49 protein-coding genes (2 of these 49 running past the window's edge) are annotated in these 57,671 nt (G+C 49.2%); 41 read left to right on the top strand and 8 right to left on the bottom strand.

Annotated elements, in window-relative coordinates:
- The 3 genes in view from nusB to smc are tightly spaced (at most 19 nt apart) and all read right to left on the bottom strand, a layout consistent with a single transcriptional unit that may run on beyond the window.
- Positions 1–480: the 5' portion of a transcription antitermination factor NusB gene (nusB, locus tag CFERDRAFT_RS02515; RefSeq protein WP_040432929.1), read on the bottom strand. 15 nt of this gene lie to the left of the window's left edge; only the first 480 of its 495 coding nucleotides appear in the window; the start codon lies at positions 478–480; its stop codon lies off the left edge, out of view.
- A gap of 10 nt (positions 481–490) precedes the next feature.
- Positions 491–1,192 carry an HAD hydrolase-like protein gene (locus tag CFERDRAFT_RS02510; RefSeq protein ID WP_006365626.1) on the bottom strand — a complete coding sequence of 234 codons (702 nt, stop codon included), beginning with the start codon at positions 1,190–1,192 and terminating at the stop codon, positions 491–493.
- Positions 1,193–1,211: 19 nt separating this feature from the next.
- Positions 1,212–4,748, bottom strand: a complete 3,537-nt coding sequence (smc, locus tag CFERDRAFT_RS02505; protein ID WP_006365625.1) for a chromosome segregation protein SMC — start codon at positions 4,746–4,748, stop codon at positions 1,212–1,214.
- Between the two features lie 412 nt (positions 4,749–5,160).
- Here smc and CFERDRAFT_RS02500 point away from each other — a divergent pair, with 412 nt between their 5' ends.
- A complete protein-coding gene (locus tag CFERDRAFT_RS02500; RefSeq protein ID WP_006365624.1) occupies positions 5,161–5,706 on the top strand; it encodes an ORF6N domain-containing protein in 546 nt (181 codons plus the stop codon).
- A gap of 131 nt (positions 5,707–5,837) precedes the next feature.
- On the opposite strand, the gene folP is transcribed toward CFERDRAFT_RS02500, so the two are convergent.
- The 5 genes from folP to CFERDRAFT_RS02475 form a co-directional block, all read right to left on the bottom strand.
- On the bottom strand, positions 5,838–6,743 hold the full coding sequence (folP, locus tag CFERDRAFT_RS02495; RefSeq protein ID WP_006365623.1) for a dihydropteroate synthase: 906 nt from the start codon (positions 6,741–6,743) through the stop codon (positions 5,838–5,840).
- Positions 6,744–6,763: 20 nt separating this feature from the next.
- A complete protein-coding gene (locus CFERDRAFT_RS02490) occupies positions 6,764–7,783 on the bottom strand; it encodes a site-2 protease family protein (protein ID WP_006365622.1) in 1,020 nt (339 codons plus the stop codon).
- Positions 7,784–7,904: 121 nt separating this feature from the next.
- Positions 7,905–9,470, bottom strand: coding sequence for a hypothetical protein (locus tag CFERDRAFT_RS02485; RefSeq protein ID WP_006365621.1), 1,566 nt, complete (start codon positions 9,468–9,470; stop codon positions 7,905–7,907).
- 50 nt (positions 9,471–9,520) lie between these two features.
- Positions 9,521–10,000, bottom strand: coding sequence for a heme-binding domain-containing protein (locus CFERDRAFT_RS02480; protein ID WP_006365620.1), 480 nt, complete (start codon positions 9,998–10,000; stop codon positions 9,521–9,523).
- A 53-nt stretch (positions 10,001–10,053) separates the two neighbouring features.
- On the bottom strand, positions 10,054–10,953 hold the full coding sequence (locus CFERDRAFT_RS02475) for a class I SAM-dependent methyltransferase (protein ID WP_006365619.1): 900 nt from the start codon (positions 10,951–10,953) through the stop codon (positions 10,054–10,056).
- A 238-nt stretch (positions 10,954–11,191) separates the two neighbouring features.
- Between CFERDRAFT_RS02475 and CFERDRAFT_RS02470 the strand changes: the two genes are divergently transcribed.
- The 40 genes from CFERDRAFT_RS02470 to asnB all read left to right on the top strand — a co-directional run.
- Entirely contained in the window at positions 11,192–11,614 is a 423-nt protein-coding gene (locus CFERDRAFT_RS02470) for an RrF2 family transcriptional regulator (protein WP_006365618.1), read from the top strand.
- 40 nt (positions 11,615–11,654) lie between these two features.
- Complete coding sequence (locus CFERDRAFT_RS02465) at positions 11,655–12,524, top strand: ATP-binding protein (RefSeq protein WP_006365617.1); 870 nt, start codon at positions 11,655–11,657, stop codon at positions 12,522–12,524.
- 112 nt (positions 12,525–12,636) lie between these two features.
- Positions 12,637–13,125: a tetratricopeptide repeat protein gene (locus CFERDRAFT_RS02460; protein WP_156777965.1), complete on the top strand. Its 489-nt coding sequence runs from the start codon at positions 12,637–12,639 to the stop codon at positions 13,123–13,125.
- Between the two features lie 93 nt (positions 13,126–13,218).
- Complete coding sequence (hcp, locus tag CFERDRAFT_RS02455; protein ID WP_006365616.1) at positions 13,219–14,847, top strand: hydroxylamine reductase; 1,629 nt, start codon at positions 13,219–13,221, stop codon at positions 14,845–14,847.
- 215 nt (positions 14,848–15,062) lie between these two features.
- A complete protein-coding gene (locus CFERDRAFT_RS02450) occupies positions 15,063–16,886 on the top strand; it encodes a B12-binding domain-containing radical SAM protein (RefSeq protein WP_006365615.1) in 1,824 nt (607 codons plus the stop codon).
- Between the two features lie 280 nt (positions 16,887–17,166).
- Complete coding sequence (gene recQ / locus CFERDRAFT_RS02445) at positions 17,167–18,960, top strand: DNA helicase RecQ (RefSeq protein ID WP_006365614.1); 1,794 nt, start codon at positions 17,167–17,169, stop codon at positions 18,958–18,960.
- A gap of 655 nt (positions 18,961–19,615) precedes the next feature.
- Positions 19,616–21,538: an SLBB domain-containing protein gene (locus CFERDRAFT_RS02440; protein WP_006365613.1), complete on the top strand. Its 1,923-nt coding sequence runs from the start codon at positions 19,616–19,618 to the stop codon at positions 21,536–21,538.
- Positions 21,539–21,757: 219 nt separating this feature from the next.
- Positions 21,758–22,942: a GumC family protein gene (locus CFERDRAFT_RS11645; protein ID WP_006365612.1), complete on the top strand. Its 1,185-nt coding sequence runs from the start codon at positions 21,758–21,760 to the stop codon at positions 22,940–22,942.
- A 22-nt stretch (positions 22,943–22,964) separates the two neighbouring features.
- Positions 22,965–24,056: an MraY family glycosyltransferase gene (locus CFERDRAFT_RS02430; protein ID WP_232209741.1), complete on the top strand. Its 1,092-nt coding sequence runs from the start codon at positions 22,965–22,967 to the stop codon at positions 24,054–24,056.
- 197 nt (positions 24,057–24,253) lie between these two features.
- Entirely contained in the window at positions 24,254–26,074 is a 1,821-nt protein-coding gene (locus CFERDRAFT_RS02425; protein ID WP_232209740.1) for an ABC transporter ATP-binding protein, read from the top strand.
- A 102-nt stretch (positions 26,075–26,176) separates the two neighbouring features.
- Positions 26,177–27,175 carry a UDP-N-acetylglucosamine 4,6-dehydratase (inverting) gene (pseB, locus tag CFERDRAFT_RS02420; RefSeq protein WP_006365609.1) on the top strand — a complete coding sequence of 333 codons (999 nt, stop codon included), beginning with the start codon at positions 26,177–26,179 and terminating at the stop codon, positions 27,173–27,175.
- A 5-nt stretch (positions 27,176–27,180) separates the two neighbouring features.
- Positions 27,181–28,353 carry a UDP-4-amino-4,6-dideoxy-N-acetyl-beta-L-altrosamine transaminase gene (gene pseC, locus CFERDRAFT_RS02415; RefSeq protein ID WP_006365608.1) on the top strand — a complete coding sequence of 391 codons (1,173 nt, stop codon included), beginning with the start codon at positions 27,181–27,183 and terminating at the stop codon, positions 28,351–28,353.
- Positions 28,354–28,360: 7 nt separating this feature from the next.
- A complete protein-coding gene (locus CFERDRAFT_RS02410; protein WP_006365607.1) occupies positions 28,361–29,434 on the top strand; it encodes a putative sugar O-methyltransferase in 1,074 nt (357 codons plus the stop codon).
- Entirely contained in the window at positions 29,431–30,123 is a 693-nt protein-coding gene (gene pseF, locus CFERDRAFT_RS02405; RefSeq protein ID WP_006365606.1) for a pseudaminic acid cytidylyltransferase, read from the top strand. The genes CFERDRAFT_RS02410 and pseF overlap by 4 nt, the downstream gene beginning before the upstream one ends.
- A 12-nt stretch (positions 30,124–30,135) precedes the next feature.
- Positions 30,136–31,200, top strand: coding sequence for a pseudaminic acid synthase (gene pseI, locus CFERDRAFT_RS02400; RefSeq protein ID WP_006365605.1), 1,065 nt, complete (start codon positions 30,136–30,138; stop codon positions 31,198–31,200).
- Between the two features lie 14 nt (positions 31,201–31,214).
- Positions 31,215–32,255 carry a hypothetical protein gene (locus CFERDRAFT_RS02395; protein ID WP_156777964.1) on the top strand — a complete coding sequence of 347 codons (1,041 nt, stop codon included), beginning with the start codon at positions 31,215–31,217 and terminating at the stop codon, positions 32,253–32,255.
- Between the two features lie 18 nt (positions 32,256–32,273).
- A complete protein-coding gene (locus tag CFERDRAFT_RS02390) occupies positions 32,274–33,467 on the top strand; it encodes an ATP-grasp domain-containing protein (protein WP_006365603.1) in 1,194 nt (397 codons plus the stop codon).
- A gap of 5 nt (positions 33,468–33,472) precedes the next feature.
- Complete coding sequence (locus CFERDRAFT_RS11640; protein ID WP_006365602.1) at positions 33,473–34,105, top strand: class I SAM-dependent methyltransferase; 633 nt, start codon at positions 33,473–33,475, stop codon at positions 34,103–34,105.
- Positions 34,102–35,034, top strand: a complete 933-nt coding sequence (locus CFERDRAFT_RS02380; protein WP_006365601.1) for a polysaccharide deacetylase family protein — start codon at positions 34,102–34,104, stop codon at positions 35,032–35,034. The genes CFERDRAFT_RS11640 and CFERDRAFT_RS02380 overlap by 4 nt, the downstream gene beginning before the upstream one ends.
- Positions 35,024–36,145: a DegT/DnrJ/EryC1/StrS family aminotransferase gene (locus CFERDRAFT_RS11635; RefSeq protein ID WP_050770611.1), complete on the top strand. Its 1,122-nt coding sequence runs from the start codon at positions 35,024–35,026 to the stop codon at positions 36,143–36,145. Before CFERDRAFT_RS02380 ends, CFERDRAFT_RS11635 begins: the two co-directional genes overlap by 11 nt.
- Complete coding sequence (locus tag CFERDRAFT_RS11630; RefSeq protein ID WP_006365599.1) at positions 36,138–38,183, top strand: 4-hydroxy-2-oxovalerate aldolase; 2,046 nt, start codon at positions 36,138–36,140, stop codon at positions 38,181–38,183. Before CFERDRAFT_RS11635 ends, CFERDRAFT_RS11630 begins: the two co-directional genes overlap by 8 nt.
- Before the next feature lie 108 nt (positions 38,184–38,291).
- On the top strand, positions 38,292–39,044 hold the full coding sequence (locus CFERDRAFT_RS02365; protein ID WP_040432924.1) for a cytidylyltransferase domain-containing protein: 753 nt from the start codon (positions 38,292–38,294) through the stop codon (positions 39,042–39,044).
- Complete coding sequence (locus CFERDRAFT_RS02360; protein WP_006365597.1) at positions 39,041–39,958, top strand: hypothetical protein; 918 nt, start codon at positions 39,041–39,043, stop codon at positions 39,956–39,958. Before CFERDRAFT_RS02365 ends, CFERDRAFT_RS02360 begins: the two co-directional genes overlap by 4 nt.
- Positions 39,951–40,919, top strand: coding sequence for a Gfo/Idh/MocA family protein (locus tag CFERDRAFT_RS02355; RefSeq protein WP_006365596.1), 969 nt, complete (start codon positions 39,951–39,953; stop codon positions 40,917–40,919). The genes CFERDRAFT_RS02360 and CFERDRAFT_RS02355 overlap by 8 nt, the downstream gene beginning before the upstream one ends.
- A complete protein-coding gene (locus CFERDRAFT_RS02350; RefSeq protein ID WP_006365595.1) occupies positions 40,919–42,199 on the top strand; it encodes a DegT/DnrJ/EryC1/StrS family aminotransferase in 1,281 nt (426 codons plus the stop codon). Before CFERDRAFT_RS02355 ends, CFERDRAFT_RS02350 begins: the two co-directional genes overlap by 1 nt.
- A gap of 8 nt (positions 42,200–42,207) precedes the next feature.
- Entirely contained in the window at positions 42,208–42,753 is a 546-nt protein-coding gene (locus tag CFERDRAFT_RS02345) for a GNAT family N-acetyltransferase (protein ID WP_006365594.1), read from the top strand.
- A gap of 133 nt (positions 42,754–42,886) precedes the next feature.
- Entirely contained in the window at positions 42,887–43,831 is a 945-nt protein-coding gene (locus CFERDRAFT_RS02340; RefSeq protein ID WP_156777963.1) for a hypothetical protein, read from the top strand.
- An 80-nt stretch (positions 43,832–43,911) separates the two neighbouring features.
- Positions 43,912–45,069 carry a glycosyltransferase family 2 protein gene (locus CFERDRAFT_RS11625; RefSeq protein ID WP_006365592.1) on the top strand — a complete coding sequence of 386 codons (1,158 nt, stop codon included), beginning with the start codon at positions 43,912–43,914 and terminating at the stop codon, positions 45,067–45,069.
- Positions 45,070–45,105: 36 nt separating this feature from the next.
- Positions 45,106–45,639, top strand: a complete 534-nt coding sequence (gene rfbC / locus CFERDRAFT_RS02330) for a dTDP-4-dehydrorhamnose 3,5-epimerase (RefSeq protein ID WP_006365591.1) — start codon at positions 45,106–45,108, stop codon at positions 45,637–45,639.
- A gap of 32 nt (positions 45,640–45,671) precedes the next feature.
- Positions 45,672–46,466, top strand: coding sequence for a TIGR04325 family methyltransferase (locus CFERDRAFT_RS02325; protein ID WP_040432923.1), 795 nt, complete (start codon positions 45,672–45,674; stop codon positions 46,464–46,466).
- On the top strand, positions 46,454–47,431 hold the full coding sequence (locus tag CFERDRAFT_RS02320; protein WP_006365589.1) for an NAD-dependent epimerase/dehydratase family protein: 978 nt from the start codon (positions 46,454–46,456) through the stop codon (positions 47,429–47,431). The genes CFERDRAFT_RS02325 and CFERDRAFT_RS02320 overlap by 13 nt, the downstream gene beginning before the upstream one ends.
- Positions 47,432–47,459: 28 nt before the next feature.
- The gene (locus tag CFERDRAFT_RS02315) at positions 47,460–47,891 is read left to right on the top strand and encodes a sugar 3,4-ketoisomerase (RefSeq protein WP_006365588.1); all 432 of its coding nucleotides are present in this window, start codon (positions 47,460–47,462) and stop codon (positions 47,889–47,891) included.
- 14 nt (positions 47,892–47,905) lie between these two features.
- On the top strand, positions 47,906–48,841 hold the full coding sequence (locus tag CFERDRAFT_RS02310; RefSeq protein ID WP_006365587.1) for an SDR family oxidoreductase: 936 nt from the start codon (positions 47,906–47,908) through the stop codon (positions 48,839–48,841).
- 118 nt (positions 48,842–48,959) lie between these two features.
- The gene (locus tag CFERDRAFT_RS02305) at positions 48,960–50,183 is read left to right on the top strand and encodes a class I SAM-dependent methyltransferase (RefSeq protein ID WP_006365586.1); all 1,224 of its coding nucleotides are present in this window, start codon (positions 48,960–48,962) and stop codon (positions 50,181–50,183) included.
- A complete protein-coding gene (locus CFERDRAFT_RS02300; RefSeq protein ID WP_006365585.1) occupies positions 50,180–51,286 on the top strand; it encodes a DegT/DnrJ/EryC1/StrS family aminotransferase in 1,107 nt (368 codons plus the stop codon). The genes CFERDRAFT_RS02305 and CFERDRAFT_RS02300 overlap by 4 nt, the downstream gene beginning before the upstream one ends.
- A gap of 77 nt (positions 51,287–51,363) precedes the next feature.
- The gene (locus tag CFERDRAFT_RS02295) at positions 51,364–52,548 is read left to right on the top strand and encodes a glycosyltransferase (RefSeq protein ID WP_006365584.1); all 1,185 of its coding nucleotides are present in this window, start codon (positions 51,364–51,366) and stop codon (positions 52,546–52,548) included.
- Complete coding sequence (locus CFERDRAFT_RS11620) at positions 52,508–53,398, top strand: class I SAM-dependent methyltransferase (RefSeq protein WP_006365583.1); 891 nt, start codon at positions 52,508–52,510, stop codon at positions 53,396–53,398. The genes CFERDRAFT_RS02295 and CFERDRAFT_RS11620 overlap by 41 nt, the downstream gene beginning before the upstream one ends.
- A gap of 88 nt (positions 53,399–53,486) precedes the next feature.
- Entirely contained in the window at positions 53,487–54,692 is a 1,206-nt protein-coding gene (locus tag CFERDRAFT_RS02285; RefSeq protein WP_006365582.1) for a glycosyltransferase, read from the top strand.
- Between the two features lie 52 nt (positions 54,693–54,744).
- On the top strand, positions 54,745–55,776 hold the full coding sequence (locus CFERDRAFT_RS02280) for a glycosyltransferase family 4 protein (RefSeq protein WP_198002381.1): 1,032 nt from the start codon (positions 54,745–54,747) through the stop codon (positions 55,774–55,776).
- A gap of 3 nt (positions 55,777–55,779) precedes the next feature.
- Positions 55,780–57,671 carry the 5' portion of an asparagine synthase (glutamine-hydrolyzing) gene (asnB, locus tag CFERDRAFT_RS02275; protein WP_040432921.1) on the top strand. It continues 73 nt past the right edge of the window, so the window shows 1,892 of its 1,965 coding nt (coding positions 1–1,892); its start codon is at positions 55,780–55,782; the stop codon falls past the right edge of the window.

Below are 57,671 nucleotides of genomic sequence, written 5' to 3'. Positions count from 1 at the left end.
CGGTTTCTGAACTTTGGCGGTTGAGTGGTCGATAAGTCCCCGTCCGTTTTTATGGACTTTTCCTTCGGCTTTCAGCTCATTGAAGATGGCGTCAAGAATCCCGTTGACAAACTTGCTGCTTTTGTCAGTGCTGGTGAATTTTTTTGCGATTTCGATCGCTTCATTGATCGAAACTTTGGGTGGAATATCCTCGCAGTAGAGGATTTCAGCAAGAGCCATGCGCAGAATGTTCTTGTCGATGATAGCAATACGGCTCATATCCCAGTTAAAGGTATGCTTGGCAATATAGCGGTCAATCTCCTCGCGGTTCTCCTTGATGCTTTTCAGGAGCAGATTGAAAAATTTCATGGCGTTGGCATCATCAAGGATCTCCTGCGTTAAAAGCCATCCGGCAGCAGAGTCTATATCGGTCTCTCTGATTTCTATGGTATAGAGTGCCTGTAAAATCTTTTCACGGATTTGTCGACGGTAGGTCTTCATAAAAGAGCAATTAGTTGATTTTTGTTCGGAGTATCTCACTGATAACAAGATCGGTCTGGCATAAGTTTTCCAGTACCACATCCGGTTTGTGTTTTTTCAGTTCACCTGCTGAATAGGTTCCGGTGGCTACAGCAATTGACTTTGCATGATGCGCCCTGGCGCAGGCAATGTCATGTTCCGTATCGCCGATAATGATGACTTCATCCTCTGAAAACCTCCGTCCTGTCATCCGGTAAGCCTTTTCAACGGCGACCGGAGGCAGGGCGTTACGGCTTTTTGCGTCATCGGCAAATGCTCCGAACGGAAAATAGTGGTCTATAAAGGGGAGGCGCAGCTTGTGGCGTCCCGATTCCTCAAAATTTCCGGTCAGAAGACCAAGCATCAGTTCTGATCGGACCGAAAGCTCATCGAGCAGCTCCCGGACTCCCTCCATCAGGGTGACATCTTCAGGTTTGGCCAGATCCCTGAACATCTCGATATAGGTTGCCTTTGCCAGCTCAAACTTCCCTGCAATATCCTCTTCGCTCAGTCCGGCACTCTGCAGTACTTCATACATAATGACACTGTCCATCTTGCCGGCAAAGTTATGCGTACCGGTACTTCCTTCAGTGCCGTATACCTCTTTAAGCGCATCACCAAGCACACTCCGGTTGATCTTGCCTACCGATAGCAGCGTTCCGTCAATGTCAAATAACACCAGTTTCTTGAGCATCTCCTTTTCCCGGGCTTCTTCAGTTTCTGATATTTTCCAGCCGGACGGGAATCAGTTTTGATACCCCTTCCTCTTCCATGGTGACCCCGTAAAGAGCCTGACATGAAGCCATGGTTTTTTTGTTGTGCGTAACAATAATAAATTGGGTGTTATTCTCAAATTTTTTCAGGAGTTTAATGAACCTTCCGACATTTGCATCATCCAGCGGAGCATCCACTTCGTCAAGAATGCAGAACGGACTCGGTTTGACCAGATAGATGGCAAACAGGAGTGAAAGGGCGGTCAAGGCTTTCTCTCCTCCGCTGAGCTGTTCGATCGAGAGCGGTTTTTTGCCTCTTGGTTTGGCCACAATTTCGATATGAGCTTCAAGAGGGTCTTCACCGGCATGCATGATCAGATCCACTTCATCTTCGGGATCAAAGAGCTCATGAAAAATCGTGATAAAGTTTTTCCGCACTTCCCGCCAGGTTGCTTCGAATTTCTCAAGGGCGGTCTTGTTGATCTCATCGATGGTTGTGCGAAGCTGTGTTTCAGCGCTGAGCAGATCCTCCTTCTGCTCGGTCAGGAAGTCAAATCGCTCTTTCTCGGTTTCATACTCTTCAAGCGCAAGCTCATTGACGGCTCCGAACTGTTCCCGTTGCCGCAGAAGCTGTTCAAGTTTTTCTGCCGCTTTTTTACGGTCAAATGAGTTGTCAATGGCCGGTGGACTCATGATGGCAAGATCACAATCATGTTTCAGCTGCACGGCAGTGAAGAGGTGGTCAAGTGATTGATCGAGCTGTGAGCGTTCCTGTAAAAGTGCCGAGAGGAGCTGCATGCCTACTTCATGTTTCCGGCGAAGATCCCTCAGCTGGCCAAGGGTCTCATGATGCTGTGCCTGGCGTTCCCTGTATGCCGATTCAAGCTCGTTGAGCCGTTTCTGCTCTTCGGCGGAAAGAATGCGCAGCGAGTCGAGCTTTTCCCTGATTTGCAAGGATGCGCCGGAGCCCCGGCTTATCTCTTTTTCAGAACTCTCCTTTTCGGCCCTCATCCTGCTGATCTCGTCATGCAGCGTCGTAAGTCTCTGGTCGGCAGCAGCAATGTTCAGCTTGAGCTTTTCAAGTTCGAGCAGCCCGTCCTTATAACGGCTCTGGCGGGTCTGGACATCCCTGCCAAGCTCATGGTAGCGGTTTTCAAACGAGGTAAGGCTCTCCTGCAGTTTCCGGATAGTATCTCTGATAAGCCGCCCTTTCGCTTCACTATCGGTGATTGAAGGCAGCAGCTTTTGCAGTTCAGTGTCGCAACTGTTTTTCTGCTGGATGAGTGACTCGATTTCACGCCCGGTCTGTTCTGACTCCTGTTTCATTCCGTTTTTTTCGGCGTCAATCCGGGCAGCCCGTTTTTCAAGTGCTCCGAGCTCTGACTCAAGCCGCTCAATGTCGCGGCGCTGTTCCGCCGTTTTTATTGAGCCGAGCTCCTCGCGCAGAATCCGGAGACTCTCCTCCTCCTTCTGAATGGTTTTCTCAATTGCGGCAACCTCTTTTTGCAACCGTTCACGTTCCGATTTTTTACCTAAACGCAACCCTTCGCTGTTTTTTGAGCTTCCGCCGAAGAGGACCCCGCTGCCGCTGAATTTTTCCCCCTCAAGCGTGACGAATGAGCAGTCAGGATGCTGCAGGGCAAGGGTTTCGGCCTCCTGGAGGCTCTCGGTGATGTAGCTTTTTCCCAGTGCGAGGCAGAGAGCGGCCTGCAGCTCCGGCGGACAGTCGATAACGTCGAGTGTTTTTTCTGCGCCGTTGAGTGCTTTGTACTCACCGGCGGCGGAACCGTCAACAAGATCAAGGACCAGAAAATGAACTTTACCCTTGTCTGATTTTGTAAGGTTTGCAATTCCCTCCCTGGCCTCACTGAGCGAGCGGCAGACATAGTAGTTCATGCTTTCGCCAAGCGCGGCATTGACTGCTTTGCGGTAACGGTCGTCAAGAGAGAGAAGATCGGAGATGCAGCCAAGGCCGGTTGTACCGTTTTTCTGCTTTTCAAGGAATGCGAGCCCTTCAGGCATCCCTTCAAAGTTATCCAGCACGGAATTGGCAAGCAGAATACGGTTATGCAGTTTGTCGCGCCCGTACCGGCGGAGCAGAAGAGCCTCTCTTTTTTCTTCAATCCGTGCATTTATGCTCTCGCGGTGCTCCAGAAGAAGGCTCTCGCGTGTTTTTGCTTCGCCAAGTTCGTTCTGTTTGCGGTTAATCTCTTCTGAAAGCCGGTGGTCACTTTCGGCCGCTTCTGCCAGTTTTTGCAGAATGGTCACTTTTTTTGTTTCAAGCCGCTCAACCGAGGTGCGCAGATGCTCTTTTTTTGATTCGAGGCTTCGTTTCGTCAGGGCAAGCTGATTGTCGGCACTCTGCTGTTCTGCACTTCTTCTTCGTTCCCTCGAAAGTTCATCCCTCTCCCGGCGCAGTGTCCTGTCAAGCCGGTCGTGCTCATCAGCCAGGCTTTTAAATGCATCGTAGAGTTCGGAACAGCTCTCTTCACAGGGGACGCTCTGCTGCAGCAGCTCGTTTTTGAGCTGCTCCTGTTCACTGATACTCTGCTCTTTTTCAGTGATGATTGCGGCTGTCCGGGCTATGACCGATACCAGATTTTTTTGATGCTCTTCATGCTGGAGGAGCTGTTTTTCAAGCAGGTGAATCTGCTGATTCCGCTCGTTGAGCGATTTCTGTGTTTCAGAGAGCGTGGTCTCTTCCTGAAGCAGCCCCAGTTCACGCTCCTGGGTAATGCTGTCTTCAGTGGCGATTTTTGCTGTACACTCATGATTCCGCAGCTCCTCCTCCCTGATCCGTTGCCGCATGGGCTCAAGCTTTTCGCGTAACTCCTCCATGGAAAGCCATGAGAGAGCCAGATCAAGCTCGCGAATCTCCTTTTTCAGTTCCCGCAGTTTCTCAGCTTTTCTGACCTGGAGTTTCAGGCTCCGTACCTTTTTTTCAACTTCAGCCAGCACATCATCCACCCTTGAGAGGTCACGTGATGCGCTTTCAAGCAGTTTGAATGTCTGTTTTCTGCGCTGTTTGTAACGGGTAATACCTGCGGCCTCTTCAAAAAGCTTGAGCCGCTCCTCGCTTTTATTGCTGATGATCTCTTCAATCATCTTCAGCTCGATAACCGAATAGGCATCACTGCCCATGCCGGTATCGGTGAAAAGGTCGAGAATATCCTTGAGGCGGCAGGGGACCTGGTTTAACAGGAACTCACTCTCTCCACTCCGGTACAGACGGCGGGTGACGGTCACTTCGGTATACTCGATCGGGAGCACATTTTTTGTGTTCTCAACGGTGATGGAAACTTCGGTAAGACTGAGCGGCTTGAGGTTTTTCGATCCGTTGAAAATAATGTTCTCCATTTTTGCGGATCGGAGCAGGGATGATTTCTGTTCGCCGAGAACCCAGCGCATCGCATCAACAACGTTGGTCTTGCCGCATCCATTGGGGCCGACAATTGCTGTAAGTCCCTTGTCAAAGCTTATTCTGACCTTGTGAGCAAAGCTTTTAAAGCCGAAGAGTTCAATTTTGGAAAGGTACATCTGAACAGTGAGGGTTTGACAATCTCGATTCAGGCACAGATATCAAAAGTAAGAAAAAAAACGGTATACCAGTGAATTCGAAGGATTATGCGGGAATAGGACCAACAGGAGAGATGGGACAATGAAGCATATCAATGCGCTCTCATTTTTGTCATCCCGAACGAAGAGAGGGATCTGATTGTCGTGAGTGAGTTCCCTCCTTTCAGTTCGGGATGACGGTGGGTTCTGGATGACATGGGGGGCTCCCAATATCACGCTCCTCTGGAGTTTGAAGAAATTATCTTTTCGTCGAATTCAAAATCCAAACCTCAAAATCTCTTTTGTTTGTACTTGATGGATAAGTAAAATATTTTTTGCGATTTTTTACTGAAAGGCGTAAATATAGAGTATAACCAATACAGTCTGCATTCGCATGAACGGTCTTGTGAAAATTGAGCATTTAAAAGAACTTCTCATCGAAATACGGGAGCAAATGGTTTTGCTCGATAGCAATGTTGCTGAAATTTATGGGGTTGAAGTTAAACGAATAAATGAGGCTGTAAAAAATAACCCTGACAAGTTTCCTGATGGATACCTTTTGGATCTTGAGAAAAATGAGTGGGATGCATTGAAGTCGAAATTTTCGACTTCGATAAAAGGTGGCAAAGTAAAGTTGCCAACTGCATTTACAGAAAAAGGGCTCTATATGCTTGCCACTATACTCAAAAGTCCTCAAGCTACGCAAGCTACAATCTCAATTGTCGAGACCTTTTCAAAAATCAGAGAACTCTCCAGAAGTGTAAAAGAATTGTCTGTTGCAAAAGATAAAGCCGAACAAAATTCGCTTATGCAAAAAAGTGGCGAGTTGATTGCAGAGATCTTTGACGACGATTTACAGACAAGCGATTCTGAAACCTCAATAGAACTTAACTTTGCAGTATTGAAATTCAGGCATACAATAAAAAAGAAGAAAAAATGACGCCGGGGAAAAAGGACCAGAAGGAGTTCAGGGACAGCAAGGACGATGAGGAATAAAGGGATGCTCCTTTCTCAAAGAGGGCGATCGCACAGGATCGCCCCTACACCAATTCAAAATTCAGAATCCACAATTCAAAATCTCTTCATCGCTTCCAGCACACGAAGGCTTTGGGCGGCTTCTTTCACATCATGAACCCTGAGGATGTTCGCTCCGTTGATAAGCGCGATGGTATCTGCCGTTATTGTGGCCGGCAGTCTTTCGGAGGGGGGGAGCATCTCCTCTCCCTCAGGGGTGACGGCATAACCGAGAAATGATTTTCGTGAGAGTCCTGCAAGGATAGGCCGCCCGAGCGTTTTGAGTGAGCTGAGGCCGTCAAGCAGACGGAAGTTCTCCTCAACACTTTTTCCGAATCCGAATCCGGGATCGATGATAATGTCATGAATCGAATTTTTTTCAGCAACAGCAATCGACTGCTCCAGAAAGCAGCTCACCCTTGCAAGGATATCGCCCTTGTCGGAACCGGTATCGGTGCTCCAGAGCATGGATTGCGGTTTCACGGGAGTGTGCATCAGAATTACCGCAGCGCTGTAGTGGCGGCAAACCGCCGGAAGAGCGGCATCAAAGGTGAAACCGGAGATATCATTGATCAGATGAGCGCCGGCCTGAAGCGCTTTTTCAGCAACCCCGGCTTTGTAGGTGTCAATTGAGATCAGCACATCGGTTTTTCTCTGCAAAAGCTCGATAAGCGGAATGGTTCGCTTGATCTCCTCCCTGACGGAAATTTTTTCAGCGCCGGGGCGTGAAGATTCTCCGCCGATATCGATAATCGAAGCGCCTTCCCGGATCATCTCAAGCGCGTGATCCAGTGCCCGGTCAAGATCAATCCCCCCGCTCTTTTTATGTAATGATCCGCCGTCAAAAAAGGAGTCGGGCGTGGTATTCAGGATACCCATGATTTTGGGACCGGAGGAGAGATCCAGCAATCTGCCCCTGCAGTTGATCTGCAATGCTGTTGATGCATCTTCTCCGCTCTTCATGACATAGTGCTTCTTGTGTTTCAGATGATACCGAACGGTACCGGGGTAAAGGTCAAAAGAAAGATGGCAATTGCAACCCAGCCGATCAAGTAACGTGAAAATGAAAGAGGCTCATCGTGTTCCGTTGGCGGGTGATTCATGCCGATGAGCCGTGAAAGAATAACGGCCCAGAGGATCCAGCCCGACCACGACCAGTGGAGAAGCAGCTCCGGTATGAGAGAAACTGCTTCGGGTTTAAGCAGGGAGAGCAGCAGCTCAAGCAGCGAGGGAAAGCCGAGAATAGTGATAAAAATGAGAAATCCCCTTGCTGACGTTGCATGACCTTTTCTTCCGAACATTGCGTAGATGATGTGTCCGCCATCGAGCTGTCCAACGGGAAGAAGGTTGAGCGCGGTTACGAGCGAGCCGAGCCATCCGGTGAAGAGATAGGGATAGTGATACATCTCGCTCATGGGAGGGAGCTCTTTCGGGGCTATCGTTTTTTCAAGCAGAATCCAGAGCAGATTTTTTCCAAGCGTGAGGCTCCCCTGCGGCGCCGGGGCGTGCACGGTCAGGGATGCCTTGAGCTCGGGGTGAATGGTATAGATATAATCAGCCGGAGGTAGATTCAGAAAACCATAGAGCAGAAGTCCGAAACAGACAATGAAGCCGCTTAACGGGCCGGTTATTCCGATATCGAAGAGGGCTTTTGTTCCCGGCATTCGATCCCTGATTTTTATGACCGCTCCCATGGTTCCGAGGCTGAGCATAAACGGCAGGGGAGGAAGGGGAATGTAGTAGGGGAGTGTAGCCATAACCCGATGACGCTGAGCGGCGATAAAATGGCCGAACTCATGAACGCTTAAAAAAAGAAGCAGGGAGAGAGAGTATTGCGTTCCGGAAGCGAGATTGTCAAGGAAAGGAAAGGTGCTCTTGACGGTAACCGGATGCCCGCTCCAGAATGCCCCTGCCCAGAGTGTGGTAAACACCGTCAGGAGAAACAGAAGGAGATGAAGCGGGTAGTTCTGGTAGTAGCCTGTACCGGATTTTTGGGGATTCATCTGAAAATGGCTGAAACATTGGCAAGGCCGCACTTATTCTTATAGGCACCACGATCAATTGTCGTGAGCGATCAGCTTTTTAAGCCCCGGAGGGGCGAAATATTGGTAGCACAGCCCCGAATCAATCTGTTTCGCTCATATAACTTTTAAAATTGTAGCCCAGTGAAAGTCCGATCACATTGGCCTTGAAATCTCCGTTCATGGCCTGCATCCGGCCTGCACTCATCATCGCCGACAGCGCGGGGCTGATATCATAGCCAACACCGAGGTTACCCTGCCACACCAGCCCTGAACCGATCGCCAGACCGCCGCCGCCAGCAGCGCCGACCAATCCCTCGGCATTCAGGAAGAGATTTCCAGCAACCGTTTTTCGGGATCCCGTGCCGACAAGGCCGGTCATATAGGCTCCGGCTCCACCGCCATAAGCAGCAAGGCCCTGCCCCGTAAGATACCAGTCGCGATCGAGGAAGTAATCAATCTGAACACCAAGGTTATCAACATTCTGATCGGCGTGATGGCTCCGCCAGTTATCGGCAGCCTTGAAATAGGTCTGACTGACTGCGCGGATTTGCATGCATGCAGGCACAAAAATGTGGTTATCAGCAGCCTCTGTTTTTTGCCTGCTCCTGTTTCCTGTCTGGTATCCGATCTTGAATGCGAGCGTTTTGGCTTCAAAGGTGCCGGTATTGGATTTCAGATAGCCCGCTGAAATATCAGCAAAGAGATTCCGGGTAAGAAAATATTGCATGTCCGCAGAGGCATTAAACAGAAGTCCGCCTCCCGAATCAATACCTCCTCCACCTCCGCCGCCGAGGGAGAGGTCGGAACTTGCATAGAGATTTCCGCCAAGCGGTACTCTGTAGCCTCCGCCAGCCAGAATCTGCATGTATCCGGCGCTGTTGCCTCCTGCTGCGCCTTCGGTTTCCAGCCGGGCAAACCAGGTATCATCAAGATAGGTACGCCACTCAATACCGAGGAGTGAGAGGTTTCCCTGAGGAGTACCTGTATCGGTCAGGGTTGTGCTGGCAATATGCAGATCACGCTTCATCACAGCCAGAGCATGTCTTTTTGGCGATAATTGCAGGTATTGATCGCTCTTCAGTGTACGATTGCCGGTATTGTTCCGGCTTTTTTCAACAAAGGAATAAAAGGGAAGGGTATAGGAGACAAAAGGCTGGGTTGAGGTAATCGTGCCGCCATCAGGAAAGTCCACATGGCTTACCCCTGCTCCTAACCTGCCCCATGATCCGAGATCATAGGTCAGAGCCGCATGCGAGCGAAGCATAAGCCCGCCACCACTGAGCGTATAGCCGCCTCGGCCTCCGCCTCCGCCGATAAAGAGTCCGGTGTCAACACCGATTCTCTCTGTGAGCGGGAAGAATAGCCCGCCATCAATACCGAGGGTGATAAACCCCCCCCGTTCGCCTTTTACCGCCATCCATGAGCCTACGCCGGCATGGAAATTTTTTGTGAAATCATGGCTTATCCCAAGCGAGGTCATGCCCATCTTTTCATTTCCGGGCAGCGTGAACTCCTCATAGGAAATTTTCAGAGACCCGGTTGAGAGGGGTGATGCTTCACCCCTCTCTGTTCCGTAAGCCGCTGAACTGCTGAGAAGTGCACCAAGGAGAAGAGTTCTCCCCAGGATGCGGTGACCACTCATGGATGTCGGTATTTGTAGTCTCATCACTATGTTTTTAACCGTTTAACAGGCTTGAAAAAGTTCCGGCACGGTGTTTAATCCTTATCCTTCGGTTTGGCCGCTCCCTTCGCATCCTTTTTTTCGTTCTTCTCATCTCCGAATGTTGCTACGAGTCCATTGACCAGCTCCTCCTTCTCCTGTGCATTCAGCTTGGCTTCCGGATGTGCCGGCAGGTAGATAACCATCGGCATTTTGCCTTTTCTTACCTCTTCTGCAGCTTTTTCACCCTCATTTTCTTCAGGCCGGCCCCATTCGGATACATTGAATGCCTCGCGTCCCATGGAGACATCGAGCTGGGTTAACCAGGAGGCGGGAGCGACCGAGCTGTACCATGGCCAGACGGTATTATTGGAATGGCAGTCTTTGCAGGCGCGGTTAAAAAGCTCCTGTGTTCTCGGGGAGTCCCATTTTGGTTCACCGGTTACGGGTGGATTTGTGTGATCACGCCCGTAAGGGACAAGCTGAATGGCTGCAAGGGCAATAGCTGCGCCGCCTAAAAATTTTACAAAATTCATCTGTTTGCTCTCCTTCTTATCGTTGATTAATAAGGGTTTAAAAAAATCAGGGTTCAGAACCGGACAGAAAGTATGCTCAGTGGCCAGGAGCAGGCAACCTGATGATCTCTTTTGCCTGTCGCGATCTCTGCAATCATATCCAGTTCGAGTTCGGTATAGAATTTTCGTGCCGAGGTCAGCCCGTCAAGTGTAAATGCCGTTATGCCCTGCATTGCGGCAATTAGTGGCACCCCGCCCGCAAGCAGCAGACTCCGGTATCCATCAATGCCCACAAATGCTGTTGTGGCATGCTCTCTGGAGCGGGCAATAATGACGGCAAGCTGACCCGGTGTGAAGTGGTGCAGGCTTTGAGCCATCACCATAACGTCAAACTCATCTTTTTTCAGCTCGGTAAGTTCAAGGGCATTGAGTCTGCGAAACTCTGCAGGAGTACTATTTTCCTCAGCCCTGCGCCTTGCTTCATCAATATAAGCGGGAACGATATCCGATCCGGTAACCGTGACCGGCAGCTTTTTTTGCCGGACTGCCTCAGCAAGAGCCAGAGTCAGCCCTCCGGAACCACACGCCAGTTCAACTACCCTTGCATTCCTTTGTTCACGCCGGGCAATATCAAGGAGCATCGGCAGAAGAAGATCGACATAACGCTGATAGAGCTGCATCATGGCGTTTTGCCGGTCGAGCGCATTGACCAGTTTCAGCTTTTCGCATTCCGGAAGATCCCGGTCATCCATATGCTCGTTTTCCGTGGTGCGCAACGCCCGGTCAATCAGTTCCGGCAGAAGAAACCCCCCTCCGAATTTTTCTGAGACCCTGAATCGTTCATCAAGAAAGCGGGATAAAACGGAGTTTGCCGCTGTTTCAAGCTCCTCCGCCTTCTCCCAGTGGGGAGGAAATATTCCCTCCCTGCGAAGATTGTCAAGCGCTTTGAAACCCGCAGTTTTCAGTTGCAGCATAATGTGTCCCGGTCTGTAGGGTTTCCTTTTCCTGAACTCTAATATACACAGCCTGAAGCATTTATGAAAAACCGCACCACTTGCATTGACACGCAGTGTTCATAAGCGTCATCTTCCTTTTGTAAAGGCGGAGTCTATCTGTTTTTTTTGAAACAAATCATGATCGCCGGAAACTATTAAAAAAAGATTTTGCTTTTCAATTAACTGATACTAAATTGGTATCAAATAAGATTTGACTATGAAAGTACTGACAAAAAATACGGATTACGCCATTCGGGCACTGCTGGCTCTTGCCGCTGAAAAAGGGAGTTATCTCTCCGCAAAGGCTATTGCTTCAGGGCAGGATATTCCCTACCAGTTTTTGCGCCGGCTTTTGCAGGAGATGATCCGCCACAATCTCATTGTTTCGAAGGAGGGGGCTCGTGGTGGTTTTATGCTCGAAAAGGATCCGGATGCCATCACGGTGACGCAGCTGATCGAGATTTTTCAGGGGAAGGTGCAGGTCTCGGAGTGCATGTTCCGCAAGCAGATCTGTGGCAATCGTTCACGGTGTGTGCTCCGTCACGAAATCATGCGCATCGAGCAGGTGGTGCAGAGCGAATTTGAAAAAGTCACCATCGGCAAACTGCTCCGTGATCTTGAAGCGGCAAACAGGAAGTGACAGGCAGTAAAAACAATCTTACTCATAATAATTATTAACCATGCAACGCCAGATAATCACCATAGATGAAACAAAATGCACCGGTTGCGGAGAGTGTATTCCCGGATGCCCTGAAGGCGCATTGCAGGTAATTGACGGCAAGGCGCGCCTTGTCAGTGATCTGTTCTGCGATGGTCTCGGTGCCTGTATAGGGCACTGTCCGACCGGAGCGATGAAAATAGAGAGCCGTGAAGCCGAGCCCTATGATGAAAAACGGGTTATGCATGAGAGTATCGTCAAAGGAGGCCCGAATGTGATCGCGGCGCATCTCAGCCATCTGATTGAACATAACGAGCAGGGATACCTGCAGCAGGCACTCGAGTACCTCAAGGAGCAGGGAATCGCCAATCCTCTGCACTCCTCTTCCGCTCATGCGTCACATCACCATGGTGCGCATGGCGGGGGATGCCCGGGCAGTAAAATGATGGATTTCCGTGACAGCGGAGCCTCTTCAAACGTAGCGGCAGCTCATTCGGCAGCCTCGCCGGAGAGTGCACTGCGCCAGTGGCCGATCCAGCTCCATCTGGTTTCACCGCAGGCGCCATATTTTCAGGGTTCCGATCTTTTGCTTGCTGCCGACTGCGCCGCATTTGCTGTTGGCGATTTTCACGCAAAGTTCATGAGCGGCAAAAGCCTTGCGATAGCATGCCCGAAACTTGATTCGGAGATGGATATCTACGTGGACAAACTGGCTGCCATGATTGACCTCTCACACATTAACACTATCACCGTTGTAATCATGGAGGTTCCCTGTTGTGGCGGCCTGATGTCGATTGTTGCCGAAGCGCAGAAAAAAGCCTCCCGCAAGGTTCCGGTCAAAAAAGTGGTTATCAGCCTGAAGGGCGAGACCATGAAGGAAGAGTGGGTTTGAATGTAGGGGCGACCCTGCGTGGTCGCCCTTTTGCAGAAGGTGATCAAGGGAATTCTCTTCTTTGTTGATGTCCTTCAAGTCTTTTTCCTAAATGAACAACCCTGAACAAGCGATGCTGAAAGATGCGATGGGGGGCTACAGAGGTACAGCCATAGAGATCAGCCGTGTAATCCTGGCTGAACCGGACAATGCGGATGCATACTGTAACAGGGCAAATGCGTTGAGCAGCACAGGGGATTATGAAGGTGCAATCGGGGATTATACAACTGCCTTGAAGATAGGATTGCGGTTTCGTGAAGCGATAACGGCATACGGTAACCGGGGGATTGCAAGGCTCAATGTTGGTGACATCTCTGGCGCCATGGAAGACTTCAGTGAAATTATTGAGCGAAAGCCCAACAACAGCCGGTTGCTCTATGCAGCATACCACAGCAGGGCATTGGTAAAAAAACAGATTGGCGATAGGGAAGGTGCGGCAGAAGATATAAAGGAGGCTTCAATGCTGTTACCAAACATAAAGGTACAACATATTAATTGTCGTGAGAAGCCCGAGAACAAGGCGGACGGAGCGCAGAAACCGGAGTGTACACGTAGTACATGAGGATTTCGAGCACCGCCCAACGCAGTAATCGGGTTTCGGAACAAATTAATACGTTGTGCCCATAACAACAACTAACAATAATGGAGAAATACAATGAGTATGTACTGTGATCAGTGTCAGGAGAGTGTCCATGGCAGCGGATGTACGGTGAGAGGCGTATGCGGAAAGGATGATATGACCGCGAAGTTGCAGGATGTGCTTGTCTATGCTGCCGAAGGTCTTGCACTTGCCGCAGAAAAACAGCCGGGAAGTGTGTCGCGAAAAGTCGGTCAGCTGATCAGCGAATCGCTTTTTGTAACCGTTACCAATACCAATTTCGATGAGGATGCTATTGTTGAGCAGATCCGCAAGACCCTTGCCCTTCGTGATGAACTGAAGGCAGCGCTCACCGTTCAGCCTGAGCAGGACGCTGCAAGCTGGAGCGGCAGCTCAAAGGATGAGTTTCTGGCAAAAGCGGCGTTGGCAGGAATCGAAAGCCTGAGTGAAAATGAAGACCTTCAGTCACTCAAAAGCCTTGTGCTCTATGGCATCAAGGGCCTTGCCGCCTATACCGACCATGCCGCCGTGCTCGGTTACCATGACGACGATATCTATCTGTTTTATGTCAAGGCGCTTGCTGCTCTGACCAAAGAGCTTTCAGCTGATGAACTCACTGCGCTGGTGCTCGAAACCGGAGGTGTTGCCGTCAAGGCGATGGCTCTGCTCGACAAGGCCAACACCGAATCGTACGGTCACCCGGAGATCACAACGGTGAAAACCGGTGTGGGCAAAAATCCCGGCATCCTCATTTCAGGCCATGATCTGCGTGATATGGAAGATCTGCTGAAGCAGACTGATGGAACTGGAGTCGATGTCTATACGCATTGCGAAATGCTTCCGGCACACTACTACCCGGCATTCAAGAAGTACTCACACTTTGTCGGTAACTACGGCAGCGCCTGGTGGGCGCAGGACCGCGAGTTCGACTCCTTCAACGGCCCGATTCTCATGACGACCAACTGCATTGTACCGGTTCGCGAATCCTACCGAAACCGTATGTTTACCACCGGCATGGCGGGCTATCCCGGACTGAAGCATATTGCTGCACGCCCTGAAGGGGGCCAGAAAGACTTTTCAGCTCTTGTAGCACTGGCAAAAACCTGCCAGGCGCCAAAAGAGCTTGAGAACGGTCAGATTGTCGGCGGATTTGCCCATAACCAGGTGATTGCCCTTGCCGACAAGGTGGTTGCCGCGGTCAGGAGCGGAGCCATCAAACGCTTTGTGGTGATGGCCGGCTGTGACGGACGCCACAACTCCCGTCAGTACTATACCGATGTAGCCGCTGCGCTGCCCGACAATACCGTCATCCTGACGGCAGGGTGCGCCAAGTACCGCTACAACAAGCTTGAGCTGGGAGATATCGGAGGTATTCCGCGTGTGCTTGATGCCGGCCAGTGCAACGACTCCTACTCACTGGCGGTCATTGCCCTGAAGCTCAAGGAGGTATTCGGACTTGACGATATCAACGATCTGCCGATCTCCTTTGATATCGCATGGTATGAGCAGAAAGCCGTGACGGTGCTGCTTGCGCTGCTCTATCTCGGAGTAAAAGGTATCCGCCTCGGACCGACACTTCCCGAGTTCCTCACTCCAAATGTAGCCGCAGTGCTGGTGGAGAAGTTCGGTATCAAACCGATCGGAACGGTTGCTGCCGACGTTGAAGCCATGATGGCCGGCGCATAACGGAAGATCCTTTTAAACAAACAGTAAAGCCCCGCTTCGGTCGGGGCTTTCTGTTATATTATAGATAATCCGTATAATAAAGGAGAGGAAGTACTGTTAAAAATAGAAGTATCAGTTTAATGCTGTGACTCTCGATATACAGGGCTGCGAAGCTCCGGAGGAGCGGCATATTGGTAGAGGTGCCCTCAAGCAGTAACCAATAAAATTTAGCCCCAATGGCATATTTCAAACATCTCTGTCTTGTCGAAGCTCCTCAGACCATCATTACTCCCTTTCCCCGTTTCATTACTGACTGTATTGGTGTCTGTTATCTGGCTGCAGCTGTGAAAGATGATGTCGAATCCCTTGTTATGCCCGATAACTATTACAATGACGGGATTTTCGACAGCATGCGGGAACTTATGAAAAAGGGTCCGGTTGATCTTGTTGCTATTTCATCCATGACCGGAGCGTTCAACCAGGCTGAACGGCTGGCCCGAATTGCCAAAGATGCCGGTGCTTTTGTGGTGATGGGCGGCTTTCATCCGACAGCGCTGCCGGATGAGGTGCTCAAGCTCGATTGCGTTGACGCCGTTGTGATCGGCGAGGGTGAGGTGACCTTCAGGGAGCTGGTACTGCATGGACCTTCACGGGATGTGAAAGGCCTTGGATACAAGGAAGGGGGAGAGATTGTCTACACGGGAGTACGGGAGAACATTGCCGATATCAACGCTATCAGGTTTCCGCTTCGCAGTCTCAGGCCCGAGCGTTATGGGGAAAAAGGTGATGCCTACTCTATAGACACCATCTATACTTCGAGGGGGTGCCCCTGGTCATGTTCGTTCTGCGCCAATGATCAGATGCATAAGGGGTGGAGAGGCAGAAGTGCCGAAAATGTGGTTGAGGAGATTGCCCTCCTGCATGATCCTGACAATAAAAAGCTGATCAAGATCTGGGATGCCAATTTCCTTACCAACATTCCGCGTGCCGAAAAAATCTGTGATCTGTTGATCGAAAGGGGATTGACCAATTTCCGGATTATGACGGAGAGCAGGGCAAAGGATATTGTTCGTGCCGAACGTATTCTCGGCAAACTGCAGAAGATAGGATTGAGCAAAGTCGGGCTCGGCATTGAGAGCCCGAATGCGGCCACGCTTGAACTGATGAACAAAAAGAACACCCTTGACGATGTAGCCAAAGCTATAGCCCTCTGCAGGCAGTACAGTATTGGCGCGGAGGGGTATTTCATTATCGGTCACTACACCGAAAATGAGCAGGATACCATGGTCTACCCCGAGTTTGCCAAGTCGCTCGGCCTCCGCCATGCACTCTTTATGATTATGACCCCCTATCCGGGTACCGGAATTTTTACCGAGTACAAAAACGAGGGGAAAATCCGCTCCTTTGACTGGGATCTCTACAATAACTACTGCCCGGTTATTGAAACCCGTACGATGGATCGCCAGAAGCTTGTTTCCATGCTGGCCTACTGCAATGCGGCATTCAATGGCTACCGGTCGGTTATGAAGCGAAATACCTCTAACGAGCTGCTGCTCAACTTCATGATAGACCTGTTTCAGTTCTGTTTTCTGCTGCGGGTGAACAAAAATCTCTCCCATGCCGAGATCGGAACGGTTTTATACAATGCGCTTGTGCAGTTTCTGGATCAAACGAATGGAGAAGTTTCAATTCCAGCTCCCACTTCAACCAGAAGATTGGCGAAACCCCTCACGCTCAGGCTCCGGCACTCAAAAGAGCGGTGCATTGACTATAGCCTCGATGAGCGTGATGGCAACCGGGTACTTTCCATGACAAGGCACGAAGGTCGTCGCACACCTTCTGTTGGAGGCCCGGAGGTTCGCCTTGACAAGCTGATAGATTGTGCATGCGCCATCTCGATGGACAAGCTTATGAGTGTGCTCTACCGAAACGAGTGGATGCGCAACAACCCCGGAAAAATGACCGGCCAGCTTCTCACCATTCTTGCTGATCCTGAAGTATTGCGGGTTGCCGCCAGAATTATTGCACTCTACATGGGTACACGGTGGAAGAAGTTCTGATATCGGACAGGCCCTGAATTTCACCCCGAACACACCCGGATGTCACCCCGAACGAAGAGAGGAATCCCTTTCACGGCAATCAGATCTCTCACATGCGTTCGAGATGACACAGGGGAAGGCAATCCAAAATCCGGCAGCTCTTAATTCGTGGACAAACCTCTTTTTTCTTCTAAATTAGATCAATCGGCGAACCAAAATCCCCTCTTCAATCCAAAATTCAGAATCCAAAATCCGGAATTTCATCAACTCTTCCGAAACTGACGTATTACTTTACGATACCTTGCGAAAGGTGTTCGGATTTCGTGAGTTCAGGCCCAATCAGGAGAAGATTGTCAGGGCAATTCTGGAGAAACGGGATGTGTTTGCCGTGATGCCGACCGGCGGAGGTAAATCGCTCTGCTATCAGCTCCCTGCTGTGCTGCTTCCCGGTACCTGCATGGTTATCAGTCCGCTCATTGCGCTGATGAAAGACCAGGTTGACGGAGCACGGGCCAATGGAATCAGGGCTGCGTTTCTCAACAGTTCGCAATTGCCCGAAGAGCGGGAGAGTGTCATGCGTGAATTGCTTTCGAACTCGCTCGACCTGCTCTATGTTGCGCCTGAGCGCTTCACCTTCGATCACTTCCGGGAGCTGCTCGGACGGGTAAACATCAGCATGGCGGTGATTGATGAAGCCCACTGTGTATCGGAATGGGGGCACGACTTCCGGCCTGACTATTTGTCACTCTCCGCTCTCGTATCACTTTTTCCCGATCTGCCGGTTTCAGCCTTCACCGCTACGGCTACCCACCGGGTTCAGCAGGATATTCTCGACCGGATAGCCCTGCGCAATCCGCTGATTGTCAGGGCATCGTTTGACCGTCCTAACCTGTTCTACGATGTCCGCTTCAAGGAGAAGCCGGATGCCCAGATTGTGGCGATCCTGAAAGCTAATAAGGGCAAGGCAGGCATAATCTATCGAACCAGCCGCAAGAGTGTGAACGATACTGCGGCTATGCTGCAGGCCAGGGGATTTCGTGCGCTGCCCTACCATGCAGGGCTCAGTGATGATGAACGCAAGCGTAACCAGGAGGCCTTCATCCGCGATGAGGTTGAGGTGATTGTTGCCACAATCGCTTTCGGCATGGGGATTGACAAATCGAATATCCGCTTTGTCATCCATGCCGATCTGCCAAAGAGCATCGAAAACTACTACCAGGAGACCGGCCGGGCGGGAAGGGACGGTGAACCGGCACACTGCACCCTTCTCTTTGCCCAGGGAGATATCCCCAAAGTGCGTTTCTTTATCGACTCGATGCTCGATGAGACCGAACGAGCCCGTGCGCTTGACGCTCTGACGAGAGTGACCTCATTTGCATCCACATCGGTCTGTCGGCGTATCACCCTGCTCAACTATTTCGGTGAAACCTACCCGCACGAGAATTGCGGCTCCTGTGATATCTGTACCGGAACCCGTGAAGTGGTTGACTGCACCAGGGAGGCGCAGATGCTGCTATCAGCTATTGTCCGCACTGAAGAGCGGTTCGGCGCAACGCATATCATCGATATCGTTATGGGCAGCGCCAATCAGAAGATTCGTGACATGGGTCATGACCAGCTGAGAACATACGGTGTAGGCAAAGGGCAGACAAAGAAATACTGGAGGCAGCTTGCAGACGAACTGCTTGCCCAAAAGGTTGTGGCAAAAGCTGAAGGCCTTTACCCGACGCTCTACCTGTTACCAAAGGCAGTGAAGATACTCAAGGGGGAAGAGCAGATAGAGATCGTTCGGGTTCTTGAAAAAAAGGCAGCCAGAGCAGTTAAGGGTGATGCAGGAGCGACGTTCGACCAGGAGCTGTTCGAGCTGCTCAGAACCCTGCGCAAGCAGATTGCGGACGAGCAGGGGATTCCGCCCTACCTTGTTTTCTCGGATCGCTCGCTTCATGATATGGCCGCTATTTTTCCGCGAACGTCAGAAGCAATGCTCACCGTATCCGGAGTCGGTGAGGTCAAACTCGAACGCTATGGACGCCAGTTCCTCCGCCTCATCGACCGCTTTATCAGCGACCATCCCGACTGCATTTCTTTGTGCTAACCGCGTTCTTTTGCAATCTAAAATCCAAAATCTCTTCAGCGATGAACATAAGTACAGTAAATCATGAACGTCCCGTCCTGGAATAATATATATGGTTTGTGTGTATTGACGGGAGAACTGTTATATTCTTACCGCTTTGTTTGATTCGAAATGTCAAGGTGTAAAATATTCGTCATTGGCGGAGTAAACGGTGCCTGTTTTTGCTGTATGACAGTCAGCACGCAATTAATACATCCTCATCAGATAGCCCTGGCTTATTTTGGGCATCCACATGATGAGTATGTGACTTTTTATTACTGATTTTGTTAAATTAGCAGCACGTCCAAGCGTTTGGATCAACAAGATCCCTTGAGGTGGCAAGGGGAGATCACTATGCGTTAAGTGCAGCTATATTTCTATATTGTGCCACTATGATTTTTATAGTCATTTGCTCTACGGTAAAGGGAGTAGACCTTTTTGATTGGAAGCAGCTTGTCTGATTATTACATGTTATCTTCTCAATGGATATCCGATAACCATTCAGAAGCCCGTATCTTCAGCTGTGACTGAAGAAAGCGAAGCTTTAGTGCTTTTTATTTTACGAACATCACTATGGGTCGTGCTGTTAAGTTCTGGCTATCCAAAATTTAGAATTCAGAATCTAAAATTGTTTTAAATGCGCTACGTCTACATTCTGATTTTTGCTTTTACTTTTTTAGCTATTCCATATCGCGGAATTGCTGCGGAGGGTTCTGATTCGGGAAATCAGTCAACGTCAGATGCAACAACGGCGATGGAGTCATACAACACCGGAGCATCTACAGGAGCTTATCAGGATTTTTCCGGATCTTCGAATTCCGCTATCAATTCGAGTTCCAATATTCAGCGTACAAGTTCAAATCAGATTAAAAACACCATAAAGACGAATGAAAATGCGGTTACTGATTCAACGCTTATTCGTCTGATGAAAAAGAAGAGCAGCTTTCAAAACTATGTTGAAACTGCTACAGGCAGGGAGCTGGATGTTTTTGGCCGCAACCTGTTTCGGGGCGTTCCAAGCACCTTTGCTCCGCTCTCGGAAGTGCAGGTTAATCCTGACTACGTTATCGGTCCGGGAGATGATATCCAGATTCGTGGTTGGGGTATGGTCAGCATTGATGTTGATGCAACAGTGAGCCGGAGTGGTGAAATCTATATACCTAAAGTTGGCTCTGTAAGGGTCTCCGGGGTCAGATACCGGGATTTGCAGGGCTATCTGAAAACAGCGATCGGCAGGATATACAGGAATTTTGAGTTGAGTGCGAGCGTTGCACAAACAAGAAGCGTGCAGATCTATGTTGTAGGAAATGCATTTCGTCCCGGAGCCTATACACTGAGTGCAATGAGTACCATCCTCAATGCACTTTTTGTTTCGGGTGGCCCTTCAACTACAGGAAGCTTACGCAATATCAAACTAAAACGCGGCAGTGAACCGATTGTTTCGTTTGATCTTTACGACCTGCTGCTTTTTGGCGATAAAAGTTCGGATGTTGCACTAAAAGATGGAGATGTTCTCTATATCCCGCCAGTCGGCCCCCAGGTAGCAATACTTGGTGATGTTAAAACCCCGTCGATTTACGAACTGAAACAGAAAACATCTGTTGCGGATCTGGTGGGATGGGCTGGTGGATTTGAATCATCCGCGGATCTTAAAAATGTGATTATTGATAAAAATATAGAGGGCAATTACCAGACTCAGGCTGAACTTCAGTCAGACTGGCGTTCAATTCAATCGCAACTTTCCAGGTTGCAGGTGATGCCGACGGATATCTACCGTATCATTTCTCCCGGTTCATATCCTCTCGAAGTCAAGATCAAGCGTTCTTTTGTTCGAATCGATGGAGAAGTCAAGAATACCGGAGTTTATGAGCTTCAGTCGGGTGAGACCCTGAAGGGGCTGATTACCCGAGTGGGTGGTGTGACAGAAAAGGGATATCTCTATGGTACCAGCCTGACTCGTGAAAGTGTAAGACGTGATCAGTTAAAGAAGATCAGTGAATCAATTGATCGCTATGAGAAGGATATTGAAACAAGTGCAAAGCAGCGAATTGCGGGTGCTACAGATGCCGCTCGTGCTGCTTCAGTTACAAATGAACTCGACACGCAGCGAAGAATTGTACAAAAACTTCGTGCGGTCAAGCCTGAGGGGAGAATTATTCTCAGTCTGAAAAACGCAGCAATTCAGCTTGCTGATATTCCGGAGTTCCCATTAAGGGATGGTGACCGAATCTATATACCTGAAAGACCAACGACGGTTGACGTTATAGGAGCGGTTTATAATCAATCCACATTTATCTATAATCAAAGTTACAGTGTGAGTAGTTACCTTGACGTTGCCGGAGGGGTTACACCGACCGGCCATAAATCCGAGCTTTATCGTGTTTGTGCTGACGGCAGTGTCAAAAAAAAGCAGGGTGATCAGGTCAATCCAGGAGATGCTATTATAGTTCCTGAGAGGCTGACCCCGAAATTCAATCTTGTGCGGTCACTCACAGAATGGTCAACCGTACTCTATCAGCTCGGAGTTGGTGTGGCAACAATCAAAACCCTCACCAACTAGCAGAATCTTAATTCGAGCCAATACATGTAATTCGTGAAATTAGTGGACAAGACTTTCCTTTTGTTTTTTTCGTAGAAAGTTGCAGTTGTATCAATGATAGTGATCATTTGATCCAATCTCTCCTAATATTCAGAACTTAACTTCATGCCAAAGAACAGACCTCTGACCCTCGATGAGGTCAGTTTATCTGGCAGTAATTCGTGAAAATTCGTGTAATTCGTGGACAACAATATTCAATCATCGGAACAAAAGAATACAGGCAAGGAGTTTGAGATAAACCTGCTTGATGTTGCCATAGTGCTCGCCAAGTATATAAAGCTTATTGTTGCACTGCCGCTTGTATGTGCGATCATAGCTTCCGTTGTAACGATTCAGAGTCCCAACATCTATACTGCAGACACAACATTCATGCCTCCGAAGCAGGAGTCGAGTGTATCTTCGATGGTCTCATCTCTCAGTTCGCTCGGCAGCTTATCGGGCATGCTCGGCAGCGGTGGCGGGGCTTTGGCCGGCACTAATGATATCTATGTGGCAGTGCTTAAGAGCCGGAAGATGCAGGACGACATGATCAGGCGTTTCAGGCTCTTTGATATATATAAAACCAACTCTGCGGAGAATGCCCGCAGAGCACTGGCAGCTCAAACCAGCGTCATGGCCGGCAAGGATGGCCTCATTCATCTCTATGTTACTGACACAAATCCAAAGCGGGCGGCTCTGCTTGCCAATGGATATGTTGATGTCATGCTGCAGCAAAACAATGAGTTTGCTCTTACCGAAGCAGCCCGGCGCCGTCAGGATGCTGAAAAAGAGTTTCTTGACGCTAAAAACAGATTGAGTGATGCGGAAAGCTCAGTCAAAGAGCTGCAGGAAAAAACAGGTCTGATAACTGTCGGACCTCAGATTGCCGCTCTGCAGACCATGATCAAAAGTACGGAGCGTCAGCTTGCCGAGATGAGTGTATATTCCACACCAAACAATCCGGATTATATAAAAACCAGGCAAAAACTGAACGATCTGCAGAATGAGATCGGCAAGGCACAGACCGGATCAGGATACATCAGCAAAGCGCCGGAAAAAATACTTGAATTTACTCGAAAAACAAGAGACCTTAAGTATGCTGAAGCGCTTTATCAGCTGGCACTTCAGCAGTTGACACTTGCCAGGATTGATGAATCCAAATCCGCTTCATCAATTAAAATCGTTGACAGAGCGGTGGTTCCTGAAGAGAAATCCGGTCCGTTTCGAAGCAGGAGCGTGATGATTGTTGCCATTGCCGCATTGTTTGTTGCCGTTATTGTGGCTTTTGTCCTTGAAGCCTATCAAAGAGCAAAAGGCAATACAGAAAGTGTCGCGCAGTTAAAAGCTCTCAGAAGTTACTTGCGCTGGAACAGAGTTCAATCGTAGTATTTACTGCTTTACCATGCATATGTTCGATTTTGTATTCAGTAACCCGTTTATACCCGGTTTTGTCACAGCAATACTTTCGATTCTGCTTGTTCTGACAAAGGGATGGCATGGCAAGCATTCGTGCGATCCAATCATAGGCATACAAAAGTTCCATACCGGTCAAACCCCGAGAGTCGGGGGAATAGCCATTTTTTGCGGATTGCTTACAGCCTGGTGGTTCTCCTCCGGAAAGGAGGGGCAGCTTCTCGGCTATATGCTCCTTGCCGGTCTGCCGGCCTTTGCTGCAGGACTTATAGAAGATGTCACCAAAAAAGTCGGGGTCATTACCCGCCTGGTAGCAACAATGGTCAGCGGTGTTGCTGCGTGGTGGCTCACAGGGTACAGCCTCAGCCACCTCCATATTCCCGGGGTGGATACCTTGCTTCTGTTCGTGCCGATTGCAGTAGGATTCACTACTTTTGCCGTTGCCGGCGTTGCCAATGCGACGAACATTATTGACGGGTTCAATGGTTTGGCTGCAAGTACCATAATGATCGGGTTCTCGGCATTCAGTCTCATTGCATGGCAGGTTGGTGATTTTGAGCTGGCCCGGTTGTGTTTTGTCTTTATAGCTGTAGCGGGTGGTTTTCTTGTTGTGAATTTCCCCTTCGGTAAAATATTCATGGGTGACGGAGGGGCATATCTGCTGGGCTTCATGCTTGCATGGGTGGCTGTAATGCTCCCTTTTCGCAATCCGACTGTTTCCGTCTGGGCACCGCTTGTTGCGTGCGCCTATCCTGTTCTGGAAACCGCTTTTTCCATGTGGAGAAGGTATCATCGTTCCGGCCAGCATCCCGGTCAGGCTGACAGTCTGCATCTGCATTCACTGATGTATTGCCGTGTTGCAAGGGTTGTATTCAAGGATGCAAGACCACAACTGAAAAACAGCATGACATCTCTGTTTATGTGGCCGTTTCCTCTGCTTGCGGCGCTGATCTCGGTTTTCTGGTATTCGAATACGCCGGTATTGATGGTCGGTTTTGTGGTTTGCGTGCTCTGTTATCGTCTTATATACCTGCGGCTCACACAATTTGTCTGGTGCATAAGGCCGGCAACTATAAGTCGTGATTAACCGCAATGACAGTTCTTTATTCAGTGTTGGCCAGCCGGCAGGGAGACAGAATCGGTCTGCACTGCAATTCGGTTTAGACGAATGAACAGGGATGAAGGCCGTATAACGACGTTTATATTTGAAAGGCAAAACGCCGATCTCCGCTGAAAGCCGACGGTCAGGGTGTTTTCCAAAAAACAGAATATTTACAGGACATTGTGCAGAATTCAGATAATATATCTTCGACCAGAGAGCTGCTCTTTCGCCTCTGGCATCACATAACCCCGAGACGGAGGGGACAGTTCGGCCTGCTGCTCATATTGATGATTCTGGCATCATTTGCTGAAATTGTCAGTATAGGAGCTGTTCTTCCCTTTCTTGCAGTGCTGAGTGCACCCGAGAGAATATTCCAGCTTCCCCTCCTCCAGCCCTTTATCAGGGCGGCAGGAATTACCAGTGCAGGTCAGCTTCTCCTGCCGTTCACGATCATCTTCGGTCTCGCGGCATTTATCTCCGGAGCCATTCGATTGCTTCTTCTCTGGATAAGTACCCGTCTTTCATACGCTACCGGTGCAGATCTGAGCATCAGCATTTACCGCCGAACCCTTTATCAGCCCTATGCAGTTCATGTTGCCCGCAACAGCAGCGAAATCATTAACGGCATTGCCGGCAAAACCGGCAACGTTATCAATACACTGGTCAGCCTGCTCAATATCATAAGTTCACTCATTATACTTCTGGCTATTCTGATTCCGCTGATTTCAGTTGATCCTCTTATTGCCCTTGCGGCCTTCAGCGGATTTGGTCTGATTTATGCCCTCATCATAAAGGTTTCACAGCGTCAGGTGCTGCGCAACAGTCAGCGTATCGCCCAGGAATCAACCAAAGTCATCAAATCCCTGCAGGAAGGACTTGGAGGCATTCGGGATGTTCTGATTGACGGCACTCAAGCGACCTACTGCCAGATATACAGTAACGCCGACCTGCCGTTCAGGCATGCCCAGGGCAATAACCTCTTTATCAGCATGAGCCCCCGTTATGTTCTTGAAGCACTGGGGATGCTGCTCATTTCAGGTCTTGCCTATATGCTTGCCATGCAGCCCGATGGTTTTGCAAGAGCAATTCCTGTTCTCGGCGCACTCGCACTCGGGGCCCAGCGTCTTTTACCGGTCCTGCAGCTCGCATATTCATCACTCTCCAACATTCAGGGGGGGCAGGCCTCTTTGCAGGATGCAATTGAGCTTCTTGATCAACCGCTGCCCGATTATGCCGATCAGCCGCCATCCCAGCCAATTCCGTTCAGGCATAAGATTGAACTGAAAAACCTCTCGTTTCGATATACGCCCCAGACACCGATTGTTCTTGACTCGCTTGATCTTGTCATCCATAAAGGCAGCCGCACCGGTTTTATTGGAGTTACCGGAAGCGGTAAAAGTACGCTGCTTGATATTATCATGGGTCTTTTGCAGCCGACAAGCGGCACGCTTGAACTTGACGGTCAGGCCATCAACTCAGGGAATAACAGAGCCTGGCAGGCTCATATAGCGCATGTTCCGCAAGCTATTTTTCTCTCCGACAGTACAATTGAGGAGAACATTGCATTTGGTATCCCTAAAAACCAGATAGATCATGCACGGGTAGAACAGGCCGCACGCCAGGCACAGATTGCCGATATCATCGAAAGCTGGCCGAAAAAGTATAAAACCTTTGTGGGCGAACGAGGCATCCGACTTTCCGGAGGCCAGCGGCAGCGTATCGGCATAGCCCGGGCGCTCTACAAGCAGGCTGATGTCATTATCTTTGATGAAGCCACAAGCGCTCTTGACAATGAAACTGAAAAGGCGGTAATGGATGCCATTGAAGGGCTCGGCAAGGATCTTACCATTCTTATAATTGCCCACCGCCTTACTACGCTGAAAAATTGCACTGAAATTGTTGACCTCGCTGATGGAGGAATAATGCGGATTGGTACGTATACGGAAATTGTCGGGTTATCTGAAATTCAGACATCTCTGGAGCATTGGATTGAAACAAATTAATATGCTCTGATATATCCGGTAATTCTTTAAATGACCATGCGGATTTCTCCTCATCCCGCGCCCTTATGGCGCTAATTAATTCGCAGATAAACATGTTATTGTATGCTGAGTAATTCATCCATTCTCATTACAGGCGGGACCGGTTCATTCGGCCATACCTTTGTTCCTCTGACACTGGCAAAATACAATCCCCGAAGGTTGGTCATCTACTCCCGTGACGAGATGAAGCAATGGGAGATGGCCAAGATTTACGGGAATGATTCCCGGGTACGCTTCTTTATCGGAGACGTACGGGACAAGGACCGTCTCGCGCGTGCGCTCAATGGTATTGATTATGTAGTTCATGCTGCGGCAACAAAGATTGTTCCTACCGCTGAATACAATCCGTTTGAGTGTGTGAAAACCAATGTGATGGGAGCAATGAACCTCATAGACGCCTGTATCGATCAGGGTGTAAAGCGGGTCGTGGCTCTGTCGACTGATAAGGCCAGCAGTCCGGTAAATCTTTACGGTGCAACAAAACTGACATCAGATAAACTTTTTATTGCAGGTAACTCCTACTCGGGAACCAAGGATACCCGGTTTGCTGTAGTTCGTTATGGCAATGTCATGGGTTCGCGCGGCTCGGTAATTCCGTTTTTTCTTACTCTGGCCGCAAGCCGTACTCTGCCTATCACCGATGAGCGTATGACCCGTTTCATGATCACCCTTGAGGAGGGTGTCGAACTTGTCTGGCATGCCTTTGAGGATATGGTTGGCGGTGAAATATACGTCAAGAAGATTCCCTCCATGAAGGTTGTTGATATCGCCCGGGCGGTTGTTCCTGATGCGAGTCACGAAATCGTCGGTATCCGCCCCGGCGAAAAACTCCATGAGCAAATGATCGGCTATGAAGATGCTCCTCATACATACGAATATCCGGAGCATTACAAAATACTTCCTGCAATACACAATTGGAGCGTAGATCCTACCCGAATTAACGGAGGAGAAAAGGTCAAGCCGGACTTCACCTACTGTTCAGATAATAATATCGAGTGGATGAGTGTCGATAGTCTGCAGACCTGGATAAAACAGAACCACGAAAAAATCGGTAAAATTTGATCCGGATGATTCCATATGGCAGGCAGGATATCAGTCAGGATGATATTGATGCCGTTGTAAATGTTTTACGTTCGGATTTTCTGACTCAGGGTCCTGTTGTTCCCTTATTTGAAAAAACCGTATCAGGATACTGCGGTGCGAAGCATGCGGTTGCAGTCAACAGTGCAACCAGTGCTCTGCATATTGCATGCCTTGCATTGGGTGTAGGCAAGGGTGACGTTGTATGGACAACACCCATCACGTTTGTTGCAAGTGCCAACTGTGCCTTGTATTGCGGTGCAGAGGCGGATTTTGTTGATATCGATCCGAGAACCTACAACATGAGTGTCGAGAGGTTGGCGGAAAAACTTGCAGAAGCAGAAAAGGCAGGAAGATTGCCGAGGGTTGTGATCCCGGTGCATCTGTGCGGTCAGTCCTGTGATATGGCTGGTATTCATGCCTTAAGTCGGCAATATGGATTCAAGATCATTGAAGATGCCTCTCATGCCATCGGCGGCCGCTACCATGACGAGCCCATTGGCAACTGCCGCTATAGTGATATTACGGTATTCAGCTTCCATCCTGTGAAGATTATAACGACGGGTGAGGGTGGAATGGCGCTCACAAATGACGGGCAACTGGCCAAACGCATGAGACTGCTCCGCAGCCATGGCATTACCGTCGAAGCTGCAGATATGCATGCACGGGCAGCAGAAGAGATCTGGAATTACCAGCAGACAGATCTCGGGTTCAACTACCGCATGACGGATATACACGCCGCATTAGGCCTGAGCCAGATGAAGCGGCTTGACGAATTTGTTACAAGGCGCCACGCACTTGCCAAACGATATGATGAGGCGTTATCAAACCTTCCTCTTGTTACTCCCTGGCAGCACCCTGACGGCTATTCCAGCTATCATCTTTATGTAGTCCGCCTGAAGCCTGATAAAATAGAGAGGACGCATCGTGAAATCTATGAGGAGCTTCGGGCAGCCGGTATTCTTGTGAATTTGCATTACATCCCGGTCTATCGTCAGCCATACTATGAAGCGAAAGGTTTCAATGCGTCATACTGCCCGCAGGCTGAACAATATTATTCAGAAGTGCTGAGTTTACCCCTCTATCCGCTGTTGAGCGGTGAGCAGATCGACTATATCATTGATTCACTTGAATCGATACTCTTTACAAAACAAATCTGATCATGTTATGAGCAAAGATGTGCGTGAATATCCTGAATTATCCCTCGCTCGTGAGGATATGCTGTCACAGAGCGATCTTTACCGGCCATCAGTTTTCTGGGATGAGGCGTCATCGCGTATCGTATCCGAACTCTGTTCCTATGGTATTGAACGTTTCAGGTCATTACCGACTACTCTCGGATTTTTTGTGCCGACTTATGGTTTACCAGGGTCCGGTTTTACAGAACAGCAGGTCGAATATGTCCAGGATAGTTTCAGGCAGAAGTTTCCCGGTGCAGTGAAGCCCCAGCTGGCTCTTGATCAGTTTTTCAGCGGGTATTCGTGGGCATTGGGCGATTATCGGGTATTAACGGCATCGGACGACAAAACGCAGCGTCCATATTTGCATACGTTCTCCGAAAGCAGTGCAGGTGAACCATCTGAACAGTTTCAGTTTGATGGCCGTCAGTTCAGCCGATCTGCCCTTAATTATCTCTTGGGTCTTGCATTGCTGAAAAAACATCTTGGCGGCGAAGTTCCCTCTACCGTGCTTGAAATTGGCGGAGGATTCGGCACACTCGGTGAGATACTCGGGAGCGCCGGTATCAAAGATCTTCACTACATAGACATAGATATACCTCCGACCAGTTTTGTTGCCCAGCATTATCTCAGTGAAGTGTTCGGAAAAGAGAATGTTGCTACTTACGCCCAGACTGCAAAACAAGAGTCAATCGAGATCAGTTCGCTTCCCCCGGCCTCTGTACTCTGTTCCTGGCAGATTGAAAAACTCCGGGGAAAAATCGACCTTTTTGTGAATTTCATCTCATTTCAGGAGATGGAGCCCCATATTGTAAAAAACTATCTTGGCCATGTATCCCGCCTTGGAGCCCGCTGGATTTTATTGCGAAATATGCGTGAGGGCAAACAGTTGCGCAAGGATCATGGTGTTGGTGTGGAAATACCGATTTTAAGCGAGGACTATATTGCCATGCTGCCGGGATATGAAGTTGTAGAGCGGAATGTTGTTCCTTTCGGCTATCAGACTGTTGACGGCTTTCATTCCGAGCTGCTGCTGCTGAAATCTACAAATCCGGTCGTATGAACATTGCCGTAATTCCGGCCCGCGGCGGCAGCAAGCGTATTCCGCGTAAAAACATTAAAGAATTCTTTGGCAAGCCTATGATTGCCTGGTCAATTGAGGCGGCCAAAGCATCCGGTTTATTTGATCATATCATTGTATCCACGGATGATGCCGAGATAGCTGAAGTTGCAGAGCAGTGGGGTGCCGAGGTTCCGTTCGTGCGGCCGGCTGAGCTGGCTGATGATCATACGGGAACCAATGATGTTGTTGTGCATGCCGCAAAGTGGGCAATGGATCAGGGTTTTGAACTTGATGCAGTCTGCTGCATCTATGCAACGGCGCCATTTATCCGGTATGAAGATATCAGGAGCGGAAAAACGTTGCTGGACTCCGGACAATGGGCATATGCAATTGCCGTTACTGATTTTGCGGCTCCGATTTTCCGTTCCGTCAAAGAGCATGAGGATGGCGGTCTTGAAATGTTTTTCCCCGAGCATTATCTCACCCGGTCACAGGATCTGCCAAAAGCACTGCATGATGCCGGGCAGTTTTACTGGGGGCGTCCATCGGCGTGGTTAAATGGAGTTCGTGGGTTTGATCGCAGTACCGCAATTATCAAAATTCCGCGCTGGCGGGTACAGGATATAGATGATCTCGAAGACTGGGAGCGGGCTGAAATACTGGCAAACTATATTATAGGTCATCAATAAGGGTCTTTACTGATGGAGAATCCAGCAAAATATATTCATATCGGCAGGCACACTCTCGGGCCGGGTCATCCGGCCTTTATCGTTGCCGAGATGTCCGGTAATCATGGCGGAAGCCTTGAGTATGCACTGGAAATAGTTCATGCAGCCAAGCGCAGCGGTGCTGATGCGATCAAGTTACAGACCTATACAGCAGACACGATTACCCTGAACAGTGATCGCCAGGATTTCTGCATTCCCTCCGGAACACCATGGGCCGATCATTCGACCCTGTGGAGTTTGTACAACAAAGCCTATACCCCCTGGGATTGGCATGAAAGCATCTTCAGGGAAGCAAGAAGTCTCGATCTGGAGATATTTTCCAGTCCGTTTGATGAATCTGCCGTAGAGCTGCTGGAGCAGCTTGGTGCATCTGCCTACAAGATTGCCTCTCCCGAAATTACGCATATTCCCTTGCTCGACAAGGTTGCAAGAACCGGAAAACCGGTTATCCTTTCGACTGGTCTTGCTGCACTCGAAGATATCGAGCTGGCTTTAGCCACCCTCCGTGCAGCGGGATCAGGTGAAATTATTCTGCTCAAATGCACAACCGCATATCCGGCCCCGATCGAGGAAGCCAATCTCCGAACAATATCGGATATGATCAGCCGTTTCGGTGTGCTTGCAGGGCTCTCTGATCACACAACGGGAGCGATCTCTTCGATCGTGGCGGTTTCAATGGGCGCGAGTTTTATTGAAAAGCATTTTACCATCGACAAAGCCAAAGAGACGGTAGATTCATTTTTCTCGGCAGATGAATCAGAGTTTGCGAGCCTTGTGAAGGATATCCGTCTGGCTGAAAAAGCGATGGGTGAAGTCAGTTATGAGATTGCCCGGAGTGCCCTTTCAAGTCTGAACAGCCGTCGCTCTCTCTATGTGGCGGAGGCAATCAAGGCGGGTGACCTTATCACTGATTCAAATGTCAAAACCGTTCGCCCGGCGTTCGGACTCCATCCCAGATTTTATAAAGAGATTATCGGCCGGCAGGCAAAGTGTGACATGCAGGCTGGCGACCGTCTTCAATTAGAGATGCTTCAATAGCGAATGGGTCACTTTTGCAAATTTTGATGATGGTCTCCAGCCATTCGAATCATAAGGTGCTTTTTCTCAATGAAGCTTCATCGTTGATTGGTATGGGCCATATTGTGCGCAGTCAGGTACTTGCCCGGATCATGTGCTCAAGAGGTTACCGTATTTCGGGAATTACTCTTGGCGACCGGAAAGCCGTTTCGTTTGCTGAAGAGCGGGCAAAACGCGAAAATTTTGAATGGCCAGTCCGAATTGCGCAGGACATCCGGCAGGCAATTGAATCCCTGTCGAATGATCGGCCTTCCGTAATTTTGATGGACGGCTCTTTTGTGAGCCCGAGCGTATTGGAAAGGTGTGCCGGTATCGGTGTCCCGACTGTCGTGCTTGATTATTTCATCTCCGAGCCCCCAATGCCTGCTGCCGTCATAAATCTGATTGATCACCATCCCGCATCTATTTCAGGGGAACAGCCTTCACGGGAGTGCAAAACGTATTGTGAGGGTCCTCAGTATGCCATTATTCGTAACGAGTTTATTGAAGCGCGTGCACGCCGGACAGCAAGAGGTGAGCGTGCGACCGTAAAAAACATATTGATAGCATTCGGCGGCGCTGATCCGTCAGGCAATTCGCACCGTGCTTTTGAGATGATTCTTCAGTGGCCGGGTGAATTTGTTGTTGATCTGATTATTGGTCCGTTATTTACTTCAAAGATTGAGCCGTCAGCGGCCGGCTTGCAGAACAGGTGTGTTATCAGGGAGCATAAATCGCCGGAGCGCATGGGAGAACTCTTCGAAGATGCAGACCTGCTCTTTTGCGGCGGCGGCGGGACACTGCTTGAGGCACTCTGTGTCGGAGTGCCTGCAATTGTTATTGCTCAGAATGATGCGGAATTGCGGCATGCCCGTTCCCTGGCTGACCGTCATGCCTGTTTGATATCCGGTGACGCCGACTGGGAGTTTGTGAACCGGATTGAAAATCGCCGGAAACTCTCCGTTTCTGCCCGGGGATGTATTGACGGACGAGGTGCAGAGAGAATATGTGATATAATTGAGCAGCAGTTAAATTGAGCATGAGGACCTGTTATTATGGCGTTACACTCTAAGGTGCTTTTTGTCGGGGCAGGGCCCTCCCAGATGCCTGCTATTAAGCATGCCCGAACACTTGGCTATATCCCCTATGCTGTTGATGCAGATCCTTGCGCCGTCGGCTTTGAGCATGCAGAAGGATTTGCAGTCGGTGATATCCGGGATTCTGAATTTATCTTAGCCTGCGCCGGACGGTTCAGTGTTAATGCTATTGTTGCGGTTGCAACCGATGTGCCGGTTCCGGCTGTGGCCAGGGCGTGCGTTTCATGTGGTTTCTCCTCTATCTCTGTCGAAGCTGCTGATGTATCGGTAAATAAATGGCTGCAGCGCCAGAGAATGAAGGAAGCAGGCCTTTCGGTGCCTGCATTCATGCCGTTCAGGTTTCCCGACGAAGCTGCCCGTCATGCGGCAGAGATTGGCTTTCCTGTCGTGATCAAACCCATAGATTCGGCTGGCAGCAGAGGTGTGCGTTTTGTCAGATCTGCAGAAGAGGTCATGCAGGCGGCAACCGAAGCGCTTGACGCCTCCCGTTCAAAGATTGGTCTTGTCGAGGAATATGTCGAAGGGCTGGAGGTAAGTGTAGAGGGTTTTGTTGTAAACGGAAAATTCTCCGGGATCTGCATTTCAGAAAAGAGTCGTACAAATCCGCCCTATCTGCTGGATATGGCAGTGCATTTTCCGGATTCCCTCTCAACAGAGGAGCAGAGGGCAATTCATTCAGCAGCAGCTAAGGCAGTCTCGGCATGCGGTCTGAATAACTGTCCGGTGCATATGGAGTTGTTAAGAGCTGAACGGGGTCCTGTTGTTGTGGAACTTGCGGCGCGCGGGGCGGGCTTTCGTGTTTTTACCGATATTCTTCCTCATGTAACAGGCATTGATACGGTTGGCACACAATTGCGATTAGCGCTTGGAGAGCCGGCAGACATTATTCCGTTACCGCATCTCAGGGGGGCGGTAATCATTTTTATAAGCCCGGTTGCAGGCAGGCTGAAAGCGGTCAAAGGCCTTGATCAGGCAAGGCTGGTGGCCGGGGTGCAGGACGCCGAGGTATATGTCAAACCCGGCAGCGTTATGGGTGAACTCAGATGCGGGGCAGACAGGGCGGGTCATCTGATTGTTTTTGGTGAAAATCGGCATGAAGCCGAAAGCCGGGCGGAACTTGCCTTATCGTTTATTAAACTCGAAATGGAATAGTACACATGGATGAACAGGACAAAATACTGATTCAGGAGCGCTATAAAGAGAGATTGATCAAGTATGGCCCGGGTATCAAGGCTCTGGCTTCCGGGATTGAGTCAAGACGAACAGTGCGCTTTGATATTCTGGCTGAGATTGGTATCAGTGAGGGATCGAGTGTTCTGGATGTTGGTTGCGGCCTGGCTGACTTTTATGCACACCTGATCGGTAAGGGGATCAATGTTCACTATACAGGTGTCGATATTGTTCCCGAGCTTATTGACGAGGCCCGAATTGCCTATCCGGCTCTTGACCTACGCACCCTGGATTTGCAGGATGAACCCTTCCCGGCAAAAAGTTATGACTACGTAGTCTGCTCGCAGGTGTTCAACCTGCGCCTGGAAAAAGAGAAGAATGAGGCTCTTGTTCAGGATATGCTCAGGGTAATGTTCAATATTGCCCGATCCGGAGTTGCCGTTGACCTGCTGACAAGTTATGTTGATTTTCAGCAGGAACATCTCTACTACTATCAACCGGAAAAGCTTTTTTCCTTTGCAAAACAGCTGACCCGTCGGGTTACGTTACGACACGATTATCCGCTGTTTGAGTTTTGCCTCTACCTCTATCCGGACTTTGAAGGATGGGCTCCGAAATGAGCCTCAAATCCGCCACATCATTAGCTCTAACCGTTGATGTTGAAGGAGAGTGGTTTGGATTGCCCGGCGAACAGGGTTCATTCGAACTGCAGAAGATTGTTGATGCAGTCCGGAATCTTGAGCTGCTGCTTGAAAGGATGGAATCCGGTCTCGGGGTGAGGATTCCGGTTACCTGGTTTATACGGTGTGATGATTCAGTAGAGGCAGTAACCGGTGCTGTTTCAGGCCTTCTGCAGTCGCTGGAGGGTTTTATCGTACGCAGGTCCGCACTGGGAGATGAGTTTGGTGTTCATCCCCATCTTTACCGGCTGCAAGAGGGTCAGTGGGTATCCGAGACCGGCAGCGACCGCCAGATTGAACAGGTGGAACGGGCGGTGAGAGCCTGGGAGAGCTATTTCGGATCTCTGCCGGCAGTGTCGAGAATGGGCGAAGCGGTTATGAACAATTCTCTGGCAAACGCCATCAATGAATTGGGGATAGCATGTGATTCAAGTGCGCTGGCCGGCAGGAAGCGGTTCGACAGCGGGTTCCAGTTTGACTGGACAGGAACGCCCTCAATGCCCTATCATCCCTCCACGGTCGATTACCGGAGACCGGCTGAAAACGGTGAAGCAAAGTATCGTTTTCTTGAAGTTCCCTTTACCATGCTTCCCATCACAGCCCCTATTGATCTGAATCCGGTAAACAGATACTGCAACCTGGCGTTTCGTCCGGAGCTGATAGAGTCAGCACTGAAGAGCATGGCAACACCCGACAGGGTTATTGCCGTTGTTCACCCCCATGAGTTATTGACAAGTATTCATCAACATCCCCTGATATCACACAGCGCAACTTCACTGGAAAAAAATATTCTGAACCTGACTGCCGCTTTTGGTGAGCTGAAGTTTGTGCTGTTATCAGAGTGCATTACCGGCCATAGTGAAAACTGAAACAGTACAGCTTGAACATCAGGTTGCAGAGTTAACCTCAAGGGGTGAAGCGGTTGCCCTGGGGCGAGCTGCTTTTGGCCTCTTTGCCCTTCTCTCACTCTGGAAGATAGCTAACGCACCACAAAAAATAGCTCTGCCATCTTTTCTCTGCCAGAGTCCGCTTGCTGCAGTACTGCATGCAGGATGGGAACCTGTTTTCTGTGATATAGATGTGGAGACAGGCAATGTTTCCGATTCGGAATGGCAGCGCGTTTTCGATGCCGGTGTAGATGCGGTTTTATTTGTTCATCTGTTCGGCAATGTCGGAAACGCGGCCTCTGTTGCCGATCTCTGCCGCAAAAAAGGGATTTATTTCATCGAAGATGCAGCGCAATCGTTCGGAGGAACGCTGCAGAACAAGCCCTGCGGCAGTTTTGGTGATGCTTCCCTTATTTCATTCGGGCACACAAAGATCATTGATGTCAAACATGGGGGCATGGTTTTGACAGATGATGGTTCTCTTGCAGATCAAATCAGGAAATTCACCGATACCTATTCAGGTTTCACATCGGATTCCGCTTCTGTTGCCGCGAAGTTTCTGGAAATGTTCTATGCTGCACGCAATCAGCTTGGAATCAAACCCGAAGGGGCGAGGGAAGCTTTCGGAGGGCTTATGAGCATCTATAAGCCACTTGTTCTGAGCAGATGGAATCCGGCTGCTGCAGAAGAAATTTCGGCACAGCTGACCCGTCTTGAATCCGCTGCAGAGCAGAGAAATGAGAAGAGTCTGGAGTATATGGATTTGCTTTCAGATACCGCACTGGTTCCTCTTCGCATGACGGCGGGTTCAGTGCCATGGCGGGCTGTATTTCGTCTTCCGGGTATTGACTGGGCGGAGCAAAAGGCATTGAGTGATGCTGTAAGGCTCGAAAGCATAGATATCAGCAACTGGTATATCCCGTCCCACTGGATGATGGCGCGTGACGGTTCTTCAACGGCGCAGCTGGGCTTTACAGAGTCGCTGTCTCAGGAGATATTTCAGCTGTGGGTTGATGACAGGACAAGTATGGATCGGGTAAAGAAGTCAGCATCTGTATTCATCAGTAAACTGGATAAGGCTGGATATGGATAGTACTTTACATCATGTCGATATTCTCGATACGACCCTCAGAGACGGCAGTTATACGATCGGGTATCAATTTACGGCTGATGAAACCGCACTGATTGCCCATGGGCTTGAACTCTCGGGGATCAATTATATCGAAGTGGGTCATGGCCTGGGACTTGGCGCCGATCGTGCCGGAAAAGGAGCCCAGGCCGTGACGGATTTAGTTTACATGCGTGCATGTTCCAATGCAATACGCAGGGCCAGGTTCGGTTTTTTCTATATACCGGGAATCGGGGAGCTCTCCGATCTCAAACTGCTGGCCGATGAGGGTGGGGCGTTTGTTCGTGTGGGTGTATCACTTGACGCCATAGATCAGGCCTGTCATGCCATACGGGAGGCAAAACGTCTCGGTCTTGAGGTTTGGGCAAACATCATGAAAATCTATGCCTATTCCTTAAAAGAGAGCAGGGAAGGCTCGCTCCGTTTTGTTGAGGCAGGGGCTGATGGAGTATACGTGGTTGATTCAGCAGGAGGTATGCTGCCCTCTGAAGTTGCAGAATATGTTTCGGAAATAAGGAAAGAATTCACTCTTGCAGGTGTTTCGGCACGAATCGGGTTTCATGGTCACGACAACCTCTCCCTCAGTACAGCATGCTCTCTTTCTGCAGTAGGAGCAGGTTGTGATATTGTAGACGGCTCTTTGCTCGGAATCGGAAGAAGCATCGGCAATGCAGCAACCGAGGTCTTGGCGATGGTGCTTTGCCGGGCCGGGTATGAAACAGGAGTCAATGCATGGAATGCCGGTGATTTAGCTGAAAAAACGATTCGTCCTTTTCTTGAACAGCGCTGGCGGCACAGCTCATTGGAACAGGCGCTCGGCTTTGCCCAGATACACAGCGGATTTTTACCTCTGCTTGAAAAGGCAGCATTGCAGTATCAGATCAGTCTCAGGGATGTTGTTCTGGTTTTAGGCCATGATGCAAAACGTCATATTTCTGAAGCGGATGCCCTCTCGGCCGCAGCGTATGCCAAAGAGCAGTCGCTGTCAAGGAAAGTTGGTCCCGGTGATGAGGCCGGTGATTATACCGGGACCATTAAATGGTCAGAAACTCCCTCGTTTGATATCGGGCGATATGCCAACGAGACCAGGAGCCAGTCATTAAGGATGGATCGACCTTCAGTGATTGTGATAGCAGGTCCATGGATTGAAGATGATCACAACGAAATCAAGCTTCAGGAGATCAGATTACTGAATTATGCTGTGGTTGGCGCCATAGAGGTTTCTGATGCAGCAGACCTTGAGCGGGTCGTTTCTGAGATTGACGGCAGGGTTGATGTCATATTCCTTGACAAGACGCCACGTTTTGACAGCTGGAACATATGTGTCACCCGTCTGGAATCCCGTGAATGGCAATCACGGATGCTTCCCTACGGAGACGAAATAGCCGGATTGATAAGCGCCTGTCATATTGTTGCCATTGAAGCAGGAAAACGGGGAGGAAATTGCATCGCACTTTACGGTGAAGATGACCGTACAAAAATGTTGAGCGCGCTCTTTCCCTACTGGGGCATTTCAATTGTTGACTCTGAACAGGCATCTATTATCGTCGTGGCAGGAAAGACTGAAAATAATAATCAGCTGTTTTCTGAAAACATCACCCTGGTCTATGATCTGGTCTCGGGGGCTGTTACCGGACAAATCGCCAGAGATCTGCTTCGGAATGGCGTTGAGGTTATTCGTCTGGATGGCCGTGCAGCAATAGTCGGAGAGGTGGTCGGCCTGCTTGATGCCCAGAACCTTGTGGATAACATAACAGGAAGAGCTGCTATCAATTCAGTACCTGTTGTTGCCGGAGGCGTCTGGGGTTCCGATGGTGAGGTTGTAGTCAACTCTATAAAAAACCCGTCAGAGGTAATCGGCATTGCCGACGGTAAGGGACGAATCAAGTCCCGGTTGAGTGAAACGGATTCACGTGCGATGGAAAGTGTAAAAAATTCAATCAAGGGTAACCTTCTTGCCGGTGTAATGGGCTTGAAACGTGATCAGGATTGGCTGGACTGAATGCCGTAACGGCCATATCCAATGCCGTGGTGTAAGGTCATAAAGTTAAAGAAGTTTAACTGACGCTGTTTTCTGTAATTTCCCCTCTTATAATTACTGTTTCCCTCTATGAAGCAACGAGAAAATGAAAAAGTGGTGGCAATTGTTGAGGCACGTATGACTTCATCCCGATTACCGGGCAAGCATTTGCTGCCTGCAGATGGAAAGCCGATGCTCAGTCATTTGATTGCCCGGCTAAAAGCTGTGCCGGATATTGATGAAATTGTTATTGCCACTACAACCAACGCTGACGATGACGTACTTGAGCAGCTGGCAATCAGGGAAAATACAGGTGTATTTCGTGGAAGTGAAGAAGATGTTATGGGACGCGTGCTGCAGTCGGCCCGGGCTTACAATGCCCAGGTTATCTGTGAAGTTACAGGCGATTGTCCGATAATTGATCCCATGCTGGTGGAACAGGTTATAAAAACATACTATGCCAACAGCCGGGCTCAGTATGTCAATATCGGTAACTTTGGCATGCCCGATGGTATGGGCGCACAGGTCTTCTCCACTGAAGTGCTTGCGAAGTCGGAAAGCATGACCGATGAGCCTCTTGACAGGGAGCATGTTACGATGCATATTTTACGTAACCCGGAGCTCTTTCCGCCAATATATCTGGTTCCTTTCCGCACTCATTACTGGCCGGGTTTAGGGCTGACGCTCGATGAAAAAAGAGATTATGAGCTTCTGAAACGTATTATTGAGCACTTTGGCGATGAGAATCCATTATTCAGCTGCAGCGATGTTCTTCAACTTCTCAAAGAAAAACCGGAGTGGGTGGCTATTAATCATGAAGTCAGGCGCAAGGGGAATACATGACTGAAGGGCGGATAGCTGTCGTCAGTCACGATGCCGGCGGTGCAGAGATTCTCAGTAGCTGGCTGCGCAGATACGATGGCCCTTATTCTTTGGCTCTTGATGGCCCGGCGGCAGGCGTTTTTCAGCGCAAGCTCGGCAATTGTTCTGTCGTCTCCCTCACTGAAGCAATCGAAGAAAGCGACTGGGTACTATGCGGGACAAGCTGGCAATCCAGCCTTGAACGACAAGCCATAATGCAGGCAAAATCAGCAGGCAAGCACAGTGTTGCCTTTCTGGACCACTGGGTCAATTACTCCGAGAGGTTTCTGGAGCAGGGAGATATGGTTCTTCCCGATGAAATATGGGTTGGGGATGAGCATGCTCAAAAAATAGCACAAACTCATTTTCCTGATCTCCCGATTAACCTGCAGACCAATCCCTATTTTGAGGATATAAAACTTGAGTTTGAAAGCATTTCCCAGATAAAACAAGATGCTGCTTCATTTACTGTGCTTTATGTTTGCGAGCCGGTACGTGAGTTTGCGCTCTACAAGTATGGTGATGAACGCTTTTTTGGATATACCGAAGAAGATGCCTTGCTGTTTTTTCTGGAAAATATTCAGGTACTCGGCTCTCCGGAACCGGTCATCAATCTCAGGCTTCATCCCACAGAAGCAAAAGGCAAATACGATCAGATAAAGAACAGCTCGCCCTTGAACATCAGGGTTAGCAGCGGCAAAACACTCTTCGAAGAAATTGCAGAAGCAGATGTTGTGGTCGGTTGTGCATCAATGGCACTGGTAGTAGCTCTGCTGGCAAAAAAAAGGGTGATAAGTTCAATACCTTCTGGCGGCAGGCCATGCGTTCTTCCATTTTCTGAAATAGAGCATATGCCGATTTTAGTTACTGATTACCGGAATAGTGCGGATGGCTGAAAAGAGTCTCATCATTGGCCTTGGTCAGATAGGCATGGGCTATGATCTTCTGCTTGATCCGGCAAAGTTTGTCTTCAGCCATGCCAGGGCATTTTCACTTCACGAAGCCTTTGAACTCTCAGGTGCAGTTGACCCGTCGTCGGCTCAACGCAGGCTTTTTGAAAGTCATTACAACAAACCGGCCTATGCCGATACAGAAAGCGCACTGAGGGCTGAAAAACCGGCTGTCGTGGTCATCGCAACGCCGACAGCACTGCACCGGGAGGCTGTCCATACGATATTGTCGCATTCAAAACCAAAGGTCATTCTCTGTGAAAAGCCCTTAGCCTATAATCCGCTTGAAGCCCGGGAGATGGTTGAAGCCTGTCAATCTGCCGGCGTGAAACTTTTTGTCAATTATATGCGAAGGGTTGATATCGGTGCATTGGAGGTGAAAAGGCGTATCGACGAGGGTTTACTATCGGCACCCATAAAGGGGGTTGCCTGGTATTCAAAAGGTTTTTTGCATAACGGGTCACATTTTTTCAATCTGCTGGAGTTCTGGCTCGGAAGTTTCGTGAGAGCCGGGCTTCTCGACCGGGGTCGCCTCTGGGATAATACAGATCCTGAGCCTGATGTGCATGTTGAGTTCGAGAACGGCAAAGTTGTTTTTATATCAGCATGGGAGGAGGCATTTTCCCATCATACCATAGAACTGCTTTGTCCCTCCGGTCGACTGCGCTATGAGCAGGGGGGCGCTTCCATTACCTGGCAGTCAACGACTCCCCATCCAACCATTTCAGGCTACAGGGTGCTGCAGCCGGCCGCCGAAGAGATTGTAACCGGAATGAACCGCAATCAATGGTATGTGGCGGACCAGGTGGCAGATTTTCTTGCCGGACGCAGGTACACCTTGTGCACGGGCAACCAGGCTCTTGCGACTCTTGAGGCTATGCAGCAAATAATTAATCAGAGAGGATAATGACCATAGAAAAGTTAGCATTACACGGTGGGCCGAAAACGGTCAACAGGCCATTCAGGCGATATAATTCGATCGGAACGGAAGAGGTTCATGCCGCCAAAGAGGTCATAGAGAGTGGTGTGTTATCACAGTTTCTGGGAGTATGGCATGAGGATTTTTACGGAGGTCCGAAGGTTCGGGAATTTGAAAGAAACTGTGCTGACTACTTCGGAGTAAAGCATGCCATTACAGTCAACTCATGGACATCCGGTCTTGTTGCTGCGGTAGGTGCGATTGGCATTGAGCCGGGTGATGAGGTTATTGTTACGCCATGGACCATGAGTGCAACAGCAACAGCTATACTGCATTGGAATGCCATTCCGGTCTTTGCAGATATTGATCCCGAAACTTTCAACCTGGATCCTGCATCTGTTGAAGCGAACATCACCCCCTATACCAGGGCGATTATAGTGGCGGATATTTTCGGCCAATCAGCCGACATGGATGAATTGATGACCATTGCCGCCAGACACGGGCTCAAGGTTATTTCCGATACTGCGCAGTCACCCGGAGCGCTCTACAGGGATAAATACGCAGGAACACTTGCACATGTCGGAGGATACAGTCTCAATTACCACAAGCATATACATACCGGTGAGGGAGGGGTTCTTGTTACTGATGATGACGAACTTGCCGAACGTCTCCAGTTGATTCGCAACCATGCCGAAGTTGTTGTGGAAGACAAGGGTGTGAGCAATCTGTCCAATATGCTTGGATACAATTTCAGGCTTGGAGAGATTGAGTGCGCTATTGGAATTGAGCAATTGAAAAAACTTGGCCGGTTTGTACAGTCCCGCCAGGCAACCGCTGATCGACTGAACGAGGGTCTGGCCGGACTGCCGGGTCTGAAGCTTCCTGTGGTCAGGCCGGATCGTACGCATGTCTATTATGTCTACCCGATGACTGTCGATGCATCAGAAACAGGCGTCAGCAGGGAACGCATCCATGCCGCATTGCAGGCGGAAGGATTGTCGTTAAGCAACCGTTATCAGAATATTCATCTTCTGCCCTGTTACCAGCAGAAAATGGCATATGGAACAAAAGGTTTTCCCTGGAACTCTGAAATTTGTCACAGGGATGTGGATTACCGCAAGGGGATCTGTCCGGTTGCGGAAAAAATGCAGGACGAGGCCTATCTCGGTTTCGGCATGTGTGTCTATGATCTCGACGGTGAAGATGTTGATTTGATCATCACAGCGATAAGGAAAGTATGGCAGAATCTTGACTCGCTCAAGGGGTAAGGAGGCTGATGGAAAAGATGGTAACAGAAGAGGGTCCGGTTCTCTGTGGAGAGAAGGTGCTGCTGAGGCTCTTCACTCCGGCGGACATCAATGAAGTATACATCGGATGGCTGAACGATCCGGAAGTGGTTCGCTACAGCAATCAGCGATTTCACAGGCATGATGCTGAAAGCTCCCGGCGCTATCTTGCCACTTTCAGTGACACGGATAATCTTTTCATGAGTATTCATGCTTTGAGTGATAATCGTCAAATCGGAACCATGACCGCATACCGCTTCCGCCATCATGGAACGGTCGATGTCGGCATAATGATCGGAGACAGGTCGGTTTGGGGAAAGGGCTATGGTCAGGATGCCTGGAATACCTTTACAGGCTGGCTTTTATCGCAAAAGGAGATTCGCAAGCTGACTGCCGGCACATCAGCACTCAACTACGGAATGATCAAACTGATGGAACGGTCAGGTATGACTTTTGAGGCTGTACGCAAAGCGCAGGAGATTTTTGACGGGCAGGCGGCGGATATTCTTTATTATGCAAAATTCAGAACTTCCTGATTTTGCCAACCCCAAAAATCAAATGCACGGCCTCGCACTTAATGATAATTGCATTAATAAAAACAATATACCGTAAGTTTGCGGGATGTTGTTTTATGGGTTGTTTTAGCAGGATATCTGTATGAATAATATATTGCCCGAAATCAGGATTCAAAAACTCAGAAATGCTTGCGATCGATATGGATTTTCAGGTGTCATCGCCAAAAAAACAGGAATTACTTTTGCTCCATTAAGCTTTGCAAACTGGCTGCATGGCTGGATATGGAATGATCCATATATAGAAATATTTGTTGGCGGGCGGGGGCAGAGAAAATCACTTTCCATTGTGGTTGCCAGTGAACATGAAAAGCAGGTGGTTGATTCAAAAGGGTACACCAATTGTGTGCTTGGGGGGTTGCCGTTGATTTATGTACCCGAGCAGGGCATAGCCCGCAGAGATAAAACCCTGCTTGCGTTTTTGCCCCACTCTACGGAGAGTGCGAAGCTGAAAAAATCACATCTGGACTATCTCGATTATTTGCATTCAGTAAGGAGGGATTTTTCGGATGTCTATGTCAGTATATACTGGTATGATAACTCTCCGGACTTACAGGATGATATTAAAAAAAGAGATCTTATCCCGGTTATAGGCGCAAGGCCGGATGATATGAATGCTCTGGCCAGAATGCGGAGAATGCTCGAGTTCGCTGATTATGTGACAAGTAACTGTATAGGAAGCCATATTGCCTATGCACTCTATTGCGGCTGTACAGTCTCAATTTGCGGGCCATATCATATGTATGACAATAATATGATAACGGCTGCTGGAAATGTTCATGAATACAGTGAGAGTTATTATAATCATCTGATCGAGTCACAAAAAGAGTCATACGTTAAGGGGAGATATCCATGGTTATTTCCGGGCCATCCCGCCAAAGGGCGTAAGGATGTTTCCTATGGCGAACAAATCCTTGGTAAAAAATGGATGCTTGGTGATAAAGATTTAAAAAAAGTATTGGGCTGGACAGTTGAAGGTCAGATAAAAGGGTATGTTACCGGGGGCTTGAGAAGGGTGAACCGCTATGTCAGGAGTGTATGACCAAAGCCCGAGAGGTCAGGATGCAACTTGAGGTATGTGATTCAGCTCTTTTTTAGAAAAGTGATAACTATAAATGTGATATGACTGTCAATCCTCAGATTACGGCATTACTTCCAACCTATAAACGTCCGGAATATTTACGGAGAGCCATAACAAGTGTGCTGCGTCAGACATACCGTGACTTGCAGATTTGTGTTTTTGATGATGCATCGGGTGATCATACAGAAAATGTTGTTTCTGAATTGCAACAGAATGATCTGAGAATCAAATATCATTGCCACAGTAAAAATTTAGGACTTATAGCTAACTACAGGTATGCTTTCCAGTCAATAAATACCCCATATTTTTCTGTTTTAAGCGACGACGATTTCCTTTCCGAGAATTTCTATGAAAAGGCAATACAGGTTCTTGATGAAAATCCTGATATTATGTTTGTCGTTACAAATACGATATATATAGATGAGAACAGGGAATTGGCTAATCATACTAAATCCGATAATAGTCTTAAACTATTTCGCGACAATATGAGATTTGATGCATTCCATGCAGGTGAAATTCCTTATGACTGGACTGCAATGGTATTCCGGAAAGAGGTTGCAAATGTTTATCTGGATATGGACGACAGATATGATATAGCTTATGATATGCGGTATATACTGCGGGCTATGGCTCGATACCATTTTGCATATTTATCCATACCCGGTGCTTTTTTTACTGCGCATAAAAAGTCAATTAGTGCAGCGCGAAAGAATCTTGATTATGCACATGTTGTTGTGATGATGTCAAGATATGTTGAGATAATCAATGATGACAAAGTTGATGTATATATAAAAAAGCGGGCGCTCTTTTATATGAAAAAAATAATGGCAACTGATTACTATCGCTCCGAAGTGGTCAGATTACTTAAAGCTATTATAAAAAATTCCTGTGACAGAACAGATTATACTGATTCTGTTGTTAAAAGAGATATAGAATCGCTCTCTTTCGAAGGGTATACTGTAACCTCGAAAATATTTAAGCATATTTATAAGTCTGATCTGATAGGAAACATTATTAAATTGGTTTTCGGATCTTATAATAGCCGCAATGCTGATAAGTACAGGACTGATTTTACCTCTCTGCAGAATGGTGAATACAGGGATCTATTCAAGTATATAAATGAGATCAGTGCCAGTTGCGGAGAAATTGTGGATATTGATGAAAAGCAGAAAACCAAATTGCGGGATAATGTTGTTTGAGGATTTATTTAAAGAAAAATCTGATTTGCTGAACATATGAAGATAACCACAACACCTCTTGATGGATTGTATGTGATAGAGCCCCGATGTTATACTGACGACCGTGGATTCTTTCTTGAAACCTATCAGGAAACAAGATATCGCAAGGCGGGTATTGCGGATAAATTTCTGCAGGACAATCAATCGCGATCAGTCAAAGGTGTTCTCAGGGGCATGCACTTTCAGGTGAAAAGGCCGCAAGCACAGTTGTTGACGGTTTTACGTGGTCATATTTATGATGTGTGCGTTGATATACGGCCGGCATCTTCAACATTCGGGCAGTGGTTCGGAGCAGAGCTTTCTGACATCGGGCCAAGACAGATTTACATGTCACCCGGTTTTGCCCATGGCTTTTATGTTTTCAGTGACTGGGCGGATCTCCATTACAAGGTTACTTGTGAATACGATGCAGGCGATGAAGGCGGTTTGTTCTGGAATGATCCCGATGTTGGAATTAAATGGCCGATGAACTCTCCAATAATCACTCCGAGAGATGCTTCCTATCCGCGCCTGAAAGATTTGTTTTTATAATAAATACAGAGGTAACAATAAAGAGCGAAAATATGACCTTGACAGAAAATAAGCGAAAGCTGTTTAATATTTGGGAAGGGATATATGATTCATGGCAGGATGCAGAAAAGAATGCATGTGGGTCCGGTTTTGGTGGTGATGTCTATCATCAGCGATCATTGACTGCGGCAAAAGAATGCTGTCATTCGCTTTGCGAGGGGATCCCGATTCCACAGTTTCATAAACAAAGAAGTACCCTGTTGCCTATTACAGTGGCAATGATGCTGAGCAATTATGAAAATATCAAAATTCTTGATTTTGGCGGCGGGTTTGGTATAGGATATATGACACTACTGGAAAGTGTTGAAAATGATATGGACTCAATAGACTATACAATTGTGGAAGTCCCTGAAATAATTGAGTCTGCAAGTGCATTGCATGCCGGAAAGGTCAAGTATCTGTCCGCACTGCCTCAATCAGAACAGTATAATCTTGTCTATGTGGCATCTTCATTGCAATACATTGAGCACTGGGCAAATTTGTTGACTGATTTAGCTGCTTATAATTCGGAATATATTTTGTTATCTGATGTATTTGCCGGTTCCAACCCTGCTTTTGTTTCACTGCAAAATTATTATGACAGTAAAATTCCTCACTGGTTTATCAATTTTGATGAGCTGATTGAAGTATTGGACTCAATTGGCTATAAGTTGAAAATGAAAAGTTATGCAGGTTCCCGCAGGCTGCATTTCGATGATACACTGCCAATGGATAATTTCCCTGAGCAATACAGAGTCAAACAAACCTTACATTTGCTGTTACAGAAAAAAAGTGTATGCAAGTCCTAGAGCTGTTAAGGAATAAAAAAATAGCTGTTACAGGTGCCGGCGGCTATATAGGTTCACTCCTTGTTGAAGAATTATCGAAATATTCAGACAACATTTTCACTGTCAGCCGCAGAGAGCTGCCGCAAAAAAAATATGTACGGCAACTGACAGGAGATATCTGCACCTATGATACCTGGCATAAAATTGTTTCTGACTCTGACATCATCTATCACCTTGGCGGAAACACCAGTATTTATGCCGCCACAAAGGATCCGTCTGAAAGTCTGAACTCCACACTTCTTCCGATAAACCATCTCATAAGAGCTGCAAGGGAACTCGATCGCAAACCAAGAGTGATTTTTACTTCTACAGTCACGCTGTATGGTCTGACGACGTGTCTTCCTGTTTCTGAAACGCAGACGCCGAATCCGGTTACCGTATATGATATACACAAACTGTTTGCAGAGCAGCAATTAACACAGGCAACACGGCTTGGTCTGTTCGATTCGGTATCCCTGAGACTCGCAAACGTCTATGGTCCGAGTTCAAGTGTCAGTTCATCACCTGACCGGGGTATTTTGAACAGGGTTGCATTGCGTGCGCTTCAGGGTCAAAACATATCCCTTTACGGAGACGGAAATTATATTCGCGATTATGTTTTTCTTGATGATGTGGTTCGTGCTATTTTGCTTGCCGGTGCTGTTTCGGGCATTCAGGGAGAGGTATTCAATATCGGCAGCGGAGTCGGTACAACGTTGAGGAGAGCATTTGAACTGGTTGTTGATCAGGCTGAACAAGTCACCGGAAAACGGGTTGCTCTTGAGAGTATTATGTGGCCTTCAGGAACCGACCCGATTGAATTCAGGAATTTCATTGCACAGAATGAGAAGTTCTCCAAGGCTGCAGGCTGGGAGCCTCTTGTGAGCATTGAAGATGGTGTAAAAATGCTGGTATCAGGGTGTCAACAAGAAAAAAACAGGTTATAACACCAAACAAGAAAATAGACGTAACAGGATGTTTTATTCCCTCGATGCAGTAAAAATCATAAATCTTCCACACTATTTTGAAGATAATGGTGATCTGGTTGTTATGGAAGGTCTCATTAATGTACCGTTTGCAATTGCCAGGGTTTTTGTGGTCAGAGCCCCTGTTGGCGCAATTCGCGGACAGCATGCCCATCGTGCATGTGCCCAGTTTTTAACCTGCCCCCGGGGGGTAGTTGATGTGTTGTGTGATGACGGCACTGAAACGGCAGGCTTTACCCTTGATCATCCCAATATCGGTTTGCTGGTTCCGCCAGGGATCTGGTCAACCCAGACATACACTACACCGGGTTCGGCTCTGACCGTGCTGTGTGATCGCCCATATGAAGTCGAAGACTATATTCGTGACTACTCGGATTATCTGGCTTTCAGACGGGCTCATCCTGAAAATAAAGAAAACTAAACGTTTACAAGCTCATGAAATTAGTAGTTACTGGCGCTATCGGTCATATCGGTTCTTATGTCGTCCGTGATCTGGCTCTTCAATTTCCCGGTGCCGAGATTGTCATGATCGACAATATGATGACACAGCGCTTTCCATCGCTTTTTAATCTTCCATCAACAGGCACTTACCGTTTTATTGAGGGTGATGTCACCTCTCTTGACCTCAGACCGGTTCTGGAGGGTGCTCAGGCAGTTATTCATCTGGCCGCTATTACTGATGCCGCGGGAAGTTTTGACAAAGCTGCACAGCTGGAGGCAAATAACTATCAGGCAACGCTCAAGGTGGCCTCGGCCTGTGTGGAAACCGGTGCCCGTTTGATAGCGCTCTCTTCAACGAGCGTTTATGGTACCCAGAACGCGGTGGTTGCGGAGGACTGTTCTGAAGAGGAGCTGAAACCACAGAGTCCCTATGCGCTGACAAAACTGAAAGAAGAGCAGATGGTGAGAGATCTGCACGTCGGAAAAGGTCTCAAATCAATCTCCTGCCGGTTCGGCACCATCTTCGGCGCATCGCCGGGCATGCGGTTTCATACAGCGGTCAACAAGTTCTGCTGGCAGGCGGTCATGGGAATGCCGATTACAGTCTGGAGTACGGCCTATGATCAGAAGCGGCCATACCTTGATCTCTTTGATGCGTCCCGGGCACTTGCATATATCATCAGGAATGACCTTTTTGACGGACGCATCTACAATATTTTGACGCATAACGCAACCGTTCGCCAGATTGTCGATACGATTCGTGAGTTCGTGCCGGACTTGCAGGTCTCCTTCGTGGACAACCAGATTATGAACCAGCTCTCCTACGAAGTTTCATGTGAACGGTTTTTGTCGACGGGATTTGTGTTTGCCGGCGATTTGCGGCGGGGTGTAGGCGAGACCATTTCACTCCTGCGAAATGCTAATCAGTAGAAGCATGACCATAATCCGGCCTGACGCACAAACGGTAATTCTCTGATATATCCGGGTTTGTCTGAAGGGCAGCACTCTCATTCGTATCATTTTTTATCAACCAATTAGTTGAACACCTATGTTTAATTGTCGTGTTTGTAATCATCAGATTGAGCCGTTTATGGATTTCGGGCCCATGCCGATTGCCAACGGTTTTCTGAAGAAGGAAGAGTTTGCCGAAGAGTATTTTTTCAGGATGGAGGTCGCATTCTGTGACCATTGCGGTGCCTTTCAGCTGGTCGAGCAGCCCGATGCCCAGCGCATGTTCCATGAAAACTATGCCTTTTTTTCCAGTCTCTCAAAGCATATGCAGATCCATTTCAAAGCCTATGCTGACTTTGTGATGGAGCGTTTTTTTGCCGGTCGAAAGGACCCTTTTGTCGTTGAACTTGGCAGCAATGACGGCATTATGCTTCGCAATTTCAAGGAGGCCGGTTATCGCCATTTAGGCGTCGAACCTTCTGAGAATGTGGCCGATGTAGCTCGTGCACAAGGCATTCAGACCATATCGGAATTCTTTAATCTCGAATTGGCCGAGCGTCTTGTCGCTGAATATGGACATGCAGATGCGGTCATTTGCGCCAATGTGATGTGTCACATTCCTGATATCAACAACGTCGCAGCAGGAATGGCAAAACTTTTGAAGCCGGATGGCGTCTTGATGTTTGAGGATCCCTATCTGGGGGATATGATTGCCAAGACCTCCTATGACCAGATTTATGACGAGCATGTCTATATCTTTTCAGCAACCTCTGTCTCCTGGGCATTCGGTCAGCACGGTCTGGAACTGATTGACGTCCTGCCCCAGGTAACCCATGGCGGCTCAATGCGTTATGTTTTTGCGCCCAAAGGCAGTCATGCAATCTCTCCGAATGTTGCTGCACTGCTTGAAAAGGAGCGCGCTCAGGGGCTGCACAAGGCAGAGACCTACGAACAGTTCCGCAGGAACTGTGAGGCTTCACGTACTGCACTTTTCGGCCTTCTCGAACGCCTCCACCAGGAGGGAAAGCGGGTTGTGGGCTACGGGGCAACGTCGAAAAGCACAACGGTTCTGAACTACTGCGGAATCCGGCCCGAACATATCGAGTTTATTTCGGATACAACCCCCATCAAACAGGGCAAGTACTCACCGGGTGTCCACATCCCGGTCAGACCCTATGAGGAGTTTAAACAGAATCCGCCGGACTATGCGCTGCTGTTTGCATGGAACCACGCAGTCGAGATTTTTGAGAAAGAGGGAGCGTTCACGGCTGATGGCGGCAAGTGGATCACCTTTGTACCCGAAGTGAGGGTTCTGGAATGATTCCCTGCGCAAATCCCCTGGCTCAATTCCAGTCTCGCCGCGATGAGATTGTCGATGCGGTAACGCGGGTTCTTGATGGCGGTCACTATGTGCTTGGTCCGGAAGTTGACAGACTGGAGCGTGATTTTGCTGCATACTGCGGAGTTTCGCATGCTGTTGGCGTGAATTCGGGCACCGATGCTCTGATACTTGCACTGCGGGCACTGGATGTGGGCCCGGGTGATGAGGTTATCACGGTATCGCATACGGCACTTGCGACGGTTGCCGCCATTATCGCCACCGGTGCCACGCCGGTACTGGTTGATATTGATCCTGTCTACTATACCATGGATCCTGAATCCATGCGCCGGGCTGTTACTGTGAGAACAAAGGTTGTAATCCCGGTACATCTCTACGGGCAGTGTGCCGACATGGGTTCCATTCTGGAGATAGCCAAAGAGCATCGGCTGGCGGTTATTGAAGACTGTGCCCAGGCAACCGGTGCGGTCTATAAAGGCAACCGGGTTGGCAGTATGGGAGATGCAGCCTGTTTCAGCTTCTATCCGACTAAAAATCTGGGAGCAATCGGAGACGGAGGCATGGTGGTAACGGGTAATGCTGCACTTGCATTTAGAGTGCGTCAGCTGCGCCAGTACGGCTGGAATGACAAGCGGCGTACCGAAGAGCCGGGTCTCAATTCCAGGCTCGATGAAGTGCAGGCGGCCATACTTAACGTGAAGCTTAAATATCTTGATGCTGATAACAGCCGGCGCCGGGAGCTGGCCGCATTATATGACAAAGCACTTTCCGCTCAAAACGTAAAGCTGCCGAAAGTGAGGCCGGAGACAAGTCATGTCTACCACCTCTATGTCATTGAAGTCAATCAGCGTGATTTGCTTTTGGCAAGCCTCGTTGAGGCGGGCATTGCAGCGGGAGTTCATTATCCGGTCCCGGCTCATAGTCATGCCGGCTATGATGTTTGTTGTCACCTTCCCGCAGCCGGATTGCCGATAACTGAAAACTTTGCAGGTGCAATATTGAGTCTGCCAATCTATCCTGAACTTTCCCCCGGAGATGCTGATGAGGTTGCAGAAAAACTCAGTTCGATTTTACAAAGAGTATAGAAACAGTGACCTACAGGCAGGAGAGTTCAGACACGACAGTTGCGAAAAAAACCGTTCGATTGCAACAGTTACCCTAAGTGCAGTTACACCCTTCTGACAGCACTCCGGCTCAATCGAAAGGATCAATTTCGATCATCCTGCCCCATCTCGGGGGAGGAGGTGCGGAACGTCTCCATGTATATCTTGCCAATGACTGGATTGAGCGGGGTTACTGCGTGGAGTTTATTCTGCTTAGCAGGAGCGGTGAACTCATCGAGCTCTTAAGGCCGGAAATAACCGTTACCGATCTGGCTGCAGAGCGTATCAGGGATGCAATAACGAAACTGGCCAGCTACCTTGGCAAAACACGACCGGATGTTATTCTTTGCGCAATGTGGCCCCTGACATCGGCTGTGGTTGTTTCATGGCTGCTTTCCGGAAGGAGGAGCTCTCTTTTTTTAAGTGATCATGAGCATCTGAGCCATTCATATCTTGGTCAGAACCGTGTTCGTCCGGGCTATCTGAAAAACCTCATCCGTTTTACCTATCCTCTTGCCAGCGGCGTGATCACAGTGTCACAGGGTGTGAAGGATGATTTATGCCGCCTGGGCAACCTTTCCGAAAAGAGGGTCAAGGTTATCTACAATCCTGCAGCAACCGGCATATCTCCGGTTCGCGAATCATCCGATACATCCGACCGGTTGTGGGGAAAGGGATTTACATTCCATCTCCTGGCTGTCGGCAGGCTCTCTGTCCAGAAAGATTTCAGGACTCTGATCAAGGCATTTTCCCTGCTGCCGAAATCATTGAATGCAAAGCTTGTTATTTTAGGGGAGGGCTCATCAAGAAACGAGCTTGAAGAGCTGGTTACTCAGCTCGGGTTGACTGAGCGCGTGGCTTTGCCGGGATTTGTTGTGGATCCCTACCCGTTCTTCCGGAGTGCAGATCTGTTTGTACTTTCCTCTGAGTGGGAGGGTTTTGGAAATGTGATAGTAGAGGCACTTGAATGCGCTCTTCCGGTGGTCAGCACCGACTGTCCGAGCGGTCCCTCCGAGATTCTTGAAGATGGGCGCTACGGACGGCTTGTTCCGGTTGGTGATGCCGCAGCTCTTGCATCCGCAATGGCTTTGAGCCTGAGCGCAAGTCATGACAGAGAGCTGCTCATGAATCGAGCAAAGGACTTTTCGGTTCAAAAAATTTCTGACGAGTATCTTGCTTATCTTTTCCATAAAGGAGGTTTGATTGATTCACGCTCATACAAGAAACTGTCCGATTTGCGGTGATTCCGCCAGAAAGCTCTCATTTCCTTATTCCACCGTTTTCAACGGAGTTCCGTTTCATTACTGCGAGTGCCGCAGGTGTTCGAGCATATTTGTCGATCCTGTTCCTGATGGAAGTACCTTTGCGCTTATGTATGCAAAGGCCAATTATCATGATGTTCACTACGAAAAAAAAGAAAAAGCAGCCAATTCCGCCTATAAAGAATCGGCGGATCTTCTTGCGAAATTTGTGAATCCGGGATCGCTGGTTCTGGATTACGGATGCGGTACGGGCGGCTTTCTGAAGGCACTGGGCAGTGCCGGTTTTGTGCCTTTCGGTGTGGAATTCGATGCGGATGCAGCTGAAACAGCAGCCAGGCACACCGGGTTTAAGGCGATATCGGTCGAGAGTTTCAACCGCTTAGCAGAAAAACCGGCTTTTGATGTTCTTCATCTGGGGGATGTTCTTGAGCATCTGCCCGATCCGGCTGCCACACTCAGAGAGTTATTGGGTTATCTCAGGCATGGGGGGGTGCTTTATGTCGAAGGTCCGCTGGAAATAAATCCAAGCCCGGTTTACTTGGTCGCCAAGAGCATCGGCATCATCAAAAGGGCGTTACACAGCAGATTCAGTGCATCTCATCCTCCGACCCATTTATTTCAGGTAGGAGAAAAGCAGCAGTCAGCATTTTTCAAACGGATTGATCCCTCTCTTGTACAGCAGTTTTGGCGTGTATCGGAATCAGGCTGGCCTTATATTGAAGGCGGCCGGATCAAGCGGATAATTGCACATATCGCATTGCGAACCGGAGGATTGAAGATTTTCGGCGTTACTTTCGGCAACCGGTTTCAAGGGCTTTACATTAAAAAATGAGCTTCGCTGACCGGTGAAATTTTACTTTTTGTATCGGTCAGATCTCCCTCTACATGGTTTATACCCAAGTTTTTATTGCAGATAATCAATGAAGTCAGGCGTTCTCTATATCTCCTATGACGGCATGCTGGAGCCTTTAGGCCAGTCTCAGGTTTTGGCATACCTTAAGCGGCTGGCTGAAAACCGGCGAATATTTCTTCTCAGTTTCGAGAAGCCGGAAGACTGGGCTGACGACATAGCACGACACCGCACAGCAGCTTCAATTGCCGCAGCAGGAATTGTCTGGCATCCCTTGCGCTACCATAAAAAGCCGTCGGCTCTGGCCACATTATGGGATATTGTCTGCGGTTTTTCGGTTGGCCTTTGGCTGGTGCTGCGCTACCGGTTACGCATCGTGCATGCCCGCAGTTACGTCTCATCCGTTATTGCCCTTCTCCTGAAGCGTTGTACAGGGGTGAAATATATCTTTGATATGCGGGGTTTCTGGGCTGACGAACGTGTTGACGGGGGGTTATGGCCGAAGGGGGGCCGCCTCTATCAGACGGCAAAATGGTTTGAACGCCATTTTCTGCTCAATGCGGATGTGGTGGTCTCTCTGACCAGGTCGGCGGTTGACGAGATGCGCGCCTTTCCTTATCTGAAGGGCAGGATGCCGGTGTTCGAAGTGATTACGACATGTGCGGATCTGGAGCTGTTTCGCCCTGCTCCATCAAACGGCATCTCTCCCGATTCCGCTCATCCCTTTACGCTCGGCTATGTCGGTTCAGTGGGTGTCTGGTATCTGTTTGATGAAACCCTGCGGTGTTTTCAACTTCTCAGAGCGCAGGTGCCCGGTGCCCGGCTCCATATACTCAACCGTGGCGGCCATGATTACATTCGTGACAGGTTAAAGGCAATGGGCATTGACAAAGATTTGGTGCGGATCGAAGCTGCCGACCAGAGAGGAGTTGCCCGCGCCATGCAGGAGATGGACGCGGGCATATTTTTTTATAATCCCACCTATTCCAAAATAGCCACAGCTCCGACAAAACTTGGCGAGTTTCTTGGCTGCGGGGTTCCCTGTCTGAGTAACCGGGGTGTCGGCGATATGGCAGCCATTCTCGAAAACGAGAAGGTCGGGGTTGCAGTGAACAGTTTTGATGATGAGGCCCTGACCAGGGCAGTTCATGACCTGCTTGAGTTAACCGAAACAGAGGGCATCAAAGCACGCTGCCGGAATGCCGCAGTGCGTTGTTTTTCGCTTGACGAAGGGGTTCGCAGTTACACTTCTGTTTACAAGAGCGTGGAGGTATAGGTTGAGGGTACTGGCACTTTCCCGCTACACCCGAATGGGAGCAAGCAGCCGGATGCGTTTGATGCAGTACAACCCCTGGCTCGAATCAGCGGGCATTGACGTAGAGATATCGCCATTGTTCTCGGATGAGTATGTGTTAGGTCTGCAGCATAACCGCCGTCATGCCGGCGACATTGTTCGGGCATATCTTGCACGGCTGCAGAGACTGCTTCAGCGCGGAAAATTTGATCTGATCTGGATAGAGAAAGAGATTCTGCCCTGGCTTCCGGCCTGGGTCGAGTTTATGCTGCTCTCAAGGCGGGTTCCCTATGTTCTTGATTATGACGATGCTTTTTTTCATTTATATGATCTGCATCCCCGGGCGGTTGTCAGATGGTTGCTTGCAGGCAAGCATCCTGCGTTGATGCGCAAGGCTGCGCTCGTTATTGCAGGGAATAACTATCTTGCCGATTTTGCCCGTAAAGCCGGTGCCGGCAGGGTGGAGATCATTCCCACAGTAGTTGATCTCGATCGCTACGTGAATCTGCGGCACAACAGGTCGGATAAAGGGCCGATGCCCTGTATCGGATGGATTGGCCAGCGAGCATCGGCAATGAATCTCATGAAGTACAAAGAGGTTTTCCTGCGTTTGTCAGATGAGGGGAGAGCATGTTTTTCAGCCGTAGGCATCGATGCGCAATCCCTTGGTTTACCCATGAAATCTGTGGAGTGGAGAGAGGAGACCGAGGTTGAAAATATTGCCGATTTTGATATCGGTATCATGCCGCTGGTTGATGCCCCGTTCGAGAGGGGAAAGTGCGGCTACAAGCTGATTCAGTATATGGCATGTGCCCTGCCGGTTGTTGCATCACCTGTAGGTGTAAACAGTGACATTGTCGAACATGGAATAAACGGCTTTCTGGCGGATACAGCCGGGGAGTGGGAGCGATCGCTGAGGATGCTGCTGGATGACAGTGAGCTGCGCCACCGTATGGGGCTGGCAGGGCGTCAGAAGGTGGAACGGGAGTACTGCATTCAGGTTACAGGCCCTCGACTTGCGGCGCTGTTGAAGGATGCGGCCAAGGTTAACAATATTGGAAAATAACAGATGTGCGGGTTTACAGGTTTTTTGGGTAGGGCTGCTGGCAGTTCGAAGGATGGTATGGAAGCTCTGGTTACCCGGATGGCTCTGGCTATCCAGCACCGGGGACCGGACGATGCCGGAGCCTGGGCTGACAGCGATTCAGGTATAGCTCTGGGGCACCGTCGCCTCTCGATCATTGATCTCTCCTCAGCAGGCCATCAGCCCATGCACTCTGCCTCCGGGCGATTTGTCATTGCCTTTAACGGCGAGATCTATAATCATAATACGCTGCGTTCCGAGCTTCAGCAAAACGGGCTCAGCCCCGAGTGGCGGGGTCATTCGGATACTGAAACGCTTTTGGCCGGATTTGATGCCTGGGGAGTGAAAGCCACGCTGCAGCGCGCTGCAGGGATGTTCGCCTTTGCCTTATGGGACAAGGTTGAGATGCGCCTTGTTCTGGCCCGCGACCGCTTCGGAGAAAAACCGCTCTATTACGGATGGACAGGCAGGGGTGAAGGGCGGGCATTTGTTTTCGGTTCCGAACTCAAGACCCTTCGTGCATATCCCGGTTTTGACAATCCGGTAAACCGGAGTGCACTCGGCCTTTATTTCCAGTTCTGCACGATCCCGGCGCCCTATTCGATCTACGAAGATATTCATAAGCTGCTTCCCGGTACCATACTCACCGTAAGTGCAGGTGAGAGAGCAGACAGTGAAGCTGTTACCGAACCGTACTGGACTTTGACCGATGCTGTGCAGAAAGGCTTTGCCGACCAGCTGCATGATGAAGGCGAGGCTGTTGCCATGCTGGATGCCACGCTGCGTGAGGCAGTTAAAATTCAGGCAGTGGCTGATGTGCCGCTTGGCGCGTTTCTTTCGGGAGGAGTTGACTCCTCCACAGTTGTAGCCCTGATGCAGGCGCAGTCCCGTCGACCGGTCCAGACCTTCACCATAGGATTTGAAGAGGCCGGATTTGATGAATCGCCTCATGCACTGGCAGTTGCCCGCCATCTTGGAACCGATCATCACGAGCTGCGAGTCTCTTCAGGCGATGCCCGTTCTGCAATTCCTCTCTTGCCCCGTTTATATGACGAGCCCTTTGCCGACAGTTCGCAGATTCCAACCTATTTCGTCTGCAAGGCGGCCCGTCAGAAGGTTACCGTGTCACTCTCCGGAGACGGGGGTGATGAGCTGTTTGGCGGCTACAATCGTTATTTCTGGGGAAAGCGGATATGGAATCGCATCGACTGGCTTCCGCCGGTATTGCGCAGGGCTGTGGGGCAGGGCATTCAGAGTGTGTCTCCTGAAGCGTGGGACAAGCTTGGCGGCATGCTTCCGGGTTCACGGAGCATCGCCCGACTGGGTGACAAGGCTCATAAACTGGCAACCCGCATGCAGACGGTAAACAGTCTGGATGATCTCTATCGCAGTCTGGTGACCGAGTGGCCGACAGATCTGAACCCGGCAAAGGGAGCCGGCACGCTTGCTACACAGCTTGATAATGCCGCGCTTGTGGCGGGGCTTTCCGAGCCGGAGGAGCGCATGATGCTCTGGGACACGCTTACCTATCTTCCTGATGATATTTTGACCAAAGTGGATCGTGCGGCAATGGGCGTCAGCCTTGAAACCAGGGTTCCGTTTCTTGACCATCGCGTTGCTGAACTGGCATGGCGACTTCCCCTGAATATGAAAATAAGGGGCGGCGAGGGTAAATGGGCTTTAAGGCAGGTGCTCTACAGCTATGTACCGCGGGAGCTTATCGAACGGCCAAAAGCCGGTTTCGGCATACCTGTCGGCCAGTGGATTCGCGGCCCGTTGAGAGAGTGGGCAGAAGCACTTCTGGATGAACGTCGTCTTAAAGAAGAGGGCTATCTCAACGCTCTGCCGATACGCACTATCTGGCAGCAGCATCTGAG

The sequence above is a fragment of the Chlorobium ferrooxidans DSM 13031 genome, from assembly GCF_000168715.1.
In the GTDB taxonomy this organism is placed as follows: Bacteria; Bacteroidota; Chlorobiia; order Chlorobiales; family Chlorobiaceae; genus Chlorobium; species Chlorobium ferrooxidans.
This window is presented reverse-complemented; position numbering and strand designations above follow the sequence as displayed.

Bases quoted from the DNA above. Each gene is read 5' to 3' on its own strand.
- CFERDRAFT_RS02510 (WP_006365626.1), bottom strand. From the start codon at position 1,192: ATGCTCAAGAAACTGGTGTTATTTGACATTGACGGAACGCTGCTATCG.
- smc (WP_006365625.1), bottom strand. From the start codon at position 4,748: ATGTACCTTTCCAAAATTGAACTCTTCGGCTTTAAAAGCTTTGCTCAC.
- CFERDRAFT_RS02500 (WP_006365624.1), top strand. From the start codon at position 5,161: ATGAACGGTCTTGTGAAAATTGAGCATTTAAAAGAACTTCTCATCGAA.
- folP (WP_006365623.1), bottom strand. From the start codon at position 6,743: ATGAAGAGCGGAGAAGATGCATCAACAGCATTGCAGATCAACTGCAGG.
- CFERDRAFT_RS02490 (WP_006365622.1), bottom strand. From the start codon at position 7,783: ATGAATCCCCAAAAATCCGGTACAGGCTACTACCAGAACTACCCGCTT.
- CFERDRAFT_RS02485 (WP_006365621.1), bottom strand. From the start codon at position 9,470: ATGAGACTACAAATACCGACATCCATGAGTGGTCACCGCATCCTGGGG.
- CFERDRAFT_RS02480 (WP_006365620.1), bottom strand. From the start codon at position 10,000: ATGAATTTTGTAAAATTTTTAGGCGGCGCAGCTATTGCCCTTGCAGCC.
- CFERDRAFT_RS02475 (WP_006365619.1), bottom strand. From the start codon at position 10,953: ATGCTGCAACTGAAAACTGCGGGTTTCAAAGCGCTTGACAATCTTCGC.
- CFERDRAFT_RS02470 (WP_006365618.1), top strand. From the start codon at position 11,192: ATGAAAGTACTGACAAAAAATACGGATTACGCCATTCGGGCACTGCTG.
- CFERDRAFT_RS02465 (WP_006365617.1), top strand. From the start codon at position 11,655: ATGCAACGCCAGATAATCACCATAGATGAAACAAAATGCACCGGTTGC.
- CFERDRAFT_RS02460 (WP_156777965.1), top strand. From the start codon at position 12,637: ATGCTGAAAGATGCGATGGGGGGCTACAGAGGTACAGCCATAGAGATC.
- hcp (WP_006365616.1), top strand. From the start codon at position 13,219: ATGAGTATGTACTGTGATCAGTGTCAGGAGAGTGTCCATGGCAGCGGA.
- CFERDRAFT_RS02450 (WP_006365615.1), top strand. From the start codon at position 15,063: ATGGCATATTTCAAACATCTCTGTCTTGTCGAAGCTCCTCAGACCATC.
- CFERDRAFT_RS02440 (WP_006365613.1), top strand. From the start codon at position 19,616: ATGCGCTACGTCTACATTCTGATTTTTGCTTTTACTTTTTTAGCTATT.
- CFERDRAFT_RS02430 (WP_232209741.1), top strand. From the start codon at position 22,965: ATGTTCGATTTTGTATTCAGTAACCCGTTTATACCCGGTTTTGTCACA.
- pseB (WP_006365609.1), top strand. From the start codon at position 26,177: ATGCTGAGTAATTCATCCATTCTCATTACAGGCGGGACCGGTTCATTC.
- pseC (WP_006365608.1), top strand. From the start codon at position 27,181: ATGATTCCATATGGCAGGCAGGATATCAGTCAGGATGATATTGATGCC.
- CFERDRAFT_RS02410 (WP_006365607.1), top strand. From the start codon at position 28,361: ATGAGCAAAGATGTGCGTGAATATCCTGAATTATCCCTCGCTCGTGAG.
- pseF (WP_006365606.1), top strand. From the start codon at position 29,431: ATGAACATTGCCGTAATTCCGGCCCGCGGCGGCAGCAAGCGTATTCCG.
- pseI (WP_006365605.1), top strand. From the start codon at position 30,136: ATGGAGAATCCAGCAAAATATATTCATATCGGCAGGCACACTCTCGGG.
- CFERDRAFT_RS02390 (WP_006365603.1), top strand. From the start codon at position 32,274: ATGGCGTTACACTCTAAGGTGCTTTTTGTCGGGGCAGGGCCCTCCCAG.
- CFERDRAFT_RS11640 (WP_006365602.1), top strand. From the start codon at position 33,473: ATGGATGAACAGGACAAAATACTGATTCAGGAGCGCTATAAAGAGAGA.
- CFERDRAFT_RS02380 (WP_006365601.1), top strand. From the start codon at position 34,102: ATGAGCCTCAAATCCGCCACATCATTAGCTCTAACCGTTGATGTTGAA.
- CFERDRAFT_RS11630 (WP_006365599.1), top strand. From the start codon at position 36,138: ATGGATAGTACTTTACATCATGTCGATATTCTCGATACGACCCTCAGA.
- CFERDRAFT_RS02365 (WP_040432924.1), top strand. From the start codon at position 38,292: ATGAAGCAACGAGAAAATGAAAAAGTGGTGGCAATTGTTGAGGCACGT.
- CFERDRAFT_RS02360 (WP_006365597.1), top strand. From the start codon at position 39,041: ATGACTGAAGGGCGGATAGCTGTCGTCAGTCACGATGCCGGCGGTGCA.
- CFERDRAFT_RS02355 (WP_006365596.1), top strand. From the start codon at position 39,951: ATGGCTGAAAAGAGTCTCATCATTGGCCTTGGTCAGATAGGCATGGGC.
- CFERDRAFT_RS02350 (WP_006365595.1), top strand. From the start codon at position 40,919: ATGACCATAGAAAAGTTAGCATTACACGGTGGGCCGAAAACGGTCAAC.
- CFERDRAFT_RS02345 (WP_006365594.1), top strand. From the start codon at position 42,208: ATGGAAAAGATGGTAACAGAAGAGGGTCCGGTTCTCTGTGGAGAGAAG.
- CFERDRAFT_RS11625 (WP_006365592.1), top strand. From the start codon at position 43,912: ATGACTGTCAATCCTCAGATTACGGCATTACTTCCAACCTATAAACGT.
- rfbC (WP_006365591.1), top strand. From the start codon at position 45,106: ATGAAGATAACCACAACACCTCTTGATGGATTGTATGTGATAGAGCCC.
- CFERDRAFT_RS02325 (WP_040432923.1), top strand. From the start codon at position 45,672: ATGACCTTGACAGAAAATAAGCGAAAGCTGTTTAATATTTGGGAAGGG.
- CFERDRAFT_RS02320 (WP_006365589.1), top strand. From the start codon at position 46,454: ATGCAAGTCCTAGAGCTGTTAAGGAATAAAAAAATAGCTGTTACAGGT.
- CFERDRAFT_RS02315 (WP_006365588.1), top strand. From the start codon at position 47,460: ATGTTTTATTCCCTCGATGCAGTAAAAATCATAAATCTTCCACACTAT.
- CFERDRAFT_RS02310 (WP_006365587.1), top strand. From the start codon at position 47,906: ATGAAATTAGTAGTTACTGGCGCTATCGGTCATATCGGTTCTTATGTC.
- CFERDRAFT_RS02305 (WP_006365586.1), top strand. From the start codon at position 48,960: ATGTTTAATTGTCGTGTTTGTAATCATCAGATTGAGCCGTTTATGGAT.
- CFERDRAFT_RS02300 (WP_006365585.1), top strand. From the start codon at position 50,180: ATGATTCCCTGCGCAAATCCCCTGGCTCAATTCCAGTCTCGCCGCGAT.
- CFERDRAFT_RS02285 (WP_006365582.1), top strand. From the start codon at position 53,487: ATGAAGTCAGGCGTTCTCTATATCTCCTATGACGGCATGCTGGAGCCT.
- CFERDRAFT_RS02280 (WP_198002381.1), top strand. From the start codon at position 54,745: ATGCGTTTGATGCAGTACAACCCCTGGCTCGAATCAGCGGGCATTGAC.